The 43,230-nt window shown below is 55.9% G+C and carries 33 protein-coding genes and 1 pseudogene; 30 read left to right on the forward strand and 4 right to left on the reverse strand.

The window, feature by feature from the left end; translation table 11 throughout:
• A pseudogene (locus tag HX846_RS05485) lies at positions 1-195 on the reverse strand (TRZ/ATZ family hydrolase); the annotation flags it as partial.
• A 108-nt stretch (positions 196-303) separates the two neighbouring features.
• Between HX846_RS05485 and mtnA the strand changes: the two are divergent.
• The 27 genes from mtnA to HX846_RS05620 all read left to right on the forward strand — a co-directional run bounded on the left by mtnA (position 304) and on the right by HX846_RS05620 (position 37,281).
• Complete coding sequence (gene mtnA / locus HX846_RS05490) at positions 304-1,380, forward strand: S-methyl-5-thioribose-1-phosphate isomerase (RefSeq protein ID WP_003218821.1); 1,077 nt, start codon at positions 304-306, stop codon at positions 1,378-1,380.
• Positions 1,381-1,682: 302 nt separating this feature from the next.
• A complete protein-coding gene (gene gyrA / locus HX846_RS05495) occupies positions 1,683-4,346 on the forward strand; it encodes a DNA gyrase subunit A (RefSeq protein WP_003218817.1) in 2,664 nt (887 codons plus the stop codon).
• 218 nt (positions 4,347-4,564) lie between these two features.
• On the forward strand, positions 4,565-5,650 hold the full coding sequence (serC, locus tag HX846_RS05500) for a 3-phosphoserine/phosphohydroxythreonine transaminase (protein WP_003218814.1): 1,086 nt from the start codon (positions 4,565-4,567) through the stop codon (positions 5,648-5,650).
• On the forward strand, positions 5,650-6,744 hold the full coding sequence (gene pheA / locus HX846_RS05505) for a prephenate dehydratase (protein WP_003218812.1): 1,095 nt from the start codon (positions 5,650-5,652) through the stop codon (positions 6,742-6,744). The genes serC and pheA overlap by 1 nt, the downstream gene beginning before the upstream one ends.
• 9 nt (positions 6,745-6,753) lie before the next feature.
• On the forward strand, positions 6,754-7,866 hold the full coding sequence (hisC, locus tag HX846_RS05510; RefSeq protein ID WP_178965093.1) for a histidinol-phosphate transaminase: 1,113 nt from the start codon (positions 6,754-6,756) through the stop codon (positions 7,864-7,866).
• Between the two features lie 28 nt (positions 7,867-7,894).
• Positions 7,895-10,105, forward strand: coding sequence for a bifunctional prephenate dehydrogenase/3-phosphoshikimate 1-carboxyvinyltransferase (locus tag HX846_RS05515; protein ID WP_256739776.1), 2,211 nt, complete (start codon positions 7,895-7,897; stop codon positions 10,103-10,105).
• Positions 10,102-10,791, forward strand: coding sequence for a (d)CMP kinase (gene cmk / locus HX846_RS05520; RefSeq protein ID WP_003172653.1), 690 nt, complete (start codon positions 10,102-10,104; stop codon positions 10,789-10,791). Before HX846_RS05515 ends, cmk begins: the two co-directional genes overlap by 4 nt.
• Positions 10,792-10,910: 119 nt before the next feature.
• A complete protein-coding gene (gene rpsA / locus HX846_RS05525; RefSeq protein WP_003218806.1) occupies positions 10,911-12,605 on the forward strand; it encodes a 30S ribosomal protein S1 in 1,695 nt (564 codons plus the stop codon).
• A gap of 339 nt (positions 12,606-12,944) precedes the next feature.
• Positions 12,945-13,241, forward strand: coding sequence for an integration host factor subunit beta (gene ihfB / locus HX846_RS05530; RefSeq protein ID WP_008437689.1), 297 nt, complete (start codon positions 12,945-12,947; stop codon positions 13,239-13,241).
• A 24-nt stretch (positions 13,242-13,265) separates the two neighbouring features.
• Positions 13,266-13,511: a lipopolysaccharide assembly protein LapA domain-containing protein gene (locus HX846_RS05535; RefSeq protein ID WP_008437692.1), complete on the forward strand. Its 246-nt coding sequence runs from the start codon at positions 13,266-13,268 to the stop codon at positions 13,509-13,511.
• 387 nt (positions 13,512-13,898) lie between these two features.
• Positions 13,899-15,269, forward strand: coding sequence for a Wzz/FepE/Etk N-terminal domain-containing protein (locus tag HX846_RS05540; RefSeq protein WP_178965095.1), 1,371 nt, complete (start codon positions 13,899-13,901; stop codon positions 15,267-15,269).
• A gap of 786 nt (positions 15,270-16,055) precedes the next feature.
• The gene (wecB, locus tag HX846_RS05545) at positions 16,056-17,186 is read left to right on the forward strand and encodes a non-hydrolyzing UDP-N-acetylglucosamine 2-epimerase (protein WP_008437695.1); all 1,131 of its coding nucleotides are present in this window, start codon (positions 16,056-16,058) and stop codon (positions 17,184-17,186) included.
• Between the two features lie 9 nt (positions 17,187-17,195).
• Positions 17,196-18,461, forward strand: a complete 1,266-nt coding sequence (gene wecC, locus HX846_RS05550; RefSeq protein WP_102368425.1) for a UDP-N-acetyl-D-mannosamine dehydrogenase — start codon at positions 17,196-17,198, stop codon at positions 18,459-18,461.
• Positions 18,458-19,906, forward strand: a complete 1,449-nt coding sequence (locus HX846_RS05555; protein ID WP_008437697.1) for a mannose-1-phosphate guanylyltransferase/mannose-6-phosphate isomerase — start codon at positions 18,458-18,460, stop codon at positions 19,904-19,906. The genes wecC and HX846_RS05555 overlap by 4 nt, the downstream gene beginning before the upstream one ends.
• Before the next feature lie 26 nt (positions 19,907-19,932).
• On the forward strand, positions 19,933-20,970 hold the full coding sequence (gene gmd / locus HX846_RS05560) for a GDP-mannose 4,6-dehydratase (RefSeq protein ID WP_008437698.1): 1,038 nt from the start codon (positions 19,933-19,935) through the stop codon (positions 20,968-20,970).
• Positions 20,954-21,868 (forward strand): GDP-mannose 4,6-dehydratase, encoded by a 915-nt coding sequence (locus tag HX846_RS05565; RefSeq protein WP_008437699.1) that lies wholly within the window; start codon positions 20,954-20,956, stop codon positions 21,866-21,868. Before gmd ends, HX846_RS05565 begins: the two co-directional genes overlap by 17 nt.
• 81 nt (positions 21,869-21,949) lie before the next feature.
• A complete protein-coding gene (locus tag HX846_RS39470; RefSeq protein ID WP_238544257.1) occupies positions 21,950-22,930 on the forward strand; it encodes a glycosyltransferase in 981 nt (326 codons plus the stop codon).
• 47 nt (positions 22,931-22,977) lie between these two features.
• Positions 22,978-24,225 (forward strand): lipopolysaccharide biosynthesis protein, encoded by a 1,248-nt coding sequence (locus HX846_RS05575; RefSeq protein ID WP_008437701.1) that lies wholly within the window; start codon positions 22,978-22,980, stop codon positions 24,223-24,225.
• A gap of 8 nt (positions 24,226-24,233) precedes the next feature.
• Entirely contained in the window at positions 24,234-25,553 is a 1,320-nt protein-coding gene (locus HX846_RS05580; RefSeq protein ID WP_238544258.1) for an oligosaccharide repeat unit polymerase, read from the forward strand.
• A gap of 22 nt (positions 25,554-25,575) precedes the next feature.
• Complete coding sequence (gene asnB / locus HX846_RS05585) at positions 25,576-27,492, forward strand: asparagine synthase (glutamine-hydrolyzing) (RefSeq protein ID WP_256739777.1); 1,917 nt, start codon at positions 25,576-25,578, stop codon at positions 27,490-27,492.
• A gap of 99 nt (positions 27,493-27,591) precedes the next feature.
• Entirely contained in the window at positions 27,592-29,736 is a 2,145-nt protein-coding gene (locus tag HX846_RS05590) for a bi-domain-containing oxidoreductase (protein WP_087693683.1), read from the forward strand.
• Between the two features lie 281 nt (positions 29,737-30,017).
• On the forward strand, positions 30,018-31,562 hold the full coding sequence (locus HX846_RS05595; protein ID WP_256739778.1) for a heparinase II/III-family protein: 1,545 nt from the start codon (positions 30,018-30,020) through the stop codon (positions 31,560-31,562).
• 2 nt (positions 31,563-31,564) lie between these two features.
• Positions 31,565-32,782, forward strand: a complete 1,218-nt coding sequence (locus tag HX846_RS05600) for a glycosyltransferase family 4 protein (protein ID WP_087693685.1) — start codon at positions 31,565-31,567, stop codon at positions 32,780-32,782.
• Positions 32,779-33,375 (forward strand): sugar transferase, encoded by a 597-nt coding sequence (locus HX846_RS05605; protein WP_032899673.1) that lies wholly within the window; start codon positions 32,779-32,781, stop codon positions 33,373-33,375. Before HX846_RS05600 ends, HX846_RS05605 begins: the two co-directional genes overlap by 4 nt.
• 124 nt (positions 33,376-33,499) lie before the next feature.
• Complete coding sequence (locus HX846_RS05610) at positions 33,500-34,678, forward strand: DegT/DnrJ/EryC1/StrS aminotransferase family protein (RefSeq protein ID WP_177008085.1); 1,179 nt, start codon at positions 33,500-33,502, stop codon at positions 34,676-34,678.
• Positions 34,679-34,842: 164 nt separating this feature from the next.
• Positions 34,843-36,837: a nucleoside-diphosphate sugar epimerase/dehydratase gene (locus tag HX846_RS05615; protein ID WP_008437723.1), complete on the forward strand. Its 1,995-nt coding sequence runs from the start codon at positions 34,843-34,845 to the stop codon at positions 36,835-36,837.
• 111 nt (positions 36,838-36,948) lie between these two features.
• Complete coding sequence (locus HX846_RS05620) at positions 36,949-37,281, forward strand: ComEA family DNA-binding protein (protein WP_008437725.1); 333 nt, start codon at positions 36,949-36,951, stop codon at positions 37,279-37,281.
• 28 nt (positions 37,282-37,309) lie between these two features.
• On the opposite strand, the gene HX846_RS05625 is transcribed toward HX846_RS05620, so the two are convergent.
• From HX846_RS05625 to eat, 3 genes are all read right to left on the reverse strand, one after another.
• Complete coding sequence (locus HX846_RS05625; protein ID WP_178965097.1) at positions 37,310-37,888, reverse strand: TetR/AcrR family transcriptional regulator; 579 nt, start codon at positions 37,886-37,888, stop codon at positions 37,310-37,312.
• Positions 37,889-37,987: 99 nt separating this feature from the next.
• Entirely contained in the window at positions 37,988-38,155 is a 168-nt protein-coding gene (locus HX846_RS05630; RefSeq protein ID WP_008437727.1) for a DUF2897 family protein, read from the reverse strand.
• Positions 38,156-38,265: 110 nt separating this feature from the next.
• Entirely contained in the window at positions 38,266-39,630 is a 1,365-nt protein-coding gene (eat, locus tag HX846_RS05635) for an ethanolamine permease (RefSeq protein ID WP_003218757.1), read from the reverse strand.
• Between the two features lie 344 nt (positions 39,631-39,974).
• Between eat and kdpF the strand changes: the two genes are divergently transcribed.
• The 3 genes from kdpF to kdpB form a co-directional block, all read left to right on the forward strand.
• Positions 39,975-40,064 carry a K(+)-transporting ATPase subunit F gene (gene kdpF, locus HX846_RS05640; protein ID WP_003218754.1) on the forward strand — a complete coding sequence of 30 codons (90 nt, stop codon included), beginning with the start codon at positions 39,975-39,977 and terminating at the stop codon, positions 40,062-40,064.
• Between the two features lie 9 nt (positions 40,065-40,073).
• Positions 40,074-41,768 carry a potassium-transporting ATPase subunit KdpA gene (gene kdpA, locus HX846_RS05645; RefSeq protein ID WP_003218753.1) on the forward strand — a complete coding sequence of 565 codons (1,695 nt, stop codon included), beginning with the start codon at positions 40,074-40,076 and terminating at the stop codon, positions 41,766-41,768.
• 12 nt (positions 41,769-41,780) lie between these two features.
• On the forward strand, positions 41,781-43,230 hold a 1,450-nt coding region (gene kdpB / locus HX846_RS05650), incomplete at its 3' end, for a potassium-transporting ATPase subunit KdpB (protein WP_178965098.1).

Raw genomic sequence — 43,230 nt, forward strand, 5'->3', positions numbered from 1 at the left:
ACTGAGCAGCATGCCCGGCAGTTCACGCACTTCGCTCGCTGCGAGCTTCAAGGCCGCGGCGCGTGGGCCGATAAACGCAATGCACCCGTCACGAATGCCCAGGGCGTGCTCCTTGAGCACTACGCCGGCAGGCTCGACAGGTACCAGCCAGGTGGGCAGCAGCAATAAGTCGAGCGGGGCGGCAGTCGGTGTCATCGAGGGCAGTTTCCCAGGCATCTATAAAGAACGGCGAAGTATACCCGAGCGTCCTGGCTGGCGGATCGCTATAATCGGCGGCTTTTGTTCATGAGTGCGGGGTGAGGGATGCGCGATCGACTGTTGGCTGCGGAGAAAGTGAAGGCCATCGACTGGCGTGATGGCGCACTGTACCTGCTCGATCAGCGTATTTTGCCGTCTGCAGAAACCTGGGTCGCCTGCACCAGTGCTGCCGAGGTGGCCGAGGCCATTCGCACAATGGTGGTGCGCGGTGCGCCGGCCATTGGCATCAGTGCGGCGTATGGCCTGGTGCTGGCCGCTCGTGCCCACATCGCCGAGGGCGATGACTGGCAGGCCGCCTGGGAAGAGGACTACGCGCTGCTGGCGGATACCCGCCCGACCGCGTCGAATCTTTTCTGGGCCATGAAGCGCATGCGCGATTGCCTCGATCGCCTCAAGAAACACGCCGATCCGTTGAAGGTGCTGGAGGCCGAGGCGGTGGCGATTCACCAAAGTGATCGTGAAGCCAACCTGACCATGGCGCAGCTGGGTGTAGAGCTGATCCGCAAGCACCAGGGCAATGTCCAGGCGATCCTGACCCATGGCAATGCGGGTGCGTTGGCTACCGGCGGCGTCGGTACCGCGCTCGGGGTGATTCGCGGAGCGTTCCTGGAAGGCATGGTGGAGCGCGTCTACGCCAACGAAACCCGGCCCTGGCTGCAAGGTTCGCGGCTGACGGCCTGGGAATTGGCCAATGAAGGCATTCCGGTCACCGTGAATGCCGATTCGGCGGGTGCGCATATCCTCAAGACCAAAGGCGTGACCTGGGTGATCGTCGGTGCCGACTGCATTGCGGCCAATGGCGATGTGGTCAGCAAGATCGGCACCTATCAGCTGGCGGTGTGCGCCATGCATCACGGCGTGCGTTTCATGGTGGTGGCGCCCAGCTCAACCATCGACCTGATGGCGGCCAGCGGTGATGACGTGCCGCTTGAAGAGCGCGACGCCCGTGAACTGCTGGAAGTCGGCGGCACCCGCGTAGCCGCTGATGTAGACGCCTTCAACCCGGTGTTCGACGTGACGCCGGCGGACCTGATTGATGTGATCGTCACTGAAAAAGGCATCGTCGAACGCCCCGACACGGCGAAGTTGGCGCAACTGATGTGTCGTAAACGCCTGCATTGAGGCAATTTGCCCGCAAAAATCCCCTTGGATCCAGCTCTAAGGCCCTCTCGTCGCCGTCAAGCCTGTCATCCGTCAACTTACTATGCTCCATGCGCATCAGGGGGATAGGTGCGTGGCGGCGATTGTGATAACATCCGGCGGTTTCCAGGGTCACCCCAAGGGGTAACCTTTAATGCGCAGATCCGTGTCATAACTCGTTGATTTGTCGTAAGTCGTTGCCAGGCATCATGCCGGCAGCGGCGAGCTTCGTTCGTCCCATAGGATGTGACGAGGTTTCACCCGAAAAAGGAATCAGGCTTCTCATGGGCGAACTGGCCAAAGAAATCCTCCCGGTCAATATCGAAGACGAGCTGAAACAGTCCTACCTCGACTACGCGATGAGCGTAATTGTCGGTCGGGCACTGCCTGATGCGCGCGATGGCTTGAAGCCCGTGCACAGGCGTGTGCTGTTCGCGATGAGCGAGCTGGGTAACGACTGGAACAAGCCGTACAAGAAATCTGCCCGTGTTGTCGGTGACGTGATCGGTAAGTATCACCCTCACGGCGACACTGCGGTGTACGACACCATCGTTCGGATGGCCCAGCCGTTTTCCCTGCGCTACCTGCTGGTAGACGGCCAGGGCAACTTCGGTTCGGTCGACGGCGACAACGCTGCGGCCATGCGATACACCGAAGTGCGCATGACCAAGCTGGCGCACGAGCTGCTGGCTGACCTGCACAAGGAAACCGTGGACTGGGTGCCGAACTACGACGGCACCGAAATGATCCCGGCGGTCATGCCGACCCGTATTCCCAACCTGTTGGTCAACGGCTCCAGCGGTATCGCCGTGGGCATGGCCACCAACATCCCGCCACACAACCTCGGTGAAGTCATCGACGGTTGCCTGGCCCTCATCGACAACCCCGAGCTGACCGTCGATGAGCTGATGCAGTACATCCCGGGTCCGGACTTCCCGACCGCCGCGATCATCAACGGTCGCGCCGGCATCATCGAAGCCTACCGTACCGGTCGCGGCCGCATTTACATGCGTGCCCGCTCGATCATCGAAGACATCGACAAGGTCGGTGGCCGTCAGCAGATCGTCATCACCGAACTCCCTTACCAGTTGAACAAGGCGCGTCTGATCGAGAAGATCGCCGAGCTGGTTAAAGAGAAGAAGCTGGAAGGCATCACCGAGCTGCGCGACGAGTCTGACAAGGACGGTATGCGCGTGGTGATCGAGCTGCGTCGTGGCGAAGTGCCTGAGGTGATCCTCAACAACCTCTACGCCCAGACCCAGCTGCAAAGCGTATTCGGTATCAACGTGGTAGCGCTGATCGACGGCCGCCCGCGCATCCTGAACCTCAAGGATCTGCTGGAAGCCTTCGTGCGTCACCGCCGCGAAGTGGTAACCCGCCGTACCGTATTCGAACTGCGCAAGGCCCGTGAACGCGGCCACATCCTGGAAGGCCAGGCTGTTGCGCTGTCGAACATCGACCCGGTCATCGCCCTGATCAAGGCTTCGCCGACGCCGTCGGAAGCCAAGGAAGCGCTGATCAAGATGCCGTGGGAATCCAGCGCCGTAGTAGCGATGGTGGAACGTGCCGGTGCCGATTCGTGCCGTCCGGAGACCCTGGACCCACAATACGGCCTGCGCGACGGCAAGTATTTCCTGTCCCCGGAACAGGCCCAGGCCATTCTGGAACTGCGTCTGCACCGTCTGACCGGCCTGGAACACGAGAAACTGCTGGCCGAGTACCAGGAGATCCTCAACCAGATCGGTGAGCTGATCCGCATCCTCAACAGCGCCGTGCGCCTGATGGAAGTGATCCGCGAAGAACTGGAAGTGATCCGCGCCGAATACGGCGATGTGCGCCGCACCGAGATTCTCGACGCCCGTCTCGACCTGACCCTGGGTGACATGATCCCGGAAGAAGATCGCGTCGTGACCATTTCCCACGGTGGCTATGCCAAGACCCAGCCTCTGGCGGCGTACCAGGCCCAGCGTCGTGGCGGTAAAGGCAAATCGGCTACCGGCGTCAAGGATGAGGACTACATCGCTCACCTGCTGGTTGCCAACAGCCACACCACGCTGCTGCTGTTCTCCAGCAAGGGCAAGGTGTACTGGCTGAAAACCTACGAAATCCCGGAAGCGTCCCGCGCTGCCCGTGGTCGTCCGCTGGTCAACCTGCTGCCGCTGGACAGTGATGAATACATCACCACCATGCTGCCGGTAGACGAGTACACCGAAGGTCACTTCATCTTCATGGCCACTGCGAAAGGCACCGTGAAGAAGACCCCGCTGGAATCCTTCAGCCGTCAACGCAGCGTGGGCCTGATCGCCCTCGAACTGGACGAAGGCGACGTATTGATCAGCGCGGCCATCACTGACGGCGAGCGTGAAGTCATGCTGTTCTCCGACGGCGGCAAGGTTACGCGCTTCAAGGAGTCCGACGTTCGTGCCATGGGCCGTACCGCCCGCGGTGTGCGCGGCATGCGCCTGCCGGAAGGGCAGAAGCTGATTTCGATGCTGATCCCGGAAGAAGGCAGCGAGATCCTCACTGCATCGGCCCGCGGCTACGGCAAGCGTACGGCCATCAGCGAGTTCCCCGAGTACAAGCGTGGCGGCCAGGGCGTTATCGCCATGGTCAGCAACGATCGCAACGGCCGCCTGGTCGGCGCGGTCCAGGTGCTGGATGGTGAGGAAATCATGCTGATTTCCGACCAGGGCACCCTGGTACGTACCCGGGTTGATGAAGTGTCGAGCCTGGGGCGTAACACCCAGGGCGTGACCTTGATCAAGCTGGCCAGCGACGAAACCCTGGTAGGCCTGGAGCGTGTCCAGGAGCCATCGGAAGTCGAAGGCGAGGAGCTGGAAGGTGAAGAGGGGATTGCACTCGAGGGGCAAGTGATCGGCGATGCCGATGACGGCGTCGACGAGCCAACACTCGACGCTGCCGCAGACGAAGAAGAACCGCAGGAATAAGCGGACACACAGGGGGCGGATGAAGATTCGCCCCCTTGTTGTTTGTCCCGTTTGAAATACGACGCCGCGCCGCTCTTGTAGGAGCCGGCTTGCCGGCGATGGCATCAACTCGATTCAAGTGAAGCGCCGAGTCGTTTGCATCGCTGGCAAGCCAGCTCCTACAGGGTTCCGCGTTGCGGGATGTTGATTGCAGTCCCACCAGATCAGAGAGATTGGATGTGAGCAAGAGAGCCTATAACTTCTGTGCCGGTCCCGCGGCGCTTCCTGAAGCAGTCCTGCAGCGCGCGCAGGGTGAACTCCTCGACTGGCATGGAAAAGGCCTCTCCGTGATGGAAATGAGCCATCGCAGCGATGAGTTCGTGTCCATTGCCACCAAGGCCGAGCAGGATATGCGCGACTTGCTGGACATCCCGTCCGATTACAAAGTGCTGTTCCTGCAGGGTGGTGCGAGCCAGCAGTTCGCCCAGATCCCGCTGAACCTGCTGCCGGAAGACGGCACTGCGGACTATATCGACACCGGTATCTGGGGGCAGAAGGCCATTGAAGAGGCCTCCCGTTACGGTCACGTCAATGTGGCAGGCACGGCCAAGCCCTACGACTACTTCGCCATCCCCGGTCAGAACGAGTGGAAACTGTCGAAAGACGCGGCCTACGTTCACTACGTGGCGAACGAAACCATCGGCGGCCTGGAGTTCGATTGGGTGCCGGAAGTGGGTGATGTCCCGCTGGTCTGCGACATGTCCTCGGACATCCTCTCGCGCCCGATCGATGTGTCCAAGTACGGCATGATCTACGCCGGTGCACAGAAGAACATCGGCCCGAGCGGCATCCTGGTCAACATCGTCCGTGAAGACCTGTTGGGTCGTGCGCGTTCGCTATGCCCGACCATGCTCAACTACAAGGTCGCGGCCGATAACGGCTCGATGTACAACACCCCGCCGGCCTTCGCCTGGTACTTGTCGGGCCTGGTGTTCGAATGGCTGAAAGAGCAGGGCGGCGTGGCTGCCATGGGCAAGCTCAACGAAGAGAAGAAACGTACCCTGTACGACTTCATCGACGCCAGCGGCCTGTACAGCAACCCGATCAACCTGACCGACCGTTCGTGGATGAACGTGCCGTTCCGCCTGGCGGATGATCGCCTGGACAAGCCTTTCCTCGCCGGCGCCGACGAGCGCGGCCTGTTGAACCTCAAGGGCCACCGTTCGGTAGGTGGCATGCGCGCCTCCATCTATAACGCTGTCGATATCCACGCCGTCAAGGCGCTGGTGGCTTACATGGCAGAGTTCGAAAAGGAACACGGCTAATGTCTGAGCAAGAACTCAAGGCCCTGCGCGTACGCATTGACAGCCTGGACGAGAAAGTCCTGGAACTGATCAGTGAGCGCGCGCGGTGCGCCCAGGAAGTTGCACGGGTGAAGATGGCTTCCCTGGCTGAAGGCGAAGTGCCGGTATTCTACCGTCCGGAGCGTGAAGCCCAGGTACTCAAGCGCGTGATGGAACGCAACAAGGGCCCGTTGGGCAACGAAGAGATGGCGCGGTTGTTCCGTGAAATCATGTCTTCGTGCCTGGCACTGGAGCAGCCGCTGAAAGTGGCTTACCTGGGCCCGGAAGGCACCTTCACTCAAGCCGCGGCCATGAAGCACTTCGGTCACGCGGTGATCAGCAAGCCGATGGCTGCGATCGACGAAGTGTTCCGTGAAGTGGCCGCCGGGGCGGTGAATTTTGGCGTGGTGCCGGTGGAAAACTCCACCGAAGGTGCCGTCAACCACACCCTCGACAGTTTTCTTGAGCACGACATGGTGATCTGCGGCGAAGTCGAGCTGCGTATTCACCACCACTTGCTGGTGGGCGAAAACACCAAGACCGACAGCATCAGCCGCATCTACTCCCACGCCCAGTCCCTGGCCCAGTGCCGCAAGTGGCTGGACGCGCACTACCCGAATGTGGAGCGCGTGGCGGTGTCCAGCAACGCCGAAGCGGCGAAGCGGGTCAAGGGTGAGTGGAACTCGGCGGCGATTGCCGGCGACATGGCTGCCGGCCTGTATGGGCTGACGCGCCTGGCCGAGAAAATCGAGGATCGCCCGGATAACTCCACGCGCTTCCTGATGATCGGCAGCCAGGAAGTGCCGCCGACCGGCGACGACAAGACGTCGATCATCGTCTCCATGAGCAACAAGCCCGGCGCGCTGCATGAGCTGCTGGTGCCGTTCCACGACAACGGGATTGACCTGACGCGAATCGAGACTCGTCCTTCGCGCAGCGGTAAATGGACTTATGTGTTCTTTATCGACTTCGTCGGCCATCACCGCGACCCACTGGTCAAGGGTGTGCTCGAGAAAATCAGTCAGGAAGCCGTGGCACTCAAGGTGCTGGGCTCTTACCCGAAAGCGGTTTTGTGAGGCTTTAACATGAGTGGCAACTTCCTCGCCCTGGCACAGCCGGGCGTGCAACAACTGTCGCCTTACGTTCCGGGCAAGCCTGTGGACGAGTTGGCGCGCGAGTTGAACCTGGATCCGTCGAAGATCGTAAAGCTGGCCAGTAACGAAAACCCGATGGGCCCAAGCCCCAAGGTACTGGCCGCGATTCGTGAGGCGCTGGCCGAACTGACCCGTTATCCCGATGGTAACGGCTTTGAGCTCAAGTCCCTGCTGGCGAAAAACTGCCGCGTTGATATCAACCAGGTGACCCTGGGTAACGGCTCCAACGATATTCTGGAGCTGGTCGGCCGCGCCTATCTGGCGCCGGGCCTGAACGCGGTATTCAGCGAGCACGCGTTTGCGGTCTATCCGATCGTCACTCAGGCCGTTGGCGCCGAGGCGCGTGTGATTCCTGCGAAAGACTGGGGTCATGACCTGCCAGCCATGCTGGCGGCCATCGATGGCAATACTCGTGTTGTGTTTATCGCCAACCCGAACAACCCGACCGGCACCTGGTTCAGCGCCGAGGTGCTGGATAACTTCCTGCAGGACGTGCCGGAGCATGTACTGGTGGTGCTGGACGAGGCGTACATCGAGTACGCCGAAGGCAGCGACTTGCCGGACGGCCTGGACTTCCTCGCGGCTTATCCGAACCTGCTGGTCTCGCGCACCTTCTCCAAGGCTTATGGCCTGGCGTCGCTGCGGGTCGGTTACGGCTTGTCCACTGCGGTGGTGGCCGATGTGTTGAACCGTGTGCGCCAGCCATTCAACGTCAACAGCCTCGCGCTGGCGGCGGCTTGCGCTGCGGTGCAGGACACCGAGTACCTGGAAGAAGGCCGTCGCCTCAACGAAAGCGGCATGCTGCAATTGCAGGAAGGCTTCCGTGAGCTGGGCCTGGGCTGGATTCCGTCCAACGGCAACTTCATCTGCGTCGACCTCGGCCAAGTGGCGGCTCCTGTGTTCCAGGGCTTGCTGCGCGAGGGTGTGATCGTGCGTCCGGTGGCCAATTACGGCATGCCGAACCACCTGCGCATCACCATCGGTCTGCCTGCTGAAAACAGCCGCTTCCTCGAAGCGCTGGCCAAGGTTCTGGCTCGTGGTTGATGTCACTGCATTGCAACCTGCTGTACCTATGATCGGTCGCCTGGTGGTGGTCGGTCTGGGATTGATCGGCGGCTCCTTTGCGAAGGGCCTGCGGGAAAGCGGCCTGTGTGGCGAAGTGGTCGGTGTGGACCTGGACCCGCAATCGCGCAAGTTGGCGGTGCAGTTGGGTGTGGTGGACCGTTGCGAGGCTGACCTCGCTGTAGCCTGCCAGGGCGCGGATGTCATTCAGCTGGCGGTGCCGATCCTGGCCATGGAGAAGTTGCTGGCGCTGTTGGCCGGCATGGATCTGGGCCAGGCAATCCTGACCGATGTCGGCAGTGCCAAGGGCAATGTGGTGCGTGCGGCGCGGCTGGCCTTTGGTGGCATGCCTGCGCGGTTTGTGCCCGGGCATCCGATTGCCGGGTCCGAGCAGAGCGGGGTGGAGGCGTCCAATGCGCAGCTGTTCCGTCGCCATAAAGTGATTCTGACACCACTGGATGAAACCGATCCTGCGGCACTGGCCGTGGTGGATCGGCTCTGGCGCGAGCTGGGGGCGGATGTCGAGCATATGCAGGTCGAGCGCCACGATGAAGTGCTGGCAGCGACCAGCCATCTGCCGCATTTGCTCGCATTTGGCCTGGTGGATTCGTTGGCCAAGCGCAACGAGAACCTCGAGATTTTCCGCTACGCCGCCGGTGGTTTCCGCGACTTTACCCGGATCGCCGGTAGTGATCCGGTGATGTGGCACGACATCTTCCTTGCCAACCGCGATGCGGTGTTGCGCACCCTGGACACGTTCCGCAGCGACCTCGACGCCTTGCGCGACGCGGTCGATGCTGGCGACGGGCACCAGTTGTTGGGCGTGTTCACCCGTGCGCGGGTGGCACGGGAGCATTTCAGCAAGATTCTGGCGCGTCGGGCCTATATGGATGCTGCAGTAAACGCGGATGACCTGGTGTTTCTCGCCAGTCCCGGTGGTCGCTTGAGCGGGCAGATTCGGATGCCTGGGGATAAATCGATCTCCCATCGCTCGATCATGCTCGGCTCTCTGGCGGACGGTGTCACCGAGGTAGAGGGTTTCCTGGAGGGGGAAGATGCCCTGGCGACCTTGCAGGCGTTTCGCGACATGGGGGTGGTGATTGAGGGGCCGCACCATGGGCGCGTCACCATTCACGGGGTTGGTCTGCATGGGTTGAAGTCGGCGCCGGGTCCGATCTATCTCGGCAACTCCGGCACCTCCATGCGGCTGTTGTCCGGTTTGCTGGCGGCTCAGAGCTTTGACAGTGTGTTGACGGGTGATGCCTCGCTGTCCAAGCGTCCGATGAATCGCGTGGCCAAGCCATTGCGCGAAATGGGCGCGGTGATCGAGACCGGGCCGGAAGGGCGCCCGCCGCTGACCATTCGCGGTGGCCAAGCACTTAAGGGGCTGACCTACGCATTGCCGATGGCCAGTGCTCAGGTTAAATCCTGCCTGTTGCTGGCTGGGTTGTACGCCGAGGGTAAAACCTCGATTACCGAACCGGCGCCGACCCGTGACCATACCGAGCGGATGTTGCGTGGGTTTGGTTATCCGGTGGAGGTGGCGGGCGCTACGGCTTCGGTCGAGTCCGGTCACGCGCTGACCGCAACCCATATCGAAGTGCCCGGGGATATTTCCTCTTCGGCGTTCTTCCTGGTGGCGGCGTCGATCGCCGAAGGCTCCGAGCTTTTGCTTGAGCATGTGGGCATCAATCCGACCCGTACCGGGGTGATCGATATCCTGCGGTTGATGGGCGCGGATATCACCCTGGAAAACCAGCGGGAAGTGGGTGGCGAGCCTGTTGCTGATTTGCGTATTCGCGCGGCGCCGTTGAAGGGGATCGAGATTCCCGAGGCGTTGGTTCCGCTGGCTATCGATGAATTTCCGGTGCTGTTCGTGGCGGCGGCATGCGCCGAAGGCCGAACGGTATTGCGCGGGGCGCAGGAGTTGCGGGTCAAGGAGTCCGACCGGATCCAGGTCATGGCCGACGGTCTGCTCGCCCTGGGCGTGAAGTGTGAACCGACACCTGATGGGATTATCATCGACGGTGGCGTAATAGGCGGCGGTGAAGTGCATGCCCATGGCGATCACCGGATTGCCATGGCTTTCAGCGTGGCCTCCCTGCGAGCAGCTGCGCCGATTCGTATCCATGACTGTGCCAACGTGGCTACGTCTTTTCCGAATTTTCTTACACTGTGTGCCCAAGTCGGCATCCGTGTTGCCCAAGAGGCTCAATTGTGAATATCAAAGCACCGGTGATTACCATCGACGGGCCAAGTGGCTCGGGCAAAGGCACGATCGCCGGCATCCTGGCCAAGCGCCTGGGCTGGTGCCTGCTGGACTCCGGGGCGCTGTACCGCTTGCTGGCCTTTGCTGCACGCAACCATGGCGTCGACCTGACCAACGAAGAATCGCTGAAGCTGCTGGCTGCGCACCTCGACGTGCAGTTCGTCGGGGCGACGGAAGGTCATCCTCAGCGCATCATCCTGGAAGGAGACGATGTGACCGATGACCTGCGTAACGAGCAGGTCGGTTCCTGGGCTTCCCAGGTCGCCGCATTGCCGGCGGTGCGCGACGCGTTGCTGCAGCGCCAGCGGGCTTTCCAGGAGCCGCCGGGTCTGGTGGCCGATGGCCGCGACATGGGCACGGTGGTGTTTCCTGAGGCGCCGCTGAAGATTTTCCTGACTGCCAGTGCCGAGGAGCGGGCCCGCCGCCGTTACTTGCAGTTGAAGGGCAAAGTCGATGGTGTTAGTCTGTCGAGTCTGCTAGATGAGATCCGTGCACGCGATGAGCGTGATACCCAGCGTGCGGTAGCCCCGCTCAAGCCGGCGGCTGACGCCATACAGCTGGATTCCACGGAGTTGTCCATCGAGCAGGTGCTGGAACGCATCTTGAGTGAAATCGCCATTCGCGATATCGCCGGGTGACCAAGAAGGCCGCAGGGGACCAGTCATAGTCCTGTGGTGCTTCTTTTAATTGAAACTGACCCACACCGTCTGGGGTGTGGAGATGGGCGTATTCTTCGCCCTTATCAACAGGAATTAAAATGAGCGAAAGCTTTGCGGAACTCTTTGAAGAAAGCCTAAAAACCCTGAACCTTCAGGCAGGCTCCATCATCACCGGTGTTATCGTTGATATCGATTACCAAGCTCGCTGGGTAACCGTTCACGCTGGTCTGAAGTCTGAAGCTCTGATCCCGCTGGAACAGTTCTACAACGATGCTGGTGACCTGACTATCAATGTCGGTGACGAAGTTCACGTTGCTCTGGACTCGGTTGAAGACGGTTTCGGTGAAACCAAGCTGTCCCGTGAAAAAGCCAAGCGCGCTGAATGCTGGATTGTTCTCGAAGCAGCCTTCGCAGCTGAAGAAGTGGTCAAGGGCGTTATCAACGGTAAGGTTAAAGGCGGCTTCACTGTCGACGTTAACGGCATCCGTGCGTTCCTGCCAGGTTCTTTGGTCGACGTTCGTCCTGTGCGCGACACCACGCACCTGGAAGGCAAAGAACTCGAATTCAAGGTCATCAAGCTCGACCAGAAGCGCAACAACGTTGTCGTTTCCCGTCGCAGCGTCCTGGAAGCAGAGAACTCCGCCGAGCGTGAAGCTCTGCTGGAATCCCTGCAGGAAGGCCAACAAGTCAAAGGTATCGTCAAGAACCTCACCGATTACGGCGCATTCGTCGATCTGGGTGGCGTCGATGGCCTGCTGCACATTACCGACATGGCTTGGAAGCGTATCAAGCATCCATCGGAAATCGTCAACGTTGGCGACGAGATCGATGTCAAGGTTCTGAAGTACGATCGTGAGCGCAACCGTGTCTCCCTGGGCTTGAAGCAGCTGGGCGAAGATCCATGGGTCGCTATCAAGGCTCGTTACCCAGAAAGCACCCGCGTGACCGCGCGTGTTACCAACCTGACCGACTACGGCTGCTTCGCAGAGCTGGAAGAAGGCGTGGAAGGCCTGGTACACGTTTCCGAAATGGACTGGACCAACAAGAACATCCACCCTTCGAAAGTCGTACAAGTCGGCGACGAAGTGGAAGTTATGGTTCTGGACATCGACGAAGAGCGTCGTCGTATCTCCCTCGGCATCAAGCAGTGCAAATCTAACCCATGGGAAGATTTCTCTGGCCAGTTCAACAAGGGCGATAAAATCTCCGGCACCATCAAGTCGATCACCGATTTCGGTATCTTCATTGGTCTGGACGGCGGCATCGACGGCCTGGTTCACCTGTCCGACATCTCCTGGAACGAAGTGGGCGAAGAAGCTGTTCGTCGTTTCAAGAAGGGCGACGAGCTGGACACCGTTATCCTGTCGGTTGACCCAGAGCGCGAGCGCATCTCCCTGGGTATCAAGCAACTGGAAAGCGATCCGTTCTCCGAGTACGTTCAAGAGAACGACAAAGGCGCAATCGTTAAAGGCATCGTGAAGGAAGTTGACGCTAAAGGCGCCATCATCACTCTGGCCGACGATATCGAAGCGACTCTGAAAGCCTCCGAAATCAGCCGTGACCGCGTTGAAGACGCGCGCAACGTTCTGAAAGAAGGCGAAGAAGTAGAAGCCAAGATCATCAGCGTTGACCGCAAGAGCCGCGTAATCCAGCTCTCCATCAAGTCGAAAGACGATGCTGAAGAGAAAGAAGCCATCCAGAGCCTGCGCGACAAGCCAGCTACCTCTGAGCCTTCTGCTGGTCCTACCACTCTGGGCGACCTGCTGCGTGCACAAATGGAAAAGCAGAACTAAGTTCTGTCAGACCATAGAAAAAGGGCGACTTCGGTCGCCCTTTTTTGTGCCTGGGATTTAGTGTTGTGCGCAACGTCGCCTTGGTGTTGTGCAGGTGGAACGCTGTGGTCGCGCTGGCAGCGCATCGGCTCCTGCAGGCTCTATCTGGCAGTGATCGCCGTGGAGTGGCTTCAGTGAAGCTGAGCGGCGGCTAGCGGCCGTGCGGCGCAATGCCAACTCTCATCGAGTTACGCCCCAACTCTTTGAATATAAGTCAATACTTGGGCTGTTCAAATTCCTCCGGTCATGCTAAAACCTTCGAAGCGCTTTTCCTAGCTGCTTGAAAAAGAAGGGAAAAATATGACGAAGTCGGAGTTGATCGAACGAATTGTCACCCATCAAGGGCTGCTCTCATCCAAGGATGTGGAGCTGGCCATCAAGACCATGCTTGAGCAGATGTCCCAATGTCTGGCTACCGGCGATCGGATTGAAATTCGTGGGTTTGGTAGCTTCTCGCTGCACTATCGTGCGCCTCGTGTGGGTCGCAACCCAAAAACCGGACAGTCCGTCAGCCTCGATGGCAAGTTCGTGCCTCATTTCAAGCCGGGCAAGGAATTGCGCGATCGGGTGAACGAAGACGAAGAAGAAAGCGTCTGAGTGTTTTTGGGGTAGGAGAAGGTTATGCGTGGGGTTAAGCGCGTTGTTCTGGTGCTGGCTATGCTAATTGTCGTGCTGGCAGTGTTGGGGTTCGTGCTGGAAAACCAGCAGGGCGCGTCTCTTTCATTCCTGGGCTGGGTGACCGGGCAGATGCCGGTGTCGGTGTTTGTGGTCGTGGCCTTGATAATTGGAATGCTGCTGGGACCGCTGTTTAGTGTCATCGTTGGGTGGGGCCGACGTCAAAAGTCCATGCCCGCAAGGCGTGGGTAGAGGCTCAATGGTTATTGTGTCACTCGCGAGCCGTTCGTCGGATTTTTCTGGTGCGGTGCGCATCGGTTACGTCGAGTGATCGGCATGTGGTAAGTCCGGCGATACCACTGACTATTGTTTCGCGGCTACGAAATTTGCTTTTCTGCCCTTTTCGGACGGCCCATATAAGGGTTGCCCCTATCTGTGTAGGAAGACTCCTACAGATATGTCAAGACTTGTAATATGTCAGTGAGATGGCAAAATGGAATCTGTTCTCGATAACAGGCATTTTGTGCGCTAAAGTCCGGCAGCGACGCTGGGTTTTTTCGGCCATATAACTAAAATAAAAATACACAATCTTGTCTGCATAACGAGCCCGCAGTTTCTCTTTGAAGGCAGGTTTTTGTTGTGAGTAGTAGCTTCCGTGCTCCCCCGGTTCGATCGTCCGACGAAATTGATTTTGTAAGACTTTTCGCGTCTGTCTGGCAACAAAAAAAACTTCTGCTTTTCGTCACTCTCGGGGCGGGATTGATTGCGGCGTCCTACGCATTTTTAGCTGCCCCTGTATATAAGGTCAGCACGGTTTTGCGGCCTGCGGCGATTAATGATTTGGATGCGCTAAATCGATCAGAGATATATCAGCTTCCTCCGGCTGACGCGCTCCTCAAAGTGGGCGCAGCGCTCGACTCTTATGATACGCGCCTGAGCTATTTCAAGAAAAACCAGAAGCTTTTCGAGAAATTTGTTCGTCCTGGGCAGACTCTGGAGCAGAGTTTTCAGGAGTTCAATCATGACTCTATTCGTTTGATTCTTCCTGATGAAGATAAGAAAAACTCGCTGAGTTCTTACATCAAGCTCGAGATGATGTATCCGAAAGGCGTCGACGGCGTCTCTATTCTTAATGGCTTTGTCGACTACGCTATCGAAAGTGAGCGCGAACGCGTCACGGCTGATTTGAATGTGATCGTTAAAAACCGTTTGAGGGAGCTTAAAGGCAAGCTCGATTCGGCTCGCTCAAACTACGATATTGAAAAAGAAGCCAAAATAGCGTCATTGCGAGAAGCTGACTCGTTGAAACGCGCGCAATTGCAGGATGAGTTGAAGGCGCTGCGTTCTCAGTTGAAAACCTTGCGTAGCGACCGTATTGCTCAGCTGAATGAGGCTATAGGGATTGCCCGTTCCCTGGGCATTCAAAAGCCGGCTACGCCTTCTTCACTTGGTGAATCGGCCGTGACGAACGCTGGTAGCGTGATGCGTACGGAGGTGAACAACCAGCAGATCCCACTTTATTTTATGGGGGTAGATGCGCTTAAGGCTGAGCTTGCTGCATTGCAGTCACGCAAGTCGGATGATTTTACCGAGTCGCGCATCGCTCAAATCGCCAAGGAACTTCAGTTGCTCGCATCCAACCGAGAGATTGAGGTCCTGGATGCTCGAAAAAATGAAGATATCTTTCTTGCGGGCGTTCAACCGTTGAGAACAGAAATTTTCCGTTTGAGTAGCCTGAATATCGACCTGGCGAAGCTGCGGCTGGTGAGTATTGACCAGCAGGCCCTTGAGCCGTTGGTTCCGTCGAGTCCGAATCGTCCATTGATCATTTTTCTTGGCCTGCTCCTGGGGGCGATTGTCGCGATTGGTATTGCGTTGGTCAGGCAGGGGTTACGTGCTGTTCGCGACAATGCAGAACGCGATGGGCACGAGCCGGCAGGCTCACTTCTCCATTCGGTCGCTCAGTTGGATCGGCAACAAGAGCCTGGCAATAAGTTAAACCGAAAATAACTCCAAGGCCGTGAAGCTTTTGGCTTCACGCGTTTTCCCCTCGGGGCCGTATTTCTTGCTTTCATACGGAACCTGCATTACGTGCTTGCGCAACTGTGAACCGCCGAGGGGCATTCCTGGGTGGTTTCTCGGCTATCAAAAGTTACTAAGACTTTGCGTCGAGTCTTCATGGCGTTTCGGCATTTGATCTTTGTTTACTTGTGCGGGCGTCAAGCGTCCTGCACAGGTTTGTATTGTTGGTTTAATAGTTGATGGTGCACCGCCTAATACGGTTTGATGTGGATTTTTATGTGCGGTCTCCAGGTTAATGGCTTATGGCTAGTATTGGTTCGGAATTTGATAAGGGCGTCCCGTTCGGCCAGGTCGGTCGTGCAGAGTGCGCTGGCGATTAGCAACGAGCTGCATGGCACAGTCGGGCGTGGGCCCAATTGCGATCTCGGATAAGTCGGGTTCCTGTGGGGCAATAACCAAAAGCCCAATTTCAATGAGAGGTTGCGACGCACCATTGCGGTGAAGCGACTCACCGCAATGGTGCGGTAAAACGTTGTCCTGTCCTGAACTGAGTGGGGGATGATGGGGTCTCATGGGGCGTGTGGTTGAGCCAGCCAGGCGTTATGTTGGCACGCTTGTTGATGATATGCTGCGCTGCAAAGCAGAGGCGGTTGCAGTTGGAGCGGCGAAAACTCGCTTGCGCGTAATCGGTAGGTCAGGCAGGGGCATGGCAGCGTTGCTGGTTTCCAGACTGATTCTCTGACTAAATAATGATATGGAATCGTTGGTAATCTAATGACTTTAAAGATCTTGAGTGTTTTCGGTACGCGACCGGAAGCTATAAAAATGGCTCCATTAGCTTTAGCGTTGAATGCAGATGAGCGTTTTGAGGCCAAAATCTGCGTCACGGGTCAACACCGTGAAATGCTGGATCAAGTGTTAGAGTTATTTAAACTTGAACCTGACTTTGATCTTAATATCATGAAGTCGGGTCAAGACCTTACCGACGTGACAACTGGTATTCTTCAGGGAATGAAAGAGGTCTTCCGGACTTATCGGCCGGATATTGTCTTGGTGCATGGTGATACCGCTACGACCTTTGCAACTACATTGGCGGCGTACTATCAGCAAATTCCTGTGGCTCATATCGAAGCTGGGCTTCGCACTGGAAATTTATATTCTCCCTGGCCGGAAGAGGCCAATCGAAAGTTGACGGGAGCACTCGCGCTTCTTCACTTCGCTCCTACTGAACGATCGCAACAGAATTTACTGCGTGAAGGGGTGTCACCTGACGCGATTCATGTGACTGGGAATACTGTAATCGACGCTCTGCTTGAGGTCGTACAGAAGCTCGAAACCAATGACCAGTTAAAACAGAAGTTCTCCGAGCAGTTCGCATTTTTACCTGCTCAACGCCGCGTCATCCTTGTGACAGGGCATCGGCGTGAAAGCTTCGGCGATGGATTCGAAAGGATCTGCAGTTCGTTGGCTTCGATTGCCCATGAGTTTGATGATGTGGAGATCGTGTACCCCGTTCATTTGAATCCAAATGTCCGTGAACCGGTCAACCGTTTGTTGGCTGGTATAAAAAATATTCACCTCATCGAACCATTGGATTATCTACCTTTTGTCTATTTGATGAATCGGTCGTACTTGATTCTGACGGACTCCGGTGGTGTGCAGGAAGAGGCACCTTCTTTGGGCAAGCCCGTGCTGGTCATGCGGGACACTACCGAGCGGCCTGAGGCGATTGAGGCGGGTACCGTCAGATTGGTCGGTACAGAGAAGGACAAGATAGTTCACCACTTGCGTGAGCTTTTACTTGATCAAAAGGCTTACGAGGAGATGAGCGTTGCTCATAATCCTTATGGTGACGGTCACGCCTGCATGCGTATTGTTAATGCTCTAGCCACTTTCAAAAATTAAGGTTTGGTCATGGATTTTTCCACTATTTCTGTAATTGGTTTGGGCTATATCGGTTTGCCAACCGCAGCCGTTTTTGCTGCGCGAAAGTTAAAGGTCATTGGTGTCGACGTTAATCAAAAGGCCGTCGATACGATCAACGGCGGACAGATTCATATCGTTGAGCCTGATTTGGACATAGTCGTGCACGCGGCCGTGACCGAGGGGTATCTGCGCGCCAGTACACGACCTGAGCCGGCGGACGCCTTCTTGATTGCGGTGCCCACTCCTTTCAAGGATGGTCATGCTCCGGACCTTTCTTACATTGAGTCCGCAAGCAAATCCATTGCGCCAGTATTGAAAAAGGGTGATCTGGTCATCCTCGAGTCCACTTCTCCCGTGGGTGCGACTGAAAAGATGTCGGCATGGCTGGCTGAAGCACGCCCTGACCTGACGTTCCCGCAGACCCATGGCGAGGCGTCGGACATTCGCGTGGCTCACTGCCCTGAGCGCGTGCTTCCCGGTCACGTGTTGCGCGAGTTGGTACAGAATGATCGCGTCATCGGCGGGATGACCCCCAAGTGCTCAGAAGCCGCCACACGTCTGTATAAATTGTTTGTAGAGGGCGAGTGCATTATCACCAACGCCCGAACAGCAGAAATGTGCAAGTTGACCGAGAACAGCTTTCGCGATGTGAATATTGCCTTTGCGAACGAATTGTCGATGATATGCGATAAGTTCGATGTCGATGTATGGGAGCTTATCAAGCTCGCCAACCGGCACCCTCGCGTCAATATCCTCCAACCAGGACCTGGCGTGGGTGGGCATTGCATCGCCGTCGACCCTTGGTTCATCGTGAGTCAGGCTGAAGGCCAGGCGAAACTGATCCAAACTGCACGCGAAGTCAATGACTCAAAACCGTCGTGGGTTATGGAGAAAGTTGATGCTGCTGTGGCCGATCATCTGTCGAGTCACCCCGGGAAGTCGGAAAAAGACATTGTTATCGCGTGCTTCGGCCTGGCATTCAAACCTGATATTGACGACCTGCGGGAAAGTCCATCTCTGGAAATTACGAAAAATATCTCAAGCCGGCACGCCGGGAAGGTTATTGTCGTAGAACCTAATATTGATTCTCTGCCTGCGACGTTGCCGAACGCTGAGTTGTGCACAATAGAAGAAGCGTTTGAGCGCGCGGATGTCTTGTTGTTACTGGTGGATCACAAGCCATTCAAAAGTGTTCCTTCTTCACTTCTCGAGGGTCGCCGGATTGTTGATACCCGGGGAATCTGGCTTGTATGAAAATTCTTCCGGTTATTATGTCTGGAGGCTCGGGAACGAGACTCTGGCCGCTTAGCAGAACTCTTTACCCGAAGCAGTTTCTGGCAATTTCGGGGCGGGAGACGTTGTTTCAGCAGGCGATTGCCCGACTGTTGAAGATTGACGGTCAAGGCTCGGATTTATTGGCTCCATGCATCGTTGCCAACGATGAGCATCGTTTCCTGTGTCTCGACCAGATCCGGGAAATGAACGTTTCTAAAGCTGTTGTCATTCTTGAACCGGTAGGACGCAATACGGCCCCTGCGCTTACGTTGGCGGCGCTTTATGCGCGCGATGAGGTGGGAGAGGAGATTGACCCGGTTCTGGTCGTTGTCCCGGCCGACCAGATGATTCTCGATATTCAAGCTTTTACTGACACGGTCAGTAAAGCGGTCGATGTTGCGAAAGACGGCAGCATTGTGATCTTGGGAATTACGCCTGATCGCCCTGAGACGGGTTATGGTTATATCCACTCGGCAGATCCCTCTACCGTCAAGAGGGTGGATGCGTTTGTTGAAAAGCCTGAGCGGACAACCGCAGAAAAATACCTGGAAGATGGAAGCTATTTCTGGAATAGCGGTATTTTTGTGCTGCGCGCGTCAGTCTGGTTGAAAGCACTGGGCGCGTTCAGAAGTGACATCTTCGATGCCACTGAGGCCGCGTGGAAGGGCCGAGTTGAAGATAATGGGTTTATTCGACCACAACTTGACGCGTTTTCCCTGATACCGCCTGAGTCGATTGACTATGCCGTGATCGAGCATTGCGCGAAAACGCCTTCAGCTGGCCTGACGTTGAAAATGCTCACGATGGATGCCGGTTGGTCTGACCTTGGAGCATGGGATGCTGTTTGGCGTTCGAGTGAAAAGGACGAAAAACAAAACGCTACCCATGGCGACGTAATAATAGACTCCAGCTCCAATACATTGGTTTACGCCTCTCACCGTTTGGTAACGGCCGTGGGGCTTGAAAATATTGTTATCGTCGAGACGCCTGATGCCGTATTGGTTGCGGATAAAGATCGTAGCCAGGGTGTGAAGGCTATTGTCGAAGCGTTGAATATCAAGGCCAGGCCAGAATCAAAGCTTCATCGTCGTGTTCATCGCCCATGGGGCTGGTACGACAGCATAGATTCGGGCTCGCGCTTTCAGGTGAAGCGGATATTGGTGAAGCCGAAAGCAACCTTGAGTTTGCAGAAGCATTACCATCGGGCGGAGCATTGGATTGTTGTGTCTGGCACCGCTGAAGTCACCTGTGAAGATCGTGTTTTTCAGCTGAACGAAAACCAGAGTACTTATATCCCTATTGGCCATGTTCATCGCCTTTCCAATCCTGGCACCATTCCTCTTGAGATCATAGAGGTGCAGTCGGGAACGTACTTGGGTGAGGATGATATTGTTCGATTTGACGATACCTATGGACGTGTTTAAGGCTTAAATTTTTAGGAGTTGTACAGATGCAGAAGCATGCGCTGGTTACTGGTGTTACAGGTCAGGATGGGGCTTACCTTGTCGAACTGCTGCTGTCCAAGGGTTATAAGGTCTATGGCGCCTATCGCCGCACAAGTTCTGTAAGTTTCTGGCGATTAGAGGAACTTGGTGTTTTTGGGCATGATGATCTTCATCTTGTCGAATTTGATTTGACTGATCTCTCCGGAACTATTCGTTTAATTCAGAATTGCGCCCCGGACGAGGTTTATAACCTGGCGGCTCAAAGCTTCGTAGGCGTTTCCTTCGATCAGCCAATTACAACCGCGCAGATTACCGGAGTCGGTGCGCTTAATTTGCTCGAAGCGATCCGAATAGTAAATCCGAAGATTCGTTTCTATCAAGCTTCGACATCTGAAATGTTCGGGCTGGTACAGGCTGTTCCTCAATCTGAAAGCACGCCTTTCTACCCACGCAGCCCTTACGGTGTTGCGAAGTTGTTTGCGCATTGGACAACCATCAACTATCGCGAATCATATGATATTTTTGCCACCAGCGGCATTCTGTTCAATCATGAGTCTCCGCTGCGAGGAAAAGAGTTTGTTACTCGTAAAATTACCGATGCTGTCGCCAGTATCGAAATGGGCGAGCAGCAAGTGCTGGAACTCGGAAACATGGATGCCAAGCGCGACTGGGGTTTCGCTAAAGAGTATGTAGATGGCATGCACCGGATGTTGCAGATCGACACACCGGAAACATTTGTGCTTGCTACCAACCGCACTGAAACCGTTCGTGATTTTGTTGCCATGAGCTTCAAGGCCGTAGGGGTTGATATCGATTGGTCTGGAAGTGGCGAGAACGAATTCGGCGTTGACCGTCGTACCGGCATCACCCGGGTAAAAGTTAACCCACGCTTCTATCGACCCGCGGAAGTCGAGTTGTTGATTGGCGACGCTTCGTTTGCAAAAGAGCGGTTAGGCTGGAAACCAGAAACGACGCTGGAGCAACTGTGCCAGCTGATGGTTGAAGCTGACTTGAGAAGGGTTCGCAATGGCACTTCAAAGTAAAGATCGGACAGTACTGATTACAGGGCTCTCGGGTTTTACTGGAAAGCATTTGGCGCAAAGCCTCACCAAGGCCGGCTGGCGGGTTGCCGGCCTTGGTGGGGAGCGCCTGGCCTGTGAGTTTGACCACTTGGATGCGGACCTGAATGACACGGCGCGACTCAGTGGTTGGATAAAGCAGGTTCAGCCCACCCATGTTATTCACTTGGCCGCGCTGGCGCATGTCACCAGCAGCGATGCCTTGTCATATTACCGAGTCAATGTATTGGGTACAGAAAGCCTTCTTAATGCGATTAAGGAGGCTGAGGTGGTCGTTGAAAAAATCATCATTGCGAGCAGTGCAAACATTTACGGGAACGCTATTTCATCGCCCATTTCAGAAAGCAGTGAACCGCAGCCCGTTAATCATTACGCACTGAGCAAGCTGACGATGGAGGCCCTCGTTCGCAAGTGGTTCTCTCGTATGCCTATATTGGTGGTACGGCCATTCAATTACACTGGACCCGGCCAGTCGGAGTCATTCGTTTTCTCCAAGATCGTGGGCGCATTTGCCCGTGGAGAAAAGGAACTCAGATTGGGCAATCTGGATGTATCCCGCGACTTGTCTGATGTCGGTTTTGTGGTGGAGGCCTATTCAAGGCTGTTGACGTCCAATCAACGTGGTGAGTTTATAAATATCTGCTCGGGGCGCAGCATTTCCTTACTGAGCGTGATTGATGAAATGGAACAGATTGCAGGTTATCGGCCAACGATAACAGTTGATCCTGCCTTTGTCAGGGAAGATGAAGTTAAAGAGCTTTATGGTAGTCCGGCCAAGCTCTTTGATGTGGTAGGCGAAATTAATGTGCCTAGTTTGCACGATACATTGTTGTCAATGTATCAGCAGAAGGCACGTGTTTAATACGGTTGGCAAGTAACGGGTTGGTGCACTGTGCGTATATGTTTTTTTGCTAATATGTCCGCTCACGCTAATTGGCGCGAGATGTTTGATAAAGTTGAGTTTTATCGGGTTGATATTCGAATTCTCAAGGAGCTCGGACACGAAGTCGTTCTGTCTGGGACGCCGGGCACTCTAGATTGGAAGGCTGATCTCTATTTTTGCTGGTGGTGGGGGCATTCACCATTTCCGTTGCTCGCCGGAAAGCTACGTCGTCGTCCGGTGATCGTAACTGGCGCTTTTGACTACTCCACCTGCCGGAAGGAAATTCCGGGTCTTTGCTATCTGGATCGCCCGTTATGGCAGAAGGCGGTACTGCGCACCTCGTTGTTATTAGCCGATCGAAACTTGTTTATCTCACGCTCTGAATGTGAAGAGGTTACATCTAACCTGCCGGTTAGGAACCCGGTGTACGCGACGCTGGCGATTGATACGGATTACTATTCTCCTGGCGAGCTTTCAGCGGTCGAATCGGATTATTTTTTTACAGTGACCTGGACAAGTCGTACAAACGCCATTCGTAAGGGACTCATTCCGACGATAGAAGCGTTCGCAAAAGTTTCGTCTCATTCAAGTCATCTTCGACTTGTCGTTGCTGGTAAGCACGGCGATTACCTGCAGGAACTAAAAGATTTGGCGCAGCGCCTGGGTGTAGCAGACAAGGTGGAGTTTGTCGGGATGATTTCCGATGAGGAGAAATTGCATCATTACAGGAATTGCCTAGCTTATGTTCAACCGACACTCTATGAAGGTTTTGGACATGCGATCGGCGAAGCGCTGGCGTGTGGCGCGCGGGTAATCACCTCGCCACGGGGCGCGGTGCCGGAAGTCGCAGGCGACTTCGCTTACTGGGTTCAGCCAGATAGCCAGGAGGAAATTGCAGCGGCCATGGCGGCAGTTGTGGCGACACCGGTTTGTGCTGAAGACGCCAAAGCCAGGCATCAGTGGATTTCCTCGAATTATTCCATCGCGGCCCGTCGTGTGGCGCTTAAGAGTGTTCTGGATTCCTTATCACCGGTGAAATAAATGAGAGCGTCGTTGAGAATATTTATAAAGGTTGATGGCGGTACCGTGTGTTGAATCGTCTGATCGGCATGTTTGAGAACTCAAAGCTTTTGCAGCTTATTGTTATTACGGCCTGTATTCAGGGTGGCGTAATAATAAGTCAGTTTTTAATCACGCCTTGGGTTGATCCTTCAGTGGTCGGTACGGTGCGCTCGCTGGAAACAATTATCGCACTGGTGGTACTTGCGGGCAGTTTGGGCATGCAGAGTATCGCTATCCGCGACACCGCGGCGAGCAATGGTGTTTTTCACCAAAGTGAAGTGCTTCGCCAGGTTTTTTTGTTAGTTGCGATGGCTTCAGGTGTAGTGATCTCAGGGGTATATATAGCGCATGAGTTTTTATTCACTTCAGTGATCAGTTCATATGTTTTTAATGCCTGTGGCCTGGTCCTGCTAACTAATCTGCTTCGTGTGACTACGGGATTTGCCCAAGGTGCGAAGGCAATGCGCGAAATCTATTTCGTGCTGATGCTGGTTACGTCCATTGGCGTTATTATGCATGTTGTATTGACGAAACTGTTTGGCATCAAAGGGTGGATGGTCGCTCGTTACATTGGAGAGTTTTCCTGTCTTGCTGCGATATGGTGGAAGCTACGAGCTCATATTGTGCTGGCGTTGGATTTTCGTTGTGTGAATCGCAGCGCATTGGTGGCTAGCGCCAAGTCCGGGGCGATTAACAATGCAGGTCTATTTGTTCGTTTGTTAGTGGACAGTTTGCCTGTTTTGATGTTGACCGCCTATCATGTAAAAGCTGATGAAATTGGATTTTTTGGTATTGCCATATTGAGTCTCATACTTGGTTTACTTCCGTTGGCAATAATTGCGCAAAGGGCGTTGCCGGACTTGGTAGAAGTAATCAATAATAAAAGTGAGCTCCGCGACAGGTATCACGCACTTTCCAAAAGCATGTTGAAGATTTCGTCTACGGTTGCACTGTTGCTAATTTCAGTCTCTACAGTGTGGGCGTTGTTTGTTGGTGGTGCTTATAAGCAGACCGCGATCTATGTAATTGTGCTGGCATTGACCCTGCCCTTGAAGGCCGTTGCACTTACGAGCGGTACGCTACTGGTCGCGTTGCGTATTTTTGGTTTGAGCCTCAAAACCAATATCGTCGAAGGCTTGTTTGTTTTTTTGATTCTATACGTAGGTATCCCCATTTTGGGTGCTTGGTCTGGAGTTCTGGGATATTTCGTTGGTGCTGCGTTATCCTCAGTACTTCTCCTGGTTGCGGTGAGAGCCCGCCTCGCTGAATTATGATCCAAGAGGTGAAAACGTTGGAAAATAAATATACAGAGCAAGAGGGCTTGTTACCCAAACCAGGGAAAGGGGTTTTCGATTGTTTTAGTTTTGGTTTTTTCTTTCTGGTTATATGGTTCGCAGGTGTCATCGTCCCTCTGTATCCCTTTATCATGGGGTTTGACGGGTTTACTCAATATTGGGAGTATCCTTTTTTCGATAAGGACAGCTCTATAGGTTATGCAGTTTTACTGTATGCCGGGACGTTGATTTTCGTTTTGATGGGGTGCTGGCTGGGGCGAAAAACTTATCTTAGTTTTCCCGGTAGAACTCGCAACATCGTAAGCTCAAGGATTTTTTTTCAAAGGGCAGTTATATTTACCTTGGTGGCGTTGCTAGGATTTTTAACTATTCTTTTTATTCTGGGGGGGATATCCGGTTTGCTTCAGGGCGCCAGTGATCGGATAAGGGCGTTTGCAGGGTTAAACGGCCTGTTTCTTCTGGAAAACCTGATGCTTTCTGTCTCGCTTGCCTGGTTCATACGTTTGACGCGTAGTGGAAAAAAATCACGTGCCGAGCGTTTTTGTTTCTGGCTGTACTTTTTGGGCGGGTTATTTATTTGTGCGCTTCAAGGGCAGAAGTCAACAATCTTCATTATCATATTGTCGTTGATTATAGTCCGGCACTATCGTGTCAAGCGTGTCAACCTCGTAAAAGGTGCTGTGCTCGGCGCAGTAATGTTTGTTTCTCTGATGGCTTACCACTTGTTTAAGCAAGAGTATCTCGCAACAGGTAAGTTTTATTTTGTCGACGAAAATCAAGGTGTCTTTTTATCGTTTGTTCATTTTTTAGCGATACAGTTCACGGGTAATTTGATGCAGTTGCAAACAATGACCGTGCTCATAGACGCTATGCCACAGAAGCTAGAGTGGCAAAACGGTTCAATGCTGCTGATGGTCGTATTGATCTTGTTACCTTCGGGGCTTTTTCCTGACAAGCCGCTCACCACTGCCGGCGTATTTACAAGTGCTTTTTGGCCAGATAAATGGCTCACGGAAGGAACGACATTGCCGCCGGGTATATTTGGCGAGATTTATATGAATTTTGGCACCTTAGGCGTATTGTTCGGCGGCTTTTTTATCGGGCTTATAGGTGGGCGGCTTTATGGCGCAGTCGTCTATAACCCTAAAAGTGATAGAGCATTGGGTATCTATGCATTGGCAGTCGCATCCATGCTTCATTTTTTTCGTGGGGAACTGGCTTCGGTCGTTCTTCTCATGGCGTCTATATCGCTTCCTTTTTTATTCTTGAGCTCAAAGCGCGAAGAGCCAGTCAATAACCCAATCTAGAGAAACTGATATGTGCGGAATTTTGGGCTACATTCACAACGGAACGCGGGAATCTATTGACTTCTCTTCAGCGCTTTCGTTTATTCGACGTCGTGGGCCTGATGATCAAGGCGTCTGGGCCGATACCGACGTTGGTGTATGGTTGGGCCAGGTGCGCCTTTCCATTCTCGATACCACTTCCGCCGGTCACCAACCCATGGTCTCTGCCGATGGGCGAGTGGTCATGGTGTTTAACGGTGAAATCTATAACTTTCGGGAGTTAAGGGCTCATCTCGAAGCGGCGGGTGATCATTTTTCCAGCCAGTCCGACTCCGAAGTATTGCTCGCACTGTTCTGTCGTTATGGGATTGAGTGTTTAAACCGCTTGAACGGGATTTTCGCGGTCGTATTCTGGGAACGCGACACTGAAACGCTTTGGGTGGCTCGAGATCAGATGGGCGTCAAACCCCTCTATATCCATTCCAGTGATGGTTGTTTTGCATTTTCAAGTGAAATGAAGGGCTTGATCCGAGGCGGCTTCAGTAAAACTGAAATCGACCCGCAAGCCGTACTCGCGCACCTTGGTTTTCTCTGGTCGCCGGGTGATCGGACGATCGTGCGGGATATCAAAAAGGTTTTACCTGGCCAAGCGTTATGCGTCCGTAATGGGCATATCGAGAAGAGCTGGTTTTACTACGAACTGCCGATTTCCGAGAAACCCCTGACGAAAACGGTTGCTGATGTCGCTGTTGATGTCGCCGATGCCGTCAGGACTGCCGTCCAGCGTCAGTTGGTGTCTGACGTACCCTTGGGTTCATTCTTGTCAGGCGGCTTGGACTCCAGTGCCATCGTCGCGTTTGCAGCGCAGGAAATGCGCGATAAGGGGCGGTTGCAGTGCTTCAGTATCCGTGTAGACAACGGCTCCACTGCGAACGAGGGGTTCGCCGATGACCTTCCGTACGCACAGCGCGTTGCCAAGCATCTGGATGTCGACCTGCATGTCGTAGGCGTCGGCGATGAGATGATGGATCGTCTGCCTGAAATGGTTTATCTGCTCGATGAACCTACGCCGGATCCGGCGGCGCTGAATGCGTTGTTCATCTCGGAACTGGCAAGCCAGAACGGCATCAAGGTTCTGCTGTCGGGTGCCGGGGGAGATGATATTTTCACGGGCTATCGTCGTCATTTCGCGTTGGCGCAAGAGCGTTGGTGGGGCGGAATGCCTCGACCGCTGCGTTCGGTTTTGGCCAGCAGTTCAAACCTGCTTCCTGCATCCTCTCCGCTGTCTCGTCGTCTCGGGAAGGCTTTTCGCTATGCGGACTTGCCTGCTGATGATCGCTTGATCAGTTATTTCCTCTGGCTTGAACCTGAACAGGCGTATGGCCTGTTGGCGCCAGACTTGCGACGCCAGCTGGCGGCCGATGATCTGTTTGCGCCGATGCGAGAAACACTTTCGCGGCTGCCTTCGGATGCCACGCCCCTTGATAAAATGCTCACCCTGGAGTGCAAGCATTTTCTCACCGATCACAATCTCAACTACACCGATAAGATGGGTATGGCGACGGGCGTTGAAGTGCGTGTGCCGCTGCTGGATCTTGACCTGGTCCGCCTGGCTGGCTCACTGCCATCGGATATCAAGCAAAAAGGCCGGGAAGGGAAATGGATTTTCAAGAAGGCCATGGAACCCTATCTGCCTCACGACGTCATCTACCGGCCCAAGACGGGCTTCGGTGTACCGCTTCGCAACTGGTTGCAAGGACGCCTGAAGCCTTTGGTCGATGAGGTGCTTTCTCCTGCATCCCTGCTGAAAAGGGGGATATTCGATCCCAAAGCGGTGGCGCATCTGGTCGAAGCAGATCGTTCAGGCCGGATAGACGCTGCTTATACGTTGTTTGGCATCGTTTGCATGGAACTCTGGTGCAAACAGTATCTGGACGGCGATTTCGCCCTCGACGGTTGAGTGGGCGGCGACGCCACGGCCTTATCCGATGGTAGGATACATAGCTCTATACAAGTTTCTCAGTGATGAGTGAATTTTTAACTTTATTGGTGTGAATGCATGAAGCAGGTTGTTCAGAACATGGCTAGCGGTGAGACGTCATTGGTTAATGCACCCGCTCCCGCCGTTCGTAGTGGCACGCTAAAGATCCATACAACCAATACGCTGATTTCTGCCGGCACGGAACGCATGCTGGTAGGGTTTGGCCGTGCCAACTGGTTGGAAAAAGCTCGCCAGCAACCTGACAAGGTCCGCATGGTTCTGCAAAAGGTTCAGACCGATGGCTTGGCGACAACGGTGGAAGCCGTTCGCTCGAAGCTTGCGCAGCCGTTGCCGCTTGGATACTGCAACGTGGGTGTTGTGGGGGCCGTGGGCAATGATGTGTCCGGGTTCAAGCCGGGCGACCGTGTGGTTTCCAATGGTCCTCATGCCGATATCGTTGTTATTCCCAAGAATCTGTGTGCCTTGATTCCGGACTCGGTCAGCGACGAAGCCGCTTCGTTTACCGTGCTTGCCAGCATCGGCTTGCAGGGCATTCGTCTGGCTCAGCCGACATTGGGGGAAACCTTTGTAGTCACCGGCGTAGGCCTGATCGGACTGATGACGGTCCAGCTCCTGCGGGCTCAAGGCTGCCGGGTACTTGCCGTTGACTTCGATGAGCAAAAGCTGGCATTGGCTCGCAGTTATGGCGCCGAAACCTGCAACCCCGGCAAGGGCGAAGATGTTGTTTCGGCGGGAATGACATTCAGCCGCGGAAGAGGGGTGGATGGCGTCATCATTACGGCGTCGACCAAGTCGTCCGACCCGGTCACCCAGGCGGCACACATGTGCCGTAAGCGTGGGCGCATTGTTCTGGTAGGGGTAACCGGGCTTGAGTTGAGTCGAGCCGACTTCTATGAGAAGGAACTGACATTCCAGGTTTCATGTTCTTACGGGCCCGGGCGCTACGATCCGAGTTACGAAGATCAAGGCAACGACTTCCCGATAGGTTTCGTTCGCTGGACTGAGCAGCGCAACTTCGAAGCCGTCCTGGACATGCTCGCCAGCGGCCAATTGGAGGTCAACTCGTTGATCTCCCATCGGGTTGCATTCGAAGACGCCGCGGATGCCTATCAGACGCTTACGACGGATAATTCGGCGCTGGGCATCATTCTTCAGTACACCTCGGAAGAGACCGAGCGAAACATCAAGGAAGTGGTGCTGGCACCTGGTGCGGTAGCCAGTTTCGACCCGGTCAAACCCGTGGTGGGCTTCATCGGTGCAGGAAACTATGCATCAAGAATGCTGATACCGGCATTCAAGGCCGCAGGGGCTCAGTTCCATACGATTGTGACTGCCGGTGGCATCAACGGTGTAATACACGGCAGCAAGGCCGGATTTGCACAAGCCTCGACTGATATCAGTGCGATGCTTGGCGAGAGCACGATCAACACTGTTGCAATTGTCACCCGGCACGACAGCCATGCCCGTTTTGTCGCGCAAGCGCTGGAGGCGGGTAAACATGTGTTCGTCGAAAAGCCATTGGCAATTGAAGCCCAGGATCTGGCAAAGGTTGAAGAGGCCTATCGAAAGGCTGTCGAACAAGGGCTCAAGCCACATTTGATGGTGGGGTTCAATCGACGCTTTTCGCCGCAGGTGCAAAAGATGAAGGCGTTGCTCTCGGCTGTAAAAGAGCCCAAGTCTTTCATCATGACGATGAATGCCGGAGCGATTCCCGCAAATCACTGGACCCAGGACCCGTCAGTCGGCGGTGGGCGCATTATTGGCGAAGCGTGTCATTTCATCGACCTGATGCGTTTTCTCGCGGGCAGCAAAATTGTTTCGATCCAGGCCCGCAGAATGGGCGATACGCCTGCTGTTGCCATTACGGAAGATAAAGCGGCGATCACCCTGGGGTTTGAGGATGGCTCTTTCGGCACCATCCTCTATCTGGCCAATGGCGCTTCAAGCTTTCCAAAAGAGCGAGTTGAAGTTTTCGCTGCCGGACGCGTCCTGCAACTGGATAACTTCCGCAAGTTGAAGGGTTTCGGCTGGCCGGGCTTCAGCAAGCTGAATCTCTGGAAACAGAACAAGGGGCAAAGCGAGTGCGCTGCAGCTTTCCTGGCAGCGGTGCAAAACGGGGCGGTCACGCCGATCACTTCCGATGAGATTTTCGAAGTGGCGCGCGTGAGCATTGAAGTTGCCCGGATTCTGCGCGAGCAATGAGCCTTCTTCTTGTTAAAGCCAAAACTGCGATAGCTCTCGGTTTTGGCAATCTGGCGCGTGCATTGACGTATCGGCTCGGGGTCAAGACTGGCTTGAACCCGGTCCGACGCCTTCGGGCTGAAATTCCTCAAGGCCCGTTTTTTGCGGAAAGTGCGAGGCAGGCCGGCTCGTTGCCATGTGCGTCCCAATGGGATTCCCAGGTCCGGTATTTCGGGTTCTGGGAGTGCCCGGTATCGGACGCACCCCCTGACTGGCATTTGAATCCGCTGAATGGAGTTCGAGTGCCTGATCCCGGCCGGGAATGGTGGCGGATTCCTGATTTTGATGCCGCTGTCGGTGATATCAAGAATATCTGGGAAGCTTCGCGATTTGACTGGACGTTGGTCTTTGCCCAGAAGTCCTGTGTTCGCGGGTCTTCAGGGACGGCGCAGTTAAACGGTTGGTTGACGGATTGGTGTGTCAACAATCCTCCCTATTGCGGTCCGAACTGGAAGTGCGGTCAGGAGGCGTCCATTCGTGTCCTGCACCTGGCGATGAGTTCGGTCATTGTCGAACAGTTTGCCAACCCGTTGCCGGGGCTTGTGGATCTGGTCCGACTGCACCTCAAGCGTATCGAGCCGACGCTGAGCTATGCGATGGCTCAGGACAATAACCACGGGACTTCCGAGGCGGCTGCACTTTTTGTCGGCGGCAGTTGGTTGACCTCAAGCGGTTGCCCCGAGGGCGAACGCTGGCAGCGATTGGGGCGCAAATGGCTCGAAAACCGGGCCGCTCGGCTGATCGAGCAAGATGGCAGTTTCAGCCAGTACTCCGTCAATTATCATCGGGTGATGCTCGACACATTTTCCATGGTTGAAATCTGGAGAAACAAGCTGGGGCTCCCGGCGTTCTCCGCCACGTTCCAACTCAGGGCTCGCACAGCCGCGCATTGGTTATTTTCGTTGGTCGACGAGCACACTGGAGATGCTCCGAACATTGGCGCAAATGATGGTGCCCGGCTGCTGCCACTGACGGATACGGACTATCGCGACTTCAGGCCTTCGGTCCAGTTGTCCATGGCGTTGTTTGCCGGAAAGAGAGCCTATGAGGCGGCAGGTGAATGGGATTTGCCACTGCAATGGCTGCTGCTGCCCGGCCCATCGGCGGTAGCGGAGCGTCCAGGTAGCCAGCTGTTTGATCAGGGTGGTTATGCATTGTTGCGGCGTGAACAAACCTTCGCTGTATTGCGCTACCCGCGCTTCCGGTTTCGCCCCAGCCAGGCCGATGCCCTGCATGTGGATCTATGGCGTGCAGGCATTAACCTGCTCCGGGATGCAGGTACCTTCAGCTACAACACCTCTGCCCAGTGGCTGAGTTATTTTCCGGGTACCGCCAGCCACAACACCCTTCAATTTGATGGGCGAGACCAGATGCCGAGGCTCAGCCGGTTTCTGTTCGGGGAGTGGTTGCGTACGCGCCAGGTCGAAAGCCTGGTTGAGCAGGCTGGAACAAGCGCCTGCGGCGCCACGTATATCGACGGTAACGGCGTCCGTCATAAGCGGCATGTGAGCCTGAGCGACACCGGCATGCTGGTCAGAGATGAATTTAGCGGATTCAAGGATCGTGCAGTTCTACGCTGGCGTTTGCAGCCGGGGGACTGGCGGCTTGAGGGCGACGTCCTGACCAACGGCTCCCATCGATTGTCGGTTGCAGGCAGCATGCCTATCGTGCGACGAGCGCTCGTCCAGGGTTGGGAGTCTCGTTACTACTTACAAAAAACTGAAGTGCCGGTGCTTGAGGTTGAGGTGACTTCGGCGGGCGTTTTGACTACGGAGTATCACTGGTAGACATGAAAGTCCTTTATTTTCATCAGCATTTTTCTACTCCGAAAGGAACAATCGGAATCCGGTCCTATGAGATGGCCCGTCGTCTGGTTGCGAGAGGGCACCAGGTAACCATGGTCTGTGGCAGCTATGGTGGCGGCGAAACGGGGCTGGAGAGCCCTTTCGTTGGTGGAAAACGCAAAGGTACCGTCGACGGTATCGAGATCATCGAATTTGACCTGGCGTACTCCAACAGCGATGGCCTGTTCGTTCGAGCGCTCAGCTTTTTAAAGTTTGCAGTGCGCAGTATCGGGATTGCGCTAACCGAGCGCTACGATCTGGTTTTCGCGACCACCACGCCATTGACAGCCGGTATCCCCGGGATATTCGCCCGGTGGTTTCGTAATAAGCCGTTTGTATTTGAGGTCCGGGATCTCTGGCCCGAACTGCCGAAAGCGATGGGCGTCATTCGTAATCCATTGATCCTTGCCGCCATGTCTTTTCTTGAGTGGGCGAGTTATCGCTCGGCTCACCGACTCATCGGGTTGTCGCCAGGTATTGTGGATGGCATTGCGCACCGCGGTGTGGCGCGTGACCGAATCGAAATGATCCCAAACGGTTGTGACCTTGATATTTTCAACACGCCTGCTGAGCCATGGTTGCCGGCAGGAGTGGATAAAAGCCATCTGGTAGCGGTCTTCGCGGGTACTCATGGAGTGGCCAACAAGCTGGACGCGGTGCTCGATGCGGCTCGAGAGCTTAAACTGCGAAAGCGCGATGATATCCGGCTGGTTTTGATCGGGCAGGGCAAGCTCAAGCCCGCGCTTCAGAAGCGTGCAGCGGAAGAACAGCTGGACAATGTGATATTTCATGCCCCGGTGAACAAGGCCCGGTTGTCCGGTTTGATGGCCAGCGCGGACCTGGGGCTGCAGATATTGGCAAACGTACCGGCCTTTTACTACGGAACGTCGCCTAACAAGTTTTTCGACTATATCGCGTCAGGGTTGCCTGTTTTAAATAACTACCCGGGCTGGCTCGCCGAGATGATTTCCACCGAGAACTGCGGTTTTGTCGTACCTGCAGATGATGCTGCGCTTTTCGCAGATGCTTTGATACAGGCGGCAGATGACCGTGACGAGCTGCGGGCGAAGGGCGCACGAGGCAGAGAATTGGCGGTCAGAGAGTTTGACCGGCGTAAATTGGCTGACCGGTTTGTAGATTGGCTGGAGGGTGGTGTTAGATGATCAAGCGTGGATTTGATTTATTTGCGTCGTTGCTTGGACTAATTCTGCTTTCGCCGGTCATAGCAATTATTGCCTGGAACATTCGCAAGAAGTTGGGCTCTCCCGTCTTGTTTCGCCAGGTACGACCAGGTCGGAACGGCAAGCCTTTCGAAATGATCAAGTTCCGTACGATGCGAGATGCTCATGATGCAAATGGTGAGCCTTTACCGGACTCCCAGCGCATGACAGCCTTTGGCAGCTTTCTGCGCTCCAGTAGCCTGGATGAATTGCCTGAATTGTGGAATGTGGTCAAGGGCGATATGAGCCTGGTAGGTCCACGACCGTTACTGATGGAATACTTGCCTCTCTACAGCGTCGAGCAATATCGTCGTCATGAGGTTCGCCCTGGCGTCAGCGGTTGGGCGCAGATCAACGGTCGGAACGCAATTGAATGGGAAGAAAAGTTCAAGCTGGATACCTGGTACGTCGACAATCAGTCTTTTTGGCTGGATATGAAGGTGATTTTCCTGACAATCAAGAAAGTTCTGGTGCGTGACGGTATCAGTGCCGAAGGCGAAGCTACCGCGCCGAAGTTCACAGGTTCCAAGCCATGAGCCGCGTTGCCTGGACGGTTCTTGAAATATAGGCGCCTCGCGAACAGCGGATTGAGCGAATTGCAACGGGGCTCGTAGTGACGAGTCTTTCATATTTTCGAATGAAAACTGACGGGTACTGGTTGTGTTGAATTCACCATTTTCTCCTTGGCCTTCTTTTACTGAAGAGGAAGCTGACGCCGTACGTGATGTGATTCTGTCCAATAAGGTCAACTACTGGACCGGTACACAGGGGCGTGAGTTTGAGAAGGAGTTCGCTGCATGGGCGGGCACCGAATACGCCATCGGCCTGGCCAACGGAACGGTTGCCCTGGACCTTGCCTTGAAGGCGTTGGGTATCGGTGCTGGCGATGAAGTGATTGTCACCTCACGCACGTTTCTTGCTTCCGTCTCGAGCATTGTGAATGCCGGGGCTGTTCCGGTTTTCGCCGATGTGGATCGCGATTCGCAAAACTTCAGCGCGCAGACTATCCGCGCTGTACTGACTCCTCGCACCCGGGCCGTAATCTGTGTGCATTTGGCTGGCTGGCCTTGCGATATGGATCCGATCATGGCCCTGGCCGAGGAATTCGACCTTAAAGTGATCGAAGATTGTGCCCAGGCCCATGGCGCCCGTTACAAGGGGCGCCCGGTGGGGTCAATTGGCCATATCTCTGCCTGGTCCTTTTGTCAGGACAAGATCATGACCACAGGTGGCGAGGGCGGAATGGTCACAACCAACGATCGTAAGTTGTGGTCGGACATGTGGTCGTTCAAGGATCATGGCAAAAGCTGGGAAGCTGTCTACGAACGTAACCATCCTCCTGGTTTTCGCTGGTTGCATGAAAGCTTCGGTACGAACTGGAGAATGCTCGAGGTTCAGGCCGTCATCGGTCGGATTCAGCTCAAGCGCATGACCGATTGGCAGGCCAGCCGGCTGGCGAATGCCGGGCAGATATGGGAGTGCGCCAGCCAACTCAAAGGCTTGCGTGTGCCAATCATGCCTGAGGGCAGTGTTCACGCGGCGTATAAGTGCTACGTGTTTGTCGAGCCTCAGGCTCTCAAGGCCGGATGGGATCGTGATCGTATTCTGGCGGAGATTTCGGCACGAGACGTTCCGGTATTTTCCGGTTCCTGCTCCGAGGTCTATCTGGAGAAGGCGTTTGACAATACTGGCTGGCGTCCGGCGAGCCGGTTGCCGGTAGCACGGGAGCTCGGCGAGACAAGTGTAATGTTTCTCGTGCACCCGACGTTGACGCAGCATGAGATCGACAAGACATGCTCGGTGCTCAAGACCGTTATGCAGTTGGCTACCGAAGAGTAATCAGTTAGACAGTCAGGAATGCCCGTCTTTGTTTGCAACGCAGAAGGATTTGAGCTGCGGGCCAGTCAAATGGAATTTTCCATCATCATGGTATGAAGTCCCTTGGAATCATCCATGGTGGTGGCGGATGTACTTTAGGAGTAACAGAGGTGTTTCAAGGCGTTATGGATAAGTTGAGAACCTTATTACTGGGTTTAACGCGGCGGCAGAAACGTGCCTTCCAGGTAGTGACCGACGTTTTTCTTGTCTGGTTTGCCCTTTGGATGGCCTTTGTCGTTCGTTTGGGGATTGATGAGCTGATCAATCCTTTCACTGAATACCTATGGCTATTCCTGAGCGCCACGGTCATCGCTATTCCGCTGTTTGTACGGTTTGGTATGTACCGTGCAGTCATGCGCTATTTTGGAAACGATGCGCTGATCGCAATTATCAAGGCCGTCAGCCTGTCATCGTTGATTCTCGCGCTGGTTGTTTACTGGAGCGGCAACCATCAGTTGTTTGTTCCACGCTCGGTCATCTTCAATTACTGGTGGTTGAGCATGGTCATGATCGGGGGGCTACGCCTCGCGATGCGCCAGTATTTCCTGGGAGATTGGTTCGCGGCTGCGCAACATGTTCCTTTTACCAATCGAGATGATGGACTGCCGAAGGTGGCCATCTATGGTGCGGGGGCAGCCGGTAATCAATTGGTTGCTGCATTGCGCATGGGGAGGCTGTTGCGTCCTGTCGCCTTTATTGATGATGACAGCAGCATTGCCGATCGTGTGATTTCAGGCTTGCATGTCTATAAGCCAAAGCATATCCAGCAGATGGTTGACGTCACCGGTGCCCAGCAGATTCTTCTCGCCATTCCGTCTGCCAATCGTGGGCGCCGCCGGGAGATATTGACCTTCCTGGAGGGGTTCGCACTCCATGTGCAAAGCGTGCCCGGTTTTATGGATTTGGCCAGCGGGCGAGTGAAAGTCGATGATATCCAGGAAGTTGATATTGCTGACTTGTTGGGCCGTGACTCTGTCCCTCCTCAGGACGAGCTGCTTGAACATTGCATCAAGGAGCAGTCGGTTCTTATAACCGGGGCGGGCGGTTCAATCGGGTCTGAGCTTTGCCGGCAGATTCTCACGCTGCAACCCACGACACTGCTGTTGTATGAGCATAGCGAGTTCAATCTCTACAGCATCCTGCAAGAGCTTGAGCAGCGAATCGTGCGTGAGTCGCTTTCAGTTAAGTTATTGCCAATCCTGGGTTCTGTGCGCAATCAGGAAAAGCTCTTTGACGTCATGAAAACCTGGCGCGTGAACACGGTCTACCATGCGGCGGCTTACAAGCATGTACCGATGGTCGAGCATAATATTGCTGAAGGCGTGCTGAATAATGTGATGGGCACGCTGAGCGCCGCGCAAGCCTCTTTACGCGCCAATGTGGCGAACTTCGTGCTGATTTCTACTGATAAGGCAGTGCGTCCCACCAATGTAATGGGAAGCACCAAGCGTCTCGCAGAAATGACACTGCAGGCGCTCAGCAGTGAAATTGCTCCGGTGCTATTCGGTGAGACTTCGAATGTTTCCCGTGTGAACAAGACCCGCTTTACCATGGTGCGGTTCGGCAATGTGCTGGGCTCATCAGGATCAGTGATCCCGTTGTTCCACAAGCAAATCAAATCCGGTGGCCCGCTGACGGTTACGCACCCCAAGATTACCCGGTATTTCATGAGCATCCCTGAAGCCGCTCAATTGGTTATCCAGGCGGGCTCCATGGGGCTGGGCGGTGACGTATTTGTTCTGGATATGGGCGAGCCGGTGAAAATCGTCGAGCTGGCCGAGAAGATGGTGCACCTTTCCGGCTTGAGTATTCGCTCTGATAAAAATCTTCAAGGTGACATCTCCATTGAGTTTACGGGGCTGCGTCCCGGCGAAAAACTTTATGAGGAACTGTTGATCGGCGACAACGTAGTCACGACGCCGCACCCGATGATTATGAGTGCCAATGAAGACTACTTGCCCTGGGAGGTGTTGAAGGGCCGATTAACGGAGCTGCTCAGCGCCGTGGAACAGGATGACTACACGCGTGTGCGTCAGTTGCTGCGCGAAACGGTCAGCGGCTATTCCCCGGACGGTGAAATCGTCGACTGGATCTACCAGCAGCGTCGTCTTGAGCCCTGAGCTCACACCCTGTAACTCACCCATTTTTGACTCTCCCCAAACATCGCCTAAGTTTGAAAAGCAGCTTCGGAAAAGCTGCTTTTCCCTTATCGATGTCATGGAGTGTCACCTATGCGTAAAGCTTATTTCTCATCCTTTGTCTTTGCCTTTCTTGCCAGCCTCTCCCTAGCCACTACTGCCGCACCTTCCACCAAACCCGAAACGCCAACCTCCATTTCCACACAAATGACCAAGGTCGACCACACCACCAAGGTCAGCCTCAACTCCGCAGACGCCGAAACCCTGCGCCGGGACCTCTTCGGCATTGGCGCAGCCAAAGCCAAGGCCATCGTCGCTTACCGCGAAACCAACGGGCCCTTCACTGCGATAGATGAGTTGCTGGAAGTAAAAGGTATCGGCAAGGCATTGCTGGAGAAGAACCGCGACAGGCTTGAGGTCAATTGAACATCTGAAAAGCAGGCGAGGAGGCCGGTCATTGACCGGCTTTCTTCTGGCCGCAGAACCCCACTTTCAAGCTCCCCCGCACCACATCAAGAATCCGCGTGGCCAACTCGGCGCTCTCCACACTTCTTGCCAACACCAACGCTCCCACCAGCGTTGACATCAGCACAAGGCCCTGTTCGCGGGCATTCGGGCTCTCGAGGGCGGCTTCGACCTGCTTGAGCCGGGCGTTAAGCACCTCATCCGTCGTCCTGCTGTTCTGCCCGCGCAACCCCAGCTCGGAAGACATCGTGGGCAGCGGGCACCCCTCATGGGGTGATGTCTGATGCCATTGCGACAGGTAACTATCAATGAACGCGTCCAACGGTCGCTGTTGGCTGAACAGCTTTTTGCAATGTTCATCCAGTTGAGCCGCGGCCTCTTGCAACGCCTTTTCCACCAACTCGTCCTTTGACCTGAAGTGCGCGTAAAACCCGCCATGCGTCAGGTTCAGCGACTTCATCAGCGGCTGCAGGCCGGTAGCGCCAATGCCGTCACGGCGAAAGCGTACCGAGGCCTCCTTGATGATGCGCCGGTGGGTTTGGGCTTTGTGGTCTTGTGAATAGCGCATGGGAAGGCCTCCGAAACATCAGGCCATATTAACCAAGCTTGGCGGGGCATACGCGGGTGTTTACAAAATTGTGCGGCTCAACGGGGAGCCGCTTCAGCCTCAACGATCCTGCGCATCCTTGGCGTCCGCCTGGGCATTGCGTTCTGCCACGCGCTTACGTTGTTCATCAGTCAATTCAACCTTGTTGGCGCTGTCTCGCAGCATCAACAAACCACCGACGATCGAACCGATCGCGACCACTAAAATCAACCAGGCATACCACGGCATAGGGCTCTCCTTGAGGCAGCAAACCGTGGGGAAATTTCCCACGGTAATGACTGCTTTGAGTAACGGGCTTTCTTAGTAGTTCATTGTAGGCCCGTTCTGCCCCGGTAGCCTTACAGCCCGGTCAACATAGCGTCCGCCGGTGCATCGGCGCGGTCTTGCGCGGTCAGTTGGAAGTACACAAAACCCACCACCATGAAGCCCAGGAAGATCAGCCCGATCAGCGCGTTGAACCACGCCATCGCCACCAGGCAGACCACGGCCAGTACCAGCGCAATCCCCGGCACGATTGGATAGCCCGGGGCGCGGAAGGTCCGCTCCAGCAGTGGCTCGGTCTTGCGCAGTTTGAACAGGCTGAGCATGCTCATGATGTACATGACGATGGCACCGAACACCGCCATGGTGATCATCGCGGCGGTCAGGGTCATGCCGCCCAGGTTGATCAGCCCGTCGCTGTAGATGGCGGCGATGCCGACGATGCCGCCGGCGATGATTGCCCGGTGCGGCGTCTGGAAGCGCGACAGTTTGGCGAGGAAGGAGGGCAGGTAGCCCGCGCGCGCCAGGGCGAAGAATTGGCGGGAGTAACCCAGGATGATCCCGTGGAAGCTGGCCACCAGGCCGAACAGGCCGATCCACACCAGCATGTGCAGCCAGCCCGAGCTGTCGCCGACCACGGTTTTCATCGCCTGGGGCAGCGGGTCGTTGATGTTCGACAGGGTGCGCCAGTCACCCACGCCACCGGCAAAGAACATCACGCCCATGGCCAGAATCACCAGGGTGAGGATGCCGCTGATGTAGGCCTTTGGAATAGTGCGCTTGGGATCTTTCGCCTCTTCGGCAGCCATGGCGGCGCCTTCGATGGCGAGGAAGAACCAGATGGCAAATGGTATGGCCGCAAACATTCCGGCGATCGCCGGTGCGCCGAAGGTGTCGGAGCCGGCCCAGCCGTTGAGGGCGAAGTTGCTGAAGCTGAAGGCGGGAGCGACCACGCCCATGAACACCAGCAACTCGGCCACGGCAAGCACGCAGACCACCAATTCAAAGGTGGCGGCGAGCTTCACCCCGAGGATGTTCAGGCCCATGAACACAATGTAGGCGCCGACGGCCGCATGTTTCGGATCGAGGGCCGGAAACTGCACGTTCAGGTATGCGCCGATGGCCAGGGCGATCGCGGGTGGGGCGAAGACGAACTCGATCAGCGTCGCCAACCCGGCAATCAAGCCACCTTTCTCGCCAAACGCCCGGCGGCTGTAGGCAAACGGGCCGCCAGCGTGAGGAATCGCGGTGGTCAGCTCGGTGAAACTGAATATAAAGCAGGTGTACATGGCGGCGACCATTAACGAGGTCACCAGGAAGCCCAATGTTCCCGCCACGCCCCAGCCATAACTCCAGCCGAAATACTCTCCGGAAATCACCAGCCCGACTGCGATGCCCCACAAATGCAGAGTGCCCAAGGTGGGTTTGAGTTGTGTGTTCATCGTGTAGCGCTCCCTGAACGGTTTGGAATGTTTCAGGGCATTGCAGCGGACATGCCATTAACCAAAGCCGTGTCGTAAAGGCGCCGAACTGTCGCCGAGGGAACGGTTTGGCGTTTGAATCATTTCAAGCGCTGCACCAGATAAGGGCGTTGGTGTCTGGTCTGACGCTATCGCGGGCAAGCCCGGCTCCCACATTTGAAGTGCATACCCCCCGTAAACCCCGCATAAACCCACTCTTTACGCCGTCTTTACGCCCCACCCATACCGTCGCTCTCGTTCCTTTACGCCACTCCTGCGGACAATCCTCCTACACGCGGCAGTCGCCGCACGACGGAGAAACTTCCATGAGCGTTCTGGACGGGGTGTCACTGCTGTTGGCTGTGGCGCTGTTCATTTATCTGCTGGTTGCGCTGTTACGCGCGGATCGGAACTAGGAGCAGGCTATGCACAGTTATGACTATTGGCTGATCATCGCCTTCTTTGCCTTGGTGCTGATTCCGGCACCGGCCCTGGGGCGGTTCTACTACAAGGTAATGGAAGGGCAGCGAACCTGGCTCACGCCGGTGTTCGGCCCGGTCGAGCGCGTGTGCTATCGCCTTTCGGGTGTCGATGCAGACCAGGAACAGAGCTGGCAGAAATACGCGCTGGCGTTGCTGGCGTTCAACCTTGCCGGTTTCGTGCTGCTGTTCGCGATCCTGCTGTTCCAGGAATACCTGCCGCTGAACCCGCAGAAATTGCCGGGTCAGGAATGGACCCTGGCGTTCAACACCGCCATCAGTTTCATGACCAACACCAACTGGCAGAACTACAGCGGTGAAGCGTCCCTGAGCTACCTCAGTCAGATGGTCGGCCTCACCGTGCAGAACTTCGTCAGTGCCGCCACCGGCCTCGCCGTACTGGTCGCGTTGTGCCGTGGGATCGGTCGCAAATCCACCAAGACTTTGGGCAACTTCTGGGTCGACATGACTCGCGCCACGCTCTACGGCCTGTTGCCGTTGTGCCTGGTGTTCGCGTTGTTCCTGGTCTGGCAGGGCGTGCCACAAACCTTCGCTCACTATGTGAACGCGGTCACCATGCAGGGCGTTGACCAGGTCATCCCACTGGGCCCGGCTGCCAGCCAGATTGCGATCAAGCAACTGGGCACCAACGGTGGTGGCTTCTTCGGCGTCAACTCGGCGCATCCGTTCGAAGACCCGACTGCCTGGGCCAACCTGTTTGAGCTGGGCGCGATCATCCTGATTCCGGTGGCGCTGGTGTTCACCTTTGGCCACTACGTGAAAGACCTGCGTCAGAGCCGGGCGATCCTCGGTTGCATGCTGGCCCTGTTCATCATCGGCGGCGCAACCGCCATGTGGGCCGAATACCAGCCCAACCCGGCGCTGAACAACCCGGCGGTTGAACAGGCCGCGCCGCAGGAAGGTAAGGAAGCGCGCTTCGGCACCACTGGCACCGTGTTGTGGTCGGTGGCTACCACCGCCGCGTCCAACGGTTCGGTCAACGGTATGCAAGACAGCCTCAACCCCCTGAGCGGGATGGTGTCGCTGGTCAACATGATGGTCGGCGAAGTGATCTTCGGCGGCGTCGGTGCCGGCATGTACGGCATGTTGCTCAACGTGTTGATCGCGGTGTTCCTCGCCGGTTTGATGATTGGCCGTACACCGGAATACCTCGGCAAGAAACTCCAGGCCAAGGAAGTGCAGTTGCTGGTGGTGACCTTGCTGGTGATGCCGGTCGGCACCCTGGTACTCGGTGCCATCGCCGCCAGCCTGCCTGGCCCGGCCGGTGCCATCAGTAACCCTGGCCCCCACGGTTTCAGCCAGTTGCTGTACGCCTACACCTCGGCCAGTGCCAACAACGGTTCGGCGTTCGGCGGCTTCAGTGCCAACACCGCGTTCCACAACCTGATGTTGAGCCTGTCGATGTTGCTTGGTCGCTTCGGTTACATCCTCCCGGTACTGGCCCTGGCCGGCAGCCTGGCGATGAAGAAGACCGCACCGATTGGCCAGAACAGCTTCCCGACCCACGGCCCGCTGTTCGTGACCCTGTTGACCGTGACCATTTTGCTGGTGGGCGGCCTGACCTTCCTGCCGACGCTGGCACTTGGGCCTATCGCTGAACATCTGAGCATGGGCTTCTAAGGGGATATGAAAATGAATATGCCTGCAAAAAACGCGGCTCCCGTGAAAACCCAGGAGCCAGCCAAGACCGCAATGTCGGCCCTGTGGCGCCCGGCGCTGGTCCAGGCGTTCGTCAAGCTGGACCCGCGCCAGCTGCAACGCTCGCCGGTGATGCTGGTGGTCGAACTGACCGCGATCCTCACCACCATCCTGTGCTTTGTGCCGGAGGTGGCCGTACCGACCTACGTCTCCGTGCAAATCGCCGTGTGGCTGTGGTTCACCGTGCTGTTTGCCAACTTCGCCGAAGCCTTGGCTGAAGGCCGCGGCAAGGCCCGCGCCGACAGCCTCAAGGCCGGCAGCGAGGGCCTCAGCGCCCGCCGCAAGGAAGCCGACGGCAGCTTCAAGGTCGTGCCGGCCACCAGCCTGCGCAAAGGTGATGTGGTACGCGTGGTCGCCGGGGAAATGATCCCGGGTGACGGCGAAGTCATCGAAGGGATTGCCGCGGTCAACGAAGCGGCCATCACCGGTGAATCGGCCCCGGTTATCCGTGAATCCGGCGGCGACCGCTCGGCCGTCACCGGCAACACCCGCCTGGTCTCGGACTGGTTGATGATCCGCATCACCGCCAACCCGGGCGAGTCGACCCTGGACCGCATGATCGCCCTGGTGGAAGGCGCCAAGCGCCAGAAAACCCCCAACGAAATCGCGCTGGACATCCTGCTGATCGGCCTGACGCTGATCTTCCTGCTGGTGGTGGTGACCCTGCAGCCGTTCGCCCACTTCGCCAATGGCAACCTGCCGCTGGTGTTTCTGGTGGCGCTGCTGGTGACGCTGATCCCGACCACCATCGGCGGCCTGTTGTCGGCCATCGGTATTGCCGGCATGGACCGCCTGGTGCGCCTCAACGTGATCGCCAAATCCGGTCGCGCGGTGGAAGCGGCGGGGGACGTGCACGTGCTGTTGCTGGACAAGACCGGCACCATCACCTTCGGTAACCGTCGCTGCACCAACGTGATCGCCGCGCCGGGTGTCAGCGGCAAGGAACTGGCCGAGGGCGCGCTGCTGGCATCCCTGGCGGACGACACGGCCGAAGGTAAGTCCATCGTCGAATACCTGCGCGGCCAGCACCCGCAAGCCGAGCCGTCGACGGATGAGCTGACCTCGGTACCGTTCAGCGCGGAAACCCGCCTGTCCGGCGTCGACTACCAGGGCCGTGTGTTCCGTAAGGGCGCCGTGGATTCGCTGTTGGCGTTCATTGGCCTGCAACGCCGCGACCTGCAACCGGCGCTGTCGCGGGAAATCGACAAGATCGCCCAGAGCGGCGGCACGCCATTGCTGGTGTGTGCCGACGGCAAGTTGCTCGGCGCGATTCACCTCAAGGACGTGGTCAAGCCCGGCATCCGCGAACGGTTTGCCGAGCTGCGCAAGCTGGGGATTCGCACGGTGATGGTGACCGGCGACAACCCGCTGACCGCCGCCGCGA

The sequence above is a fragment of the Pseudomonas sp. K5002 genome (assembly GCF_013386655.1).
GTDB lineage: Bacteria > Pseudomonadota > Gammaproteobacteria > Pseudomonadales > Pseudomonadaceae > Aquipseudomonas.

What these genes read in the sequence shown, in the direction of transcription:
- mtnA (WP_003218821.1), top strand. Translation starts at nt 304, where the DNA reads ATGCGCGATCGACTGTTGGCTGCGGAGAAAGTGAAGGCCATCGACTGG.
- gyrA (WP_003218817.1), top strand. Translation starts at nt 1,683, where the DNA reads ATGGGCGAACTGGCCAAAGAAATCCTCCCGGTCAATATCGAAGACGAG.
- pheA (WP_003218812.1), top strand. Translation starts at nt 5,650, where the DNA reads ATGTCTGAGCAAGAACTCAAGGCCCTGCGCGTACGCATTGACAGCCTG.
- hisC (WP_178965093.1), top strand. Translation starts at nt 6,754, where the DNA reads ATGAGTGGCAACTTCCTCGCCCTGGCACAGCCGGGCGTGCAACAACTG.
- HX846_RS05515 (WP_256739776.1), top strand. Translation starts at nt 7,895, where the DNA reads ATGATCGGTCGCCTGGTGGTGGTCGGTCTGGGATTGATCGGCGGCTCC.
- rpsA (WP_003218806.1), top strand. Translation starts at nt 10,911, where the DNA reads ATGAGCGAAAGCTTTGCGGAACTCTTTGAAGAAAGCCTAAAAACCCTG.
- ihfB (WP_008437689.1), top strand. Translation starts at nt 12,945, where the DNA reads ATGACGAAGTCGGAGTTGATCGAACGAATTGTCACCCATCAAGGGCTG.
- HX846_RS05535 (WP_008437692.1), top strand. Translation starts at nt 13,266, where the DNA reads ATGCGTGGGGTTAAGCGCGTTGTTCTGGTGCTGGCTATGCTAATTGTC.
- wecB (WP_008437695.1), top strand. Translation starts at nt 16,056, where the DNA reads ATGACTTTAAAGATCTTGAGTGTTTTCGGTACGCGACCGGAAGCTATA.
- wecC (WP_102368425.1), top strand. Translation starts at nt 17,196, where the DNA reads ATGGATTTTTCCACTATTTCTGTAATTGGTTTGGGCTATATCGGTTTG.
- HX846_RS05555 (WP_008437697.1), top strand. Translation starts at nt 18,458, where the DNA reads ATGAAAATTCTTCCGGTTATTATGTCTGGAGGCTCGGGAACGAGACTC.
- gmd (WP_008437698.1), top strand. Translation starts at nt 19,933, where the DNA reads ATGCAGAAGCATGCGCTGGTTACTGGTGTTACAGGTCAGGATGGGGCT.
- HX846_RS05565 (WP_008437699.1), top strand. Translation starts at nt 20,954, where the DNA reads ATGGCACTTCAAAGTAAAGATCGGACAGTACTGATTACAGGGCTCTCG.
- HX846_RS39470 (WP_238544257.1), top strand. Translation starts at nt 21,950, where the DNA reads ATGTTTGATAAAGTTGAGTTTTATCGGGTTGATATTCGAATTCTCAAG.
- HX846_RS05590 (WP_087693683.1), top strand. Translation starts at nt 27,592, where the DNA reads ATGAAGCAGGTTGTTCAGAACATGGCTAGCGGTGAGACGTCATTGGTT.
- HX846_RS05600 (WP_087693685.1), top strand. Translation starts at nt 31,565, where the DNA reads ATGAAAGTCCTTTATTTTCATCAGCATTTTTCTACTCCGAAAGGAACA.
- HX846_RS05605 (WP_032899673.1), top strand. Translation starts at nt 32,779, where the DNA reads ATGATCAAGCGTGGATTTGATTTATTTGCGTCGTTGCTTGGACTAATT.
- HX846_RS05615 (WP_008437723.1), top strand. Translation starts at nt 34,843, where the DNA reads ATGGATAAGTTGAGAACCTTATTACTGGGTTTAACGCGGCGGCAGAAA.
- HX846_RS05620 (WP_008437725.1), top strand. Translation starts at nt 36,949, where the DNA reads ATGCGTAAAGCTTATTTCTCATCCTTTGTCTTTGCCTTTCTTGCCAGC.
- HX846_RS05625 (WP_178965097.1), bottom strand. Translation starts at nt 37,888, where the DNA reads ATGCGCTATTCACAAGACCACAAAGCCCAAACCCACCGGCGCATCATC.
- HX846_RS05630 (WP_008437727.1), bottom strand. Translation starts at nt 38,155, where the DNA reads ATGCCGTGGTATGCCTGGTTGATTTTAGTGGTCGCGATCGGTTCGATC.
- eat (WP_003218757.1), bottom strand. Translation starts at nt 39,630, where the DNA reads ATGAACACACAACTCAAACCCACCTTGGGCACTCTGCATTTGTGGGGC.
- kdpF (WP_003218754.1), top strand. Translation starts at nt 39,975, where the DNA reads ATGAGCGTTCTGGACGGGGTGTCACTGCTGTTGGCTGTGGCGCTGTTC.
- kdpA (WP_003218753.1), top strand. Translation starts at nt 40,074, where the DNA reads ATGCACAGTTATGACTATTGGCTGATCATCGCCTTCTTTGCCTTGGTG.